Origin of the sequence: Mesorhizobium sp. M1066 (assembly GCF_040318635.1) — a bacterium.
GTDB lineage: Bacteria > Pseudomonadota > Alphaproteobacteria > Rhizobiales > Rhizobiaceae > Mesorhizobium.
The window spans coordinates 1-56514 of sequence record NZ_JAMYMR010000024.1 but is presented as its reverse complement, the minus strand read 5'-3'; the positions used below and the strand labels follow the sequence as shown (position 1 = coordinate 56514).

Below are 56514 nucleotides of genomic sequence, written 5' to 3'. Positions count from 1 at the left end.
GTCATGATCGAGGGCTCGCTTGTCTGGCGGCGGTTGATGCCTGTGAAATAGATCCAGTTCAGGCGCGAGATCGCCACGCCGTAATGGTTGCCGGGCATTCTCGAACCACCCTGGCCATCGACCGGAGCCCAGCGCGTTACCCGCCTGAAGGTGACGAGATCGGCCTCACGCCGCACGAAGGTGACCGAGCGCATCAAAAAATCGGGTCGGCCGGGGATCGAAAAATAGGTGAAATAGGTGCCTCCGGCGATGGCGGGCGACGGCGGCCGCACCATGTTCTCATACAGTGCCTCGCGCAGCGTTGCATTGCTGTCGCCCTTGGCTGCCGCGGCGGCCGGCTCACGATACAGCTCATCCTCGTCGATCTTGAAATAGTCGCAGATCAGCCTTGCGGTGGCTTTGTTGGGAACCGCCTTGCCTTGCAGATAGCGCTCGAACTGGGTGCGGTTGATGCCAAGCTCACGGCACACCGCGCTGACGGAAGCGTGGCGTTGGACCAGCCGCCTGAGATTGGCGGCGAGATTCTCGCGGATTGGCACGACATCTCCCCGACAGACGTACGGACCAGTATTCAAGCGATGGCTTATATACACTTGCATGACGTAGCGAGGGTGCGAAGATGGACCTTTGGCCAATAGGGCGAGGATCCCGTGGCGCGTAGACTGTACGATTTTGACAGTCCAGCTATGCAAGCCCCGCAAATGGGCGTATTTCGGTGGCAAGAGCGACCTCAGATCGGCCTCTCGACATCCTGCAATGGAGGGCGGTTTGGATCATACCGGCCTGGTCGAGCTTCTGGACTACACACAAGCGCAATTGACGAAGATCCGCCAGGCGGTCGCGGCCAGCGAGCACGCCGGTGCCATGTTCACCATCGACTGCCTTGTCGGAGCGGCGGCCGAGCAGACGAAGTGCAAGCTTGCAAGTCTGGAGCATGCCGGCTTGCCGGTCGGCAGGGATGGGCCGATTGGCCGAGGCGCATTTGAAGGCGGTGCGGCGCCGCCCGGCAAAGCGACATCGGGCAAGCCGGATGCCGGCGGCGACCGCTCCTGATCAGGGCGCGCCGATCTCGCCGATCAGCCTTGCATATTCGGCCTCGGCTTCGCCGTAACTGCCATTGGCGAGTTCCAGCAGCCCGGCGCGGTCACGAATGACGATCTCGCCCCGACGTGAGCGGATCAACGCGCGGCCTTCGAGCAACTGGAGAGCGACGGTGACGCCTGGCCGCCTGACACCAAGCATGATGGCCAGGAATTCGTGCGTGATGGCGAGATGTTCGCCCGGCACGCGGTCGTCGCACATGAGCAGCCATCGCGCCAGCCGCTCCTCAAGCTTCAGCCGCGCGTTGACGAGCGCGGTGCAGCCGGCCTGGGTTTGTAGAGCGTTGATGAAGCGCAGCAGGAACATGCGCATGGTCGCACTTGCCGCCAATGCTGCCTTGAATGCGCCGGCTTCGATGCGGATCGCCTCGCCTTCGAGTTGGACATAACAGGCATGCGGCGCACGGTCGTCGCCCATCACCAGGGAGTATCCCGTCATGCCTTCGAAGCCGATGAAGCCCACTTCGGCCTCTTGGCCGCTCGCCGTGCTGGCGACCACCGAACCGATGCCCTGTTCGATGAAGTAGACGGCCCCGATCGGGATCTGTGGCGTCACCAGCATCATGCGCAGCGGCAAGTCGCAGCGCTGCATGTGCGGCTCGAGCAACGCCAGATCATCCGCAGGCATGCGTCGCAGCAGTTGGTTTCGGTATTGATGGTTTTTGTTGGGATCAGACATGGCGTGGCCCAATGCAGGGCAAGAGCCATCCAATCTCCCAGCCGTCCGTGCCCGTAAAAACGTGCGGACGATGGCCTGTGTATAGGGGCTCTGAACGAAGAAAGATATCAATGCGATATGAAATTCGAAGCACGGCGCCCCCCAACGCCCGTTCGCATATGAAAAGATCGGCCTGAATGTTAGTGTCGGAAACGTACCAAGCGCCACTTGGTACAAAACCGACATATTTCTTGAGAGCGCCGGATCATGGTGAGGGCCGATAAAATCCGCCGGCTAATGACAAAGCGCCATGTCGCGCTGGGCCTGAGAACCGTTCGAAAAAAGAAGGGCAGACCGGCGGGAGAATTGTACGATACTTACTGTGATGAGGCCGATGTTGACTCTTGCTCAGCCCGATTTCATTTTTTGACCGACAGCGTCAAGGAAGTGGTCGCTGCTCCGAAAGGGGCTTTTTATGCCGAGCCTTCATAAGCGCAATCCCGGTTTCCATCCTTCCGATCTGCAGCTGTGCCAGCGCGTCTTCGATCGGGTCTGCCTGGAGCGCAAACTTGACCGCATGTCAGGGGAGTCGGACGTGCAGCGGCTGGCAGCCACGGTGTTTTCGCTGTTTCAGAATGGCTGCCGCAATGAAGGCGAGTTGCTCGAAAGTTTCAGGCGGACCCGCCAATGACCAAGGCCAGGATCACGTCCGCGACACCGGCAGCCGAAAACGGACCTTACGACGCTGCGGTCTTCGCCCGGAAATACGGCATGTCGCGGAAGGCCGCGGAGGTCGTGCTGTCCGCGAACGGACCGTCCAGAACGGCTTGTGACGCTGCCGCGCGCTCTTTTATGGAAGCGGTTGCCCGCAGAGCGAAGAGCAGCCATGAACACTGAAGTTGCGAGCGACTGCCGTTTCGCCGCCGACCCGCAGCGCGTCCAATGCTGCCTTTATTGGACGCCGCGAGGCGTCAGCCTGTCGGCCCTGTCGGACCTGTCACTCCTGAAGCGGCTTGCTGCGCCGTCACGGCAGAGAGTTTCTGCCGTTTGAGCAGCATCGGTTTTTCATAGATCTTCTTCATGTTCATGGCTTCCCTCCGCAAAGTTCGATTGCGGCAGCGTCATCGCCGGCCGCGTTCTTGTCAAGCCGACCTTGTCGAGGGTCGGTCGACCGGACGAAAATCCATGCCTCAATTCCTGTCGGCCGGCTTGGAACGCATGCGCGAAACCGTCTCGCGCTCGGCGCGCTTGGAGCGCAACGGCGGCAGGCCGCGGTCGATCAGGTCCATGTCCTCCAGCACCATATCGCCCATGCGCTTGAAGGCGATGTCGAGCGCGCCGGCGCGGTGCGCCGAGCGCAGGAAGCCGGGCAGGGCGCGCACCGGATGGTCCCGTGCCAGCGGTTCTTCGGGGAAAACGTCGCTGGCGGCGACGATGTGGCCGCTCTTCACCGCCGCCATCAGCGCCGGGAAGTCCACCACGCCGGCGCGGCTGAGCAGGATGAAGGCGGCGCCCTTGCGCATGCCGGCAAAGGCCTCGGCACCGAGAAAACCCTGGTTCTCGCTGGTCACCGACGCAACGACGAAGATGAAGTCGCTGGTCGACAGCACCTCGTCGAGAGAGGCCGGCTCGACGCCATTGTCGATGAGGATCGATGGCGGCAGCCAGGGATCGAAGACTTTGGTGCGGGTGCGGAAGCCCGACAGCAGCCGGTTGAGCGCCCGGCCGAGATCGCCGAAACCGATGATGCCGACATCGGCGCCGGACAGGAGCCGCACCGTCTGGTTGCCGTCGCCGCCCCACAGTTCCTGTCCCTGGCGGAAAGCGAGATCGGCATCGACGATGTCGCGGGCGAGGTTGAGCGCCATGGCAAGGCCAAGCTCCGCGACCGGCTCGGCGAACACCAGGCCGGTGGTGACGACATGGATGCCGCGCGCGAACAAGGTCTCGTAGGGCATGTTGTTGATGAGGTTGGTCTCGACATTGAAGACGCAGCGCAGCGCCTTCATCCGGTCGAGCGTTTCGGGCGATATGGGCGGCTGGCCGATGATATAGCGCGCCTCGGCCAGCACGTCGGCCGGCAGTTTCGCGACGCCGTCAGCGGTCGTCTCGACAATGCGATAATGCGCCTTGAGCCGCCCCAGCTGCCGGGCTGTGAAGATCAGGTCGAGCGTGCGTGGTTCCGGCGCACTGATAACCAGCGGCAAGGCGCTGTTGGACATGACTATTCCCTCTGTTCCCGATGGCCAAAATACCTTGGATGAAACGATTTACAACATCGCGCCGGGAGGCGAGACGGGGCGCTGTTGCAAGCGCGTTCAGCACAGCCCTTGGGCAGGACCAAGCGGGGCCAGACGGAACACTAGCCGTCTCTAAAAGTTGATGCGTGCGGCAAGTGGTGCCCTCCATCGCCTGCCGAAGATCGGGGCCTCAGATCGGCCCGCGCCTTTCTGCCGAGAGAGCGCGGGCTTACGCCATGCCGTGCGCTCGCCGTTGTCCCAGATGCCGGACCTTGCGGCCGATGATCATCAGCCGGCGCGCGGTGTTGTTGCGCAGGCGCCTTACGCGCCATTCCAGTCCGCTGTCGGCGGTAATCGACTTGGCATAGTAACTCACCCGCATGCCATCCTCATCGGCAGCCACCTTGACCGGATCGTCATAGAAAGCGTTGATCTTGTCGGCCGCCATGCCTGGTGTTTCGAGCCAGCGTGGAATGTGAACCGAATGGAGCTGATCGACATCGGTCATCACGCGCCCGATGCCGACGCCCGGCGTCGGACACGTCGTGCAGAAAGCATCGCCGATGAAGATGACCCCGTCGCGGCGATGGCCTTGCGTGGTGCTCAGACTGATCTGCCTGACCTCGACAGGACTAGCGACTTCGAAGTTGCCGCATCGCGCTGCTATTTCGGGCATCAGTTCGCAGAGCATCTTTTGCGGCTCCTGGCGAAACGCCCGCGTCCACGGCTCGGCCACTTGCCGGTAGCCGAACATGTTCGCCCGCATCTTGTCGCCGAGGGGAAAGATGCTGATGTAGGCGATACGGTCGGCAGCCCGCCTGCTGTAGCAGGTGACGGACTGATGACCGAAATCGCGCGGCGAGATGGCGAGGTCGAATCCCATCGACAGTGAGTGCGCCTTCGATTGCTCGATACGCTGCACCCCGACGGCGCGCCGCACCGCCTCGCCGTGGCCGGTTGCCACCACCAGCAGGCGGGCATCGATGACGGCGCCGTCGGCCAGCACAAGCCGCTGCCGGTCCGGTCCAGTCGAGACTTCGGTTACCTTGCCGACCGTCAGCGGCACTTGCGCAGGCAAGGCATCGCGCAGGCCATTGATCAGCGCGCCGTAGGAGAATGTGAATTCAGCCTTCTTCTCATGCGCGAAAAACTGGCCGAGGCGAAAGACATGCGTGTCGGTCGTCGAGGTGACGAGACGCTTGAGTGTTGCATCGAGGCCGAGCTTTTCGAACAGCAGCATCTGATCCATGCCGATCTTCTCGGCCCGGAACTCCTCGTGGTGGACGCGGTGCGGGTCGATCAGCGCCACCTTGCGCCCGGCTTTTCCCAACAGCATGGCTAAGGTGGTCCCAGCCATTCCGGCACCGACGATCGCCACATCGACTTCGGCCGGGCAGGCCTCTGAGATACTCATTCTGCTGCCCTTTCTGGTGGCAACTGCACGTTCACAATCTCCGGTAGAAAATATCTTCCGGACCTGAATCAACCGCAAGCAACCGGAGCGCGTGCCTGGTAGTAACCAATGTTTAGGTTAATCGCGGGCCCGCTGCTTCCAGCGCGGTGCGATCGCCGAGCCATCGATGAACTCAAAGCCGCCAGCCTCGTTGAGCGTGTGAAGTTTACGCCCACTCCATAGCGCACCTGGATGCAAGATGGTTTCAACGACCTGCTCCATGCCGATCAAATCAAGGTGAGAAATGCGTGCGATGCCAAGCGCCGCGCCATAGCTCCTGCGGCAGTCCTGAACCGGGCGCAGCAGGTCGTTGCCGCGCCTGACCATGCGGCCGGCCGGCCGCGCCGAGGCGATGTCGATCAGCACGGGATTTTTGGGGTGCGGCGTCCAGGGGCCGCGAAAATCCGGCGCCGACCACAGATGCAGCGTGTCGGAGAAGGCGCCGCCGCCGTCGCGGACGGTGGCGAACAGCCACCAGGCGCCGCCATGCTCGACAAGCGTGGCGTCGCTGGCGACGACACCGGACAGAAGCGTCGCCTCCTTGACCCATCCGCCGGGAAAGGTGGTGGCCCGGTAGAGATCGACCGTGCCGTTGGCGCAGCTTTCCGGCACCATCCAGACCTCGCCGTCGCGCTCGAAGACGAAGGGGTAGGAGAGATGGTAGGGCAGATCCAGCACCGGTTCAGGTCGTCCGAGCGGGCCTGCCGGGCCGAAGGGCACGGCGGAGATGATGGCCTTGCCGAGCCGGTGAATATAGTCCTCGACGAACAGGGTCAGCTGGCCCTGGTAGAGGATGGGAAACGGATCGGCGTAGAAGCGGCTGCCATCGTCCGGCAGCTCTTGCCATCCCGACGCCGGATGCGCACGCAGGTCGAACAGATCGGAGCCCCCGGTTTGCCGCCAGCCGACCTTCCAATGCGGCGCGTTGTAGCAAAGGTGATAGATCTTCTGGACGATCCGCCGCGCCAGCGTCTTGCCGGCTCTGACCCCAAGCTTGCCGGCCGAGGGCATTGGCGGCGGGCTGCCTGCCTGCGCCGGCTCTGGCAGATCGGGCACCGACTTTGCCGCGCCTGACATGGCAGCGACGATCAGGCTTGCTGTGCGCGCCAACATATCCTGGAAGGACGCCAGCGCGATGCCGCCATATTCTGTGCCCAGACGCCCGGCGGCGATCGCAACGCCGTTCTCCTCGATGCGGGCAAGCGGCGTGCGGCCGGCGAGGATCAGGGCCAGCAAGGCCGCTTCCCCGCTGGCGCCGTCATAGGTGACGCGCCAGACCCGTGTGCTTTCCAGCCTGACATCGCCGCAGAGATCGACGACCAGGTCGGGCGAAGCGGGGGACCGCCGATAGGGCGCGAGCGCCGAAAGCGGCACACGCTTGGCTAGTCCATCATGGGCCAGTCCGTGTATCGCCGTTTCGAGTTGAAACAGGGCCGCGGCGCTGCGCGGAATGCCGCCGCCCGCCGGCCTGACATCGACGGACAGTTCGACGTCGCCGAGCGCGGCAAGGCGCTCCAGCAGCGTGAGATGAAAGGCGCGGACGCAGTCGCCGTCCAGGCGTAGACTTATCTGCATGGTGGAGGTCCGAAAAGGCGGTGCCCGGCCTTGCCGGCCAGGCCGGTCCGGTCAAATTGTAACCCCATCTGCATCCGTCTCCGCTCGCTGCGTAGCCAACACCTCGATATGTATATTTTTAAGCAAACCGCGTGCCAAAATTCACGTCACCTCTCAACATAATTAACAATGTTTTAACAGTTGGAGGAATAGCTAGGTTATCGCCGCAAACTGATCTTGCCGGCATATGGAGTATTGTCGGAGGCAGCCATGCAATCATCCCTGCCCATGGTTCCTCAGCAACACTCTCCGGATGCGGCACGCGCGGGACCGTACGCAGCTTCGACTGTCGAACTGGGCGACCTGAAGCGCATCCTGGTGCGCCGCCGGTTCTGGATCTTCGGCACTGTCGCGCTGCTGACGCTGGTCGCCCTTCTCTACGGTCTTTTTACGCCGGCGCTCTACAGCTCGGCGGCGGAAATCCTCATCGATCCGCAGGACCTGCAGGTGGTCACCAACGACGTCAATCCCAGCCGTATCTCACCCGATGGCGGCATCACGCAGGTCGAGAGCCAGGTCAGCGTGGTCCAGTCGACAGGCGTGCTGATGCGGGCGATCGCGGCGACAAACCTGACGCAGGATCCGGAATTCAACGGGCAGGGCTTGCTGTCGCGCCTGCTCGGTTCGGCATCGGCCGAAGGCGACAGGTCGGTGCAGACACTCGACGCGCTGCGCCGGCGCCTGGCGGTGAAGCGGGCCGACAAGGTCCTGGTCCTCGACGTCATCGTCACCGCCAAGAGCGCCGACAAGGCCGCCCTCCTGGCCAACGCCATCGCGCAGGCCTACCTGGTCGACCAGGCGAGCGCGCGCGCGAAAATGGCCAGGGACGCCTCCGAGTCGATCACCGCCCGGCTGGACGAGCAGCGCAAGCGTGTCCAGCAGGCCGAGAATGCCGTCGAGGCCTACAAGTCCGCCAACAACATGGTGATGGCGGCAGGCAATCTGGTCAGCGACCAGGAACTGACCGAGATCAACACGCAGCTTGCGGCGGCGCAGAGCCGCACCGCGGCGCTGAAGGCGCAGGTCGACCAGATGCGCCGCCAGAGCGGCACGGCGGACGCGACCTCGGAAGCGATGCGCTCGGCGGTGATCTCGAGCCTGCGGGCGCAAGAGGCGACGCTGGTCGACCAGGTCTCGCAGCTCGGCACGGAGCTGGGGCCGCGTCATCCTTCGCTGATCGCAGCCCAGCAGCAGTTGCGCGACACGCGCCAGCTGATCGCGCGCGAGCTCGGCCGCATCGCCACCGCCACCGAGACGGACTACGAACGGGCGCTGGCCAACCAGCAGGCGCTGGAAGCCAAGGTGGCGGGCATGAAGAGCAAGTCGCTCGACACCGACCAGGCCTCGGTGCGGCTGCGCGAATTGCAGCGCGATCTCGAGGCGCTGCGTTCCGTCTACTCGAACTATCTCCAGCGTGCCCAGGAGACGCGCGAGCAGATCAATGTCGACAGCACCAATGCGCGCATCATCTCCAATGCCATGCCCGCCTTGAAGAAGAGCTGGCCGCCTTTGCCGCTGCTGTTGCTGGGCGCGATATTCGGCGGCCTCGGGCTCGGCACCGGTCTGGCGCTGATCGCCGAATATTCTTCGCCGACGGTGCTTTCCAGCACCCAGATGCAATCGGCCATCGACGCCCCGGTGCTGGGCGTGGTGCCGGCAAGGTCAGACACTGGCCGGCACTGGTGGCCTTTCGGCGGGGCGCGTGCCGCCGCCTCCAGCCAGAAGACCGATGCCGTCGTCGGCCTTGCGCTGAGGCGCATGTTCAGTTCGGGCCAGCGTCCGGCGGACTGGCCGCTGGTGCCTTCCATCCTGGTGACATCTTCGCCGGGCGAGGGCGCGCAGCGCAGCCGGGTGGCGCGGCTGCTGGCCAATGCCGCGGCATCCAGAGGCAGCCGTGTGCTGTTCATCGATGCCAATGCCGGCGGCGGCGACCAGAAGGATCCGCAGCCGGGAATCCTCGATGTGCTGCGCGGCGAGTACGCCTTCGAGGCCGTCAGCCATTACGCCGCCGGCAGCAACGTTGCCGTGCTGGGCAGGGGCCGCTCAAAGGCGGTCTTCCAGGAAGCGCATGGCATCTATTTTGCGCAGCAGATGCTGGCGCGGGCTAGCCGAAGCTTCGAGCTCGTCGTCATCGACGGCGGCGCGCTGGCCGACAATCTCAATGCCTCGCCGCTGGTCGCCATGGCCGACGAGATCGTGCTCGTCGCCACGCTGAACGCCACCCCGATGCGCGACGTCACGACGACTTCGCAGGCGGTCTCCGTCATGGGCCGCCTGCCGACAGCCGCCTTGCTGGTCGGCGAGGCCGCCTGACATGGCGGCCAGTTGGAGCGCAAGCGCTTCGAACCATGGTGTTGCCGCACCCCGCGCCGGCACGTCGCTCGATGCGCTGACGCGCTTCGGACTGATCGCGGCGGTAGCGGTGCTGTTCAGCATCTCGGGCGGCATGCTGTGGCTGGTCGGCTACAATTATGATGGCCTGTTCGGCAACCCGGCGACCAAGATCCACCCGTCCACCTATCTCATCGTGCTGCTGCTTGCCTGGCGCTCCTGCACCTTCGGCAATCCGGTCGGCTATCTAGTGCATGTCGCCGACAGGCGTCCGGCCAGCGCGCTGATGGCCGCCATATCGATCGTGCTTTTGTTCGTCGTCATCGCCAGGCAGCGGCCCGGCATGGCTGGCATGATCGATACGTTCGTGGCCGCGGCACTTCTGGTGCTGATGCTCAGCGAAGACGACGAACGGACATTCGCCGGGCTGCAGACCGTCGTTCACGTTGTCATGACGGCGAATGCGCTGCTTGCCCTTTTCGAGTTCGCCACCAAGACGCTTATCTTTCCCTATCGCCTCGACGGCGTGGCGTTTACCACCGATCTGCGCTCGAGCGCGCTGCAGGGGCATCCGCTCGCCAATGCCATGGTGACGTCGATCTACGTGCTTGCGCTGCTCTCCGGTGCCAGATCCCTGTCGACGCCTGTGCGGATAGGGTTGATCGGCCTGCAATGCGCGGCACTCGTCGCGTTCGGCGGCCGTTCGGCGATGGTGATGACGATTGTGCTGGGCGGTTGCTATCTGCTTTCCAAGGGCATCAGCAAATTGCGCCGGGGACGCGTCAATCTCTTGGGTGCGGCACTCGGCTTCATGCTTGCCGCGCTGCTGCCGGTCGTCATCATCGTGGCGGCATATCTGGGCTTTTTCGACGCGCTGCTGGAGCGCTTCGTGTCGGACAGCGGCAGCGCCAATGCCCGTGTCGAGATGTTCGAGCTCTTCAAGCACCTGGAATTACGCGATCTGATCGTGGGGCCGGATGTCGAGCTGATCGACAGTCTGCGCCGTATCAACGGTCTCGAACAGGGCATCGAGAATCCGATCATCCGCACGGTCCTCTATCAGGGCGCCTTCTTCACCCTTTTGCTGACGTTCGGCTTCGTGCTGTTCCTGTTCGAGGTGGCGCGCCGCTGCCATGCCGGTATCTGGCTGCCGATGCTGGGCTGGATCATCCTGATCAACACTTCGGAAAGCGTCGCGTCGAAGACGACGCTGCTGACCAAGTTCGTGGTGCTGGCGCTGGTGCTTTATAGGCCGGCGCGGGTGGTGGTGAGACAAAGGGCGCAGCCGGCGCAAACCTGGACATGACGAACGAAAACCTCCGCGATTAGCTTTGGGCTCGCCGCGCTTCGTCATCCTAGGGCGAAGCAGGAGCGAAGCTCCGTCGCGGAGACCCTAGGATCCATGCCGCGACGGAGATCGAAGGACGCGGCGGTGCAGACCCAGCGTCTCGCGCTTCCCGTCTTGGCCGAGATTGGTCATCGGTAGAAGCGCTCCGGCCGGTCGAGCTATTCACCGCTGCGACGCTTCAATGTCCCGGCATGGATCCTAGGGTCTGCGCCGCGTCGCTTCGCTCCTTGCTCCGCCCTAGGATGACGAAGAGAGGGTGGCTTTCGGCTAATCCCTGAGGTCAGTGATTGCCACTGGTGGTAGCCTTCAACCGACCTACTCCGGCATAACCAAGCCAAGCGCCTCGATCACCGCCGGGTCCAGCGCCCGGGTGGTGTCGTCCATCATGCCCATGCCATCGAAGAGATCCCACAGTGCCCAGGCGAAGCCGAGTTCCTCGGCGCTCCGCCTGACATCGGCGATGTAGCGCACGCGATCCGGGTTGGGCGCGGCGACATAGCGGGCGTCGGTGCGCAGCGCGCCGAACTCGCCCATGATGATGCGTTCCGGCGCAAGGCCATGCGCATCTCCCCAGTCGCGAACCTGGCGAAGATACTTGTCGACAAACCAGCGGTCGGGCTGGGCGTCGAAATAGACCTTCAGCACACGCTCGGTTTCGGCATAGGCGGCCTGCTTGGCGTCTTCAGGGGTTTCGGTGTCCTGCGCCATGCGGGCCCTGACCGATGCCAGCGTCTGTTCCAGCGAGCCGGCGGATGCCGGCCACGGCACATTGTTGAGCGACCGGTAGACAGGCTCGCGCATCCAGGGCGCGCCCTGATGGCTGAACAGATAGGGCTCATAGAAGTGGAAGGTGAACAGGATCGGCTCGAAGGGCGACAGCGGTGCCGGATCGAGCGCGGTCAGTCCGCTCACCATCGAGCCGCAGCCTCCGGTGACGACCAGCGGCAGGGTCGCTGCCGATGCCCTTGCCGCGGTCAGAAGCGCGAGCTGAATTTGCAACCAGACGTTCGACGCGCAGGCCTGCGCCGGTTCGTTGACCGGCTCGAGCGCCACCCTGCCGGGCTGGAACCGCGCCAACCTGCCGGCAAGCTCGCCGACTAGCCCGCGGTAGAGATCGAAGGCGGGCGCCGCGGTGCTGGAGACCATGCGGTCGGGGTTCCAATAATGGGTGGCGGCATTGGCCTGGATGTTGACGGTGATGCCGAGACCGGCGTGGAGAGTGGCCGTGACAGCCGCGTCCAGCATGTCCAGCAACCGGCCGCGCGTGGTGGCGTCGGCGGCCAGGAAAGGGCCGGGATCAACAGGCAGACGGATGAAATCGAGCCCGGTCCTGCGCAGCCGACGCAGGTCGTCCGGGGTCGGCACCGGCCGTTGCGATTGGAAGGGCGGCCAGCCATAGTCGGTGCGCGGAGCGGGAAATTCGCGCGTCAGCGAGAACCAGGGCCAGGCGTTGACACCGCGCCGAAACCGTGGCGCGGCGGCGCGAGCGATTGGCGCGACCGGGAGCGAGCCGAGAGCCGCCGCGGTGGAAAGCGCCGTCCGCAGCACCCGCCGGCGCGACCAGCCTGTCATACGGTCCCTGGCGATACGTGGTCCATCGCGGCGGTCTTGGCGGTGGTCACGCCGAGCAAATGATAGGCCTCATTTTCATAGGCGAGCAGGACATCGTCCCAGCGAAAGGCTTCGCGGGCGCGCGCCCTGGCGGCAACGCCGCAGGCCTTGACCAGGGCATTATCGTCCAGCGCCTGCTGCATCCGCTCGGCGCAACTGTCCTTGCCGGTGAAGTAGATCGCCGCCGCCCCCGCGGTCCACCTGTTGTAGGGATTGTCGTGGGCGATCACCATGTTGCCGGCCGCCAGCGCCTCGACCAGCGAGGGGTTGGTGCCGCCGACCGTGTGGCCATGCAGATAGGCGCGGGCATGGTATCTGAGCGCCTTGACCGTCGCCTGGTCGTAGATGGCGCCCGGCAGGACCACCGAGCCATTCGCCGCCTTGCGAACGGCGACATGATAGGGGATGTCGTCGGACAGCGTTCCCAGCACCACCAGCTTCATGTCGCGCTTGGCGGAGCAAAAAGCTTCGACGATCGGCAGGATGTTGTTGTCGGGTTCGATGCGGGCGATCGAGACCAGATAGCGCCCGGGCTCGAGGCCGAGCGCCCGGACCGGCGCCTCGGGCGCTGATGTCACCGGATCGGCGCCATAGGCGATGGTGGCGATGGCGTTGCGCGGCCGGCGTGTCGCCAGGTGATCTGCGATGGCGGGATGATCGGCGACCAGCCGATGCGAGGCCCATGCGCCGATCCATTCGTTGAGCCAGAACCAGGTTCGCGCCGCCATTCCCCATTTTGGGCGGCGCCACTCGATGCCGTCCATGTTGGTGAAGATCTTGCGTCGCTTCAGCCTGAGCCAGGTCAGGAAGACCGCGCCATTGTAGCCGAGCACCAGGCAAACACCCGGTCGCCGGGCGGCGTCGCGGGCGCATTGCCAGTCGAATTCCAGCGTCGCGCGCGGTCCCTTGGAGGCGACCTGGATGTGAATGAGCTCGATGCCGCGCCAGGTTTCGCTGCGCACCCTCTGGTCGATCCGTTCGACCTCATCCTGGCAATAGACGCCGACTTTCCAACCGCGCCCGACAAGAAACAGCGCCAGTTTTTCGGCAAAGGTTTCAAAGCCGCCATGGGCCGCAGGTATGCCGCGGGTCCCCAGGATCAGAATGGCGGGCGTTGCTGGTTTCATGGCCGGCGGCACTTTCACATGTCTCATATATTAGATATTGCTTAATTTATAATGAGCAGGTGGCAACTTCCGTGCCACCTCCCGATTTCGGTATCCTGCGAGGGATCATCGCGCGGGGTTGTAAAAAAACGGTGTTGAACCCTGTGGTTGTTTCATTCTCGGTCAACCCTTCTGTGCGTAGCTGTATCGAAACGAAGCAATGCCTGGGGCGTACGGCCGGCAGTCGGGCGTATCGAACCGATAGTTGGACATATCAACTGATAGTCTGATGTATCGGACCAGGCATGATTCTTGCGGACGGGCTTCTGCCACAATCGCCCAGCGCGATGGTTGTAGCACCCGGCGGGATATAAAGATGCGGATTGCCTGCGTTCATCAGGGTTATGAACTCTATGGTTCTGACCGAAGCTTCGCGGAGAGCGTTGCCGCGCTGCGCGCCGCGTTTCCGTCGGCCGACATCGAAGTGGTTTTGCCGCGTAGCGGGCCGATCGTGCGGATTCTGGAAGCGCATGCCAGCCGGATCGTCTTCGAACCGCTCTGGGTGCTGAGGCGCCAGGCCATTGCGCGCCTTGCGACCGTCGAGATGGCGCGATTGCCGGTTGCCGTGTTCAGGGCGTGGCGGCGCCTCAAGGATTGCGACCTCGTCTATGTCAACACCTCGATCGTGGCCGACTACGCGCTGGCCGCACGCCTTCTTCCCCACAAGGCCGTCCTGCACATCCACGAAATCCCCGAAGGCGCCATGCGCAGGGTACTTGTCGGCCTGATGCGCTGGAGCCACGCGGATCTGATCTTCAATTCACACGCGACACACGCCGCGTTTGGTGATCCCAAGGCGGCGCGTGCATATGTCGTCTACAACGGTGTTGCCGGGCCGGCGGCAGTCGAACCGATGACATATGACGGCAAGCGCCCATTGCGGGTGCTGCTGCTTGGCCGTATCAACCGGATCAAGGGGCAGGAAATCCTGCTGGAGGCGATCGCCTCGATGCCGGCGGAACTCCAGGCGAGGATCGAGGTGCGGCTGGTCGGCGGCGCCTTCGAAAGCACTGAGCGCGAGCATGCGCTTGCCGAACTGGTCGAAACCATGGGGCTTACCGGGCGCGTCAGAGTCCTGCCTTTCATTCCCGACCCTTCGGAGCATTATCGATGGGCCGATATCGTCACCGTGCCGTCGCGGCGTCCGGAATCGCTGGGCCGCGTCGCCATAGAGGCGATGGCTTACGGCCGGCCGCCGCTTGTGTCGGCGATCGGCGGGCTGGTGGAAGTGGTCAGCGACGGGGAGACCGGCTGGCATGTTCCGCCCGGCGACGCAGCAGCTCTTGGCGCGAAATTGCAGGAGATCATCCTCGCCCCTGAGGCCTGGCGCGGGTTTGTCGCTGCCGGGCGCGCGCGCTACGAGGCAATCTTCAGCGAGCCGGTCGCGGCCGCGGCGATCACCGCGATCGCCGCCGACAAGCTGAAGACGACCATCGCGCGGCCGGGCAGGGTGCCTGCTGCCCGCGAAGCGGAGACGCGGCCGTGAGGTTAGCGTTTCCGAGCCATCTGGTTCGACGCCTCGTGCTGATGATCGGCGGCGAGGCGATGCAGAGCGGCTTTCATTTTGCCCTCAACATCATGCTGTTGCACATGCTGTCGGCGCAGGGCTACGGCCTCTTCGCCATCGGCATGGTGATGGGCGGTGTCGGCCTGTCCTATATCAGGTCGCTCACCGCCGTTCCCGCCAGCATCTGGATGAGCAAGAGCACCAACAGCGCCGGCGTCGATACCTATGACGTGGCGTTCGGAACGGCGGCGCTGATCGTGGCTTTGCTGATGGCCGTCGGCACGGCAGTCCTGATGCATGTTCTTGGCGACCCAAGCGGAATTGCCGCCGGCTGCTTCGTCGGTGCCTGGTCGTTGCGCAGCCATATGCGCACGGCTTTCTTCGCACGGCGCCAGCAGGTTGTCGTCTCCATCAGCGATGGCGCTTTTACAGTCGCCGGCTGTGTCCTGACCGGGCTGTCGATCTGGTTGGTCCAAGACCCGCTGCAGACCGTGTTCTATGCACTAGCCGCGGCAAATGTGTTCGGCATTTTCGTCCTGGTCCGGCTGGCTCGGCGCTCGCTTCGCATCAGCTTCCGCATGCCGACGCGGCGACGCTATGTCCGGCTCTGGCCCCAGCTGCGCTGGTCGGCATTCAGCGCGACCACCACCAACATCCAGGGTCAATGTCTGGCGCTGCTGGTCGCCGGCATTGCCGGTCCTGCCGCCTACGCACCTCTGGCGGCGGTTCTGGTGCTGTTTGCCCCGCTGCGCATCATCAGCCTTGCTTTCGTCAACATGACGCAGCCGGATCTCGCCAGGCTGATGCGGAACAATGAAACAGGCCGTGTCTGGACGCAGGCCAAGATCTGGGCGCTCGTCATGGGGTTTGGCGGCCTTGCATATGGATGTGCCATCATGTTCGTCCTGCCGATGATAAAATCCCAGGCTCTCCAGGACGCTTCGACCTGGTTCATCGGACTTTTCGTGATCGCGAATTTTGTCCCTATCATGCTCTATATCATGCCCCGCATCGTGCTTGAGATACTCGGCGATTTTCGGATCGTCGCGTTCATCACCACGGGCGGCGCGGTCGTCGGGCTGGCGCTGATCGCGGCCCTGCTGGCAATCGCGTCTCCGCCGTGGGCGTTGTTGGGTTCCGCAGTCTCCGAGATGTTCGTGCTCGTGGCATCATGGTATTTCGCGCATCACCGCATGTGGAATATCGAGCATCCCGACGAGGCGCGCGACAGCCGGTTGGGCGCGTGGCGGCGGACGCTGCCGTTCGCTACGGCAAAGCGATAGGAAAAAACATGGCAGTCCAGGCGGTGCAAATTGCTGCGGTGGCCGGCTCGCCCGATGGCCAGTCCTCCCATCCGGCTACCGTCGTCGCCATCGATGCCTACACGGCGCGGCTCCACACCAGCCTGGAAGCGGCCAGGCCGCTCTGGCTGCGCCTCCAGGCGGACGGTGTGTGCACCGCCCACCAGAATTATGCCTGGGCCGAGGGGATCGTCGCGCGGCTGATGCCGGAAGGTGCGGAACTGCTCATCGTGGAGGTAAACGATGCCGTCACGGGTGCGCCGCGAATGCTGGTGCCGCTGATACGGCGACCGGCCTTCCGCCATCGGGTGATCGAATGGCTGAGCTGTGGCGTTTGCGACTATTCGGCACCGCTGCTGGCCGATGCCAGCCCGTGGACGACGCAGTCGGCGCAGGCCGCGTGGGCCGCGGTGCGTTCCGTGCTGCCGCCGGCGGACCGCATCCAGATCAGGGGAATTCCGCAATCGATCAGCGGCGTCGCCAATCCGCTGGCCTTGCTCGCGGCCACGCGCGATTCCCTGCATACCAGCTTCGGCCTCGCCATCGACGGCGACCCGGAAACCGTCCTCAAGCGCCTATGCCGGCCATCCTTCGTCAAGGCTTTCAACAAGGACTGGCGTCGCCTCGAACGGCTTGGCGACGTGGAACTGGTCGAAGCCGACACACCGGCCCTGGTGGAGGTCATCTTCGGCGGCCTCGTCCGGATGCGGCTCAGCCGCTTTCGCGAACTGGGCCGCTTCGACCTGCTGACGCAGGCGACGGTTGTTGACTTCTATCGAAACGCCGCTCTCGAGGGCCTGTCTGATGGGTCGGTGCGGCTCTTCGGGTTGCGTGTTGGTGAAGCTCTGATCGCGGTCCAATACCTGCTGATCCATCAAGTCACCGTTCATGCTCTGCTGATCTCAATCGATCAGGGCGCGGTGCCCAATGTCTCGCCGGGACTTCTGATCATGGGCAAGTTGATGAGCTGGGCGCGCGGGCGCGATTTCAATTATTTCGACCTGTCGGTAGGCAACCAGAGTTATAAGGAACATATGGGTGCCTTGGGCTCGGGCCTGCGCGAGCTTTGCCACGGGATTACGGTGCGAGGCAGCGCCGTGAGCGCAGCCATCGAGATCCGCAACCGGGCCGAGGTGTTCGTGCGCTCCAAACCTCGGCTGCTGAAGAGGCTCCAGGGACTGATGCGGGGTTTGCGGCGCCTGCGTGGGGGATCAGAATGACGGGAGAAGCATGTGGCAAGCTACGCGGCGGGAACGACTTCGATAAGGGATTTGCCCGGTGGGCCATTTTCCCCGACTGTCGCCAACGTTGATGCAACCGCGCACTTCACGGCTCGGCTGCACACCAGCTTCGACACCGTAAGGCTGCTATGGCTGCTCCTTGAAGCTCACGGCGTCTGCACTGCCCACCAGCATTATGCCTGGGTCGAAGGAATAGCCGCACGGCTGATGCCCAAAGACGCGGATCTGGTCCTCGTCGAGGTGAGTGACGCCGTGACCGGCGCGCCGGCCATGCTGCTGCCGCTGATGCGGCGCCGGGCTCTCGGCCACCACGTGATCGAATGGCTGAGCTGCCGCGTGTGCGACTACGCGGTGCCGCTGCTGGCGGATGGGAGAGCGTGGACCAGGCAGAGTGCCGACGCCATGTGGGCAGCGGTCCGTGCCGTGCTGCCAGCGGCGGATCGCATCCATATCGCGGGAATTCCGCAGCAGGTCCACGGCGTGGCCAATCCGCTGGCATTGCTTTCGGTGGCGCGCGACTCCATCCAGGTCACCTCCGGCCTCGTCCTGCATGGCGATCCGGAGACGCTCATCAAGCGGATCTGCAAGCCGTCCTTTGCCAAGGCCTTCCGCAAGCATTGCCGCGGCTTCGAACAGCTTGGTGGCCTCGCTTTGGTCGAGGCCGATACGCCTGACCTGGCCGAGGAGCTCCTGGATGCACTGCTGGAACTGCGGCTCAAGCGTTTTCGTGAGCTCGGGCGTTTCGACCTCCTGACGCAGGCCCCGGTCGTCGATTTCTACCGCGCCGCGGCGCTGCAAGGCCTGTCCAACGGATCGGTGCGGCTCTTCGGACTACGCGTCGGTGAAGCCTGGCTTGCCTCCATCTATGTTTTGGTGAGAAAAGGCACACTTCACGCCCTCCTGCTCGGCATCGACCAGAATGCGGTCGCCAATGTCTCACCTGGCCTGACGACGATGGGCAAGCTGATGGTGTGGGGATGCGAGCGGGGCTTCGACTATTTCGACCTGTCGGTCGGCGGCCAGGGCTACAAGCAACATATCGGGGCCTCGAGCTCGGTACTGGCCGAGATCTGCGAACCGGTGACGGTGCGGGGCAGGGCTGCGAACGCAGCCATTTTGCTGCGCAGCCGGGTCGAAGGCATGACGCGGTCGCGTCCCCGGCTGCTCAAGGCCGTCCAGGGCCTGACGCGCCGCTTGCGGCGATTGAAGGACTGAGTACGAGCGTTTGCCGACGACCGATGTAAAGAGGCACCAAGGCCGGCAAGCTTGTTGACTGGGTTGGTTGGCTCTATATCTGAAAGCGCCGCTTGCCGTTCAGAAATGAGTGTCCTCGGCAGATTTTTTAAGTTGGCGTTTTCGGCAGATCATATCGATGGATGCAAGTTTAGGAGATGGGATTCGTTCCATCCTCATTATTCAAACGAAGTACATTGGAGATGTCGTTCTGACATCTGCTTTGGTTCGCAATCTGCGTCTTTCTTATCCGCAAGCATCGGTAACCATGCTTTGTGCGCCTGGTCTCAAGCAGTTCATTGTCGCGCAAGGGATCGCCGATGTTGCCGTGGGCTTTGAATCCCGTGGCAGAGGAAGGACTCTGCTCAAGCGTTTGAGCGACTATCGTGGCGTCATCTCTGATCTGCGGCGTCGGAAATTCGATCTTAGCATCGACCTTACCGATTCAAAAACCTCGCGGATCATGCATCGCTTGATCGGGGCCCCACTTCGCGTCGGTTTCGATCCTTCCGAGCATCCGATGAAGTTCTGGGAAATCCAGCTTGCAAACGTGCTCGCCGCGACCTTCGGACATGGCGGACCGCATTATCTCTACAGGAACCTGTCTCCACTCAGCGCCCTCGGGTTGGATTATCAGGACCCAACGCCTCGGCTGCAACCGACCAGGACTGCCCAGGAAGAGTGTGCCAGGCTTCTTGCGGAAAACGCTTTGGCGAAGAAGTCCTATGTGGCCGTGCATGCCGGCGCGAGGTTTGAAGGCCGTTGCTGGCCGCCGCAACATTTTGCTGCGGTCATCGATGAGGTATACGCCAAAACCGGGCTGCGATCCCTCCTCGTTGGTGGGCCGGATGAAGGGCTTGCCGCGCAAAGGATCCTTGGAGTGGCAGCATCGCCGGTCGCAAGTGTCGTCGGAAAGGCCTCGCTGGAGGTGCTGACGGCATTGTTGGCCGAAGCGTCGATCTTTCTTGGCAATGAGAGCGGCCCGATGCACATCGCGGCCTCTGTCGGAACTCCAGCGGTGGGGCTGTACGGTCTGACGTCGCCTGAGCAATGGGGCCCATTCGGTGTCCCCAACCGGACGCTCCAGCCGCCCATGCCTTGCCCATGCATCGCTCCAGGTTTGTGTAAAGAAAACAACGCCGGTGGGGTCTATTGCGTCCAGCGGCTCCAGGTTGCCGATGTTGCGGCGGCGACACTCGATCTCATCGGCACGGAAGTTCAAAAATCTGCTCATTCGGGCACGCCGGCCGCGTAGCAGAGCGGCAGCGACGGACGATAGTTTTGGCGGCGTGGTGGTGCACAGTTCATCTTCGTGTGCTTCACGTCTTGATTCAAGCCAAGGCCCAAGCATCTTCCAAAGATTGGTAAATTTGACCGGGCCGCATCCTGCGCTGTCCGCGAAATTGACAGGACGGCGCGTCTCCGCCATCCTTGGCCCCAGTCGTCAGGCTGCCGGCAGCGGCCGCGTTGCGTGTCAGGGGCGACCGAGGGCAGTGTCATGTTCAGTCCCGTCACAGGTCAGAATTCCAAGCGCGCCGCGGTGCGCAAGGCGCTCGATCGTCACAAGGTCTACATCACCGCGCAGCGTTTTTCGGCAGGCACCTACCAGGCCCGGGTTCTGGTCGACGGCGAGGCCTATTGGGTCGACGAATTCCGGCTGAGCCAGCTGCAGCAAGGACTGTCGCCGGCGGAGCTCGAGTTGACGCCGGCCGCTGACGATTGAGAGCGTGACTGGCTTGTTCCTGGCCGCCGTGCTTCGATCCTTGCGATGACGACTCCACCAAAGCTCAAAGCCTATCGCGCCAAACGCGAATTCGCCAAGACGCCGGAACCGGTTGGCGGGCTCGTCAGCAGCGACGGCAACCGCTTCGTCGTCCACAAGCACCACGCCACCGCTGACCATTATGATCTGCGCCTGCAGGTCGGCGATGTCTTGAAGAGCTGGGCGGTGCCGCGCGGGCCTTCGCTCAATCCGGCCGACAAGAGGCTGGCGGTCGAGACCGAGGATCATCCGCTCGAATATATCGACTTCGAGGGTGTCATTCCCGAGGGCGAGTATGGCGGCGGGCCGATGATCGTCTGGGATACCGGCACATGGGCGCCGATGGACGACGTCGAAAAGAGCTTGCGAACCGGCGCCTTCAAGTTCCGGCTGGCCGGCGACAAGCTCAATGGCGGCTGGATGCTGACCCGGCTGAAGCCGAAACCCGGCGAAGACGAAAACAAGAAGAACTGGCTGCTCTTCAAGGAACGCGACCTCGCCGCCGACACCGCGCTTGACATCCTCACGGCCCGCCCGGAAAGCGTCAAATCCGGATTGCGCATCGAGGAACTGGCGGCGCCGGCGAAGCCCGCTGCCAAACCCGCGCCCAGACAGGGATCACTGAAGCCCGGCACGCTGCCGGGCGCGTTCAAGGCCCCCATGCTTGCCCGTATCGAGCCGCAGCTGGCGACGCAGGTGCCAAAACCGCCCGATGGCGAAGACACCAAACAAGTCTGGCTGCACGAGATCAAATTCGACGGCTACCGCACCATGGCGCATCTCACTGGCGGCGTGGTCAAGCTGATCACCCGTGGCGGCATCGACTGGACGAAGCGCTATGGCGACCTACCGCTTGCCTTCGCGAAGCTGCCCTGCCGCGATGCCATCATCGACGGCGAGATCGTGGTGCTCGACGCCCGGGGCATCAGCCGCTTCGCGCTGCTGCAGGATGCGCTGGCCGAGGGCGCCGGCAGCAAGCTCCATTTTTACGCCTTCGATCTTCTCCATCTCGACGGCTGGGACCTGACCAAGGCGCCGCTGGTCCGGCGCAAGGCGCTGCTGGCGCAGACGCTGTCGTGCCTCGGCGCCAATTCCGCCATCCAGTTCTCCGACCATATCGAGGGCACGGGGCAGGGGCTATACGACCAGGCGTCGGAACTTGGGCTGGAGGGTGTCGTCTCCAAGCGCGCCACGGCCATCTATCAGAGCGGCCGAAGCAAAAGCTGGACCAAGACCAAGGCGTTGCTGTCAGACGTCTTCGTCATCGCCGGCTTCACCATCTCCGATGCGGCCGAAGGGCTGGCGGCGCTCGGCATGGCAGAGTTCGAGGGTGGTGAATTGCATTATCGCGGCAAGGTCGGCGCCGGTTTCGATGCCGCCACCGCCGGTGAGTTGCTCGCCAGGCTGGAGCCGCTGCGGGAAGGCGCCACCCCGCCCGAGGGCGTCCCGCGCGAAATCATGCGCGAGATGAACTGGGTGCGGCCGCTGCTGTCGGCGCGCATCCATTACGCCAACCGCACATCGGACAACGCACTGCGCCACGGCGTCTTCCGCGGTTTGAGGGATGTCGGCCTGTCGACGCCGGTCTCGTCCAAACGCAAGCGGCTGATCGCCGAGGCCGACCTTGCCACCATCTGGGTGACCAACCCGACGCGCCGGCTGTTCGGCAAGACCGGCCCGACCAAGCTCGACATTGCGGTCTATTACGCGCTGGTCGGCGACTTCATGCTGCCGCACATCCTCGGCCGGCCGGTGTCGCTGGTGCGCTGCCCGACCGGCCTGCCGAAGGATTGCTTCTTCCAGCGCCACGCCTTCACCGGCATGCCGCCCTCGGTGGTGACATTCGAGGCGACGAATTCCGAGGGCGAGACCAAATCCTATCTCTCGGTCGAAGGCGCGAAAGGGTATCTGGCGCTGGCGCAGTTCGGCGTCGTCGAGTTCCACACCTGGGGCACCCACCGCACCAGCCTCGACAGACCCGACCAGATCGTCCTCGACCTCGATCCGGGAGAAGGGATCACCTGGCGCGAGGTGGTCGAGGCTGCGGTGCATATCAGAAGCGAGCTGGAGCGCCTGGGGCTGGTGCCGTTCGCCAAGACCTCCGGCGGCAGCGGCATCCACATCACCGTGCCGGTGACGGGCAAGCAGAACTGGAAGAAACTGCACCAGGTGACCAGCGCGATCGCCACGCATCTGGCGACAACGGCGCCTGATACTTTCACCACCACCATGGGCAAGGACAACCGCAAGAAGCGCATCTTCATCGATTATCACCGCAATGCGCGCGGCCACACCTCGGCAGCACCTTACTCGCTGCGCGCCCGCACCAATCTGCCGGCCTCGACGCCGGTCAGTTGGAGCGACCTCGAATCCATCGATGCGCCGCAGGATCTGAACTATTCCTCCCTGCCGGGGCTGCTGGCGACGTCGGGCGATCCGTGGGCCGAGATCGACGAGTTCGCGCGGGATTTGCCGACCTTGAAGAACTAGGTTCCTCGCCCCCATGAAATGGGGGAGAGCGTTGCGGGGCGAGGAACCCAACGCCATCGACGCTTCCGACAATTTGAATTATTCTCTCCGCCACGACCTCAAAGACGTGGCGGAAGATTTCGTCAGGGATTTGCCTGTATTGTGCGGGGTCGGTGTAGGATTTGCGCAGCCTCGTTCGTCCTTCGGACGAAAAGCGCTGCAGTCAATGTCAGTGCATGGCCGCGTAGGAGTGTTTCATGGCGCCCAGGGCAAGTTGGAAAGGTTACCTTAAACTCAGTCTGGTCAGCTGTCCGGTGCGGTTATATCCCGCCACCAGCGCCAGCGAGCGCATCAGCTTCAACCAGCTGCACAAGAAGACCCACAACCGCATCAACATGAAACCGGTCGACCCCGAATTGGGGCTCGTCGAGCGTGCTGATCTGGTCAAGGGCTACGAATACGAGGACAAGCAGTACATCATCATAGATGATGCCGACCTCGATGCGGTGCGCATCGAATCCAATCACACGATGAACATCGAGGCCTTCGTGGATGAGGACGAAGTCGACGTCATCTATCAGGACGCGCCCTACTACATGGCGCCTGACGGCGCGATGGCGGAGGAGACCTTCGCCGTGCTGCGCGAAGCCATGCGCAAATCCGGCAAGCTGGCGATCGCACGCCTGGTGCTGTCGAGCCGCGAGCGGGTGGTGACGATCGGCGCGCGCGAGAACGGCATGTTCGTGTGCACCTTGAGGAATCCGAACGAAGTGCGTGGCACGGCTGAATATTTCGGCAACATCCCAGCCGGCAAGCCCGATCCCGAAATGCTGCAACTCGCCGAAGCACTGATCAAGCAGAAGGAAACCACCTTCGATCCTAAGAACTATGAGGACCGCTACGAGGCGGCACTCATGACGATGATCCGCGAGAAGCTGAAAGGCCACAAGCCGATCATCGCGGCGGCACCCGAGCGCGGCAATGTCATCAACCTGATGGATGCGCTCAAGGCGAGCCTGTCGCAATCGAAGCCCCCGGCCAAATCGAAAAGCAAGGCCGACGAGGTTGCCAAGCCCGCCGCGAAGAAGGCGGCAGCGGGTGGTGCTGCTGAAAATCCGTTGAAGGCCAATCTGCTGAAGGCGGTCGGCAAGAGCAAGAAATGACGGCACCGACCGGCGCTGTTTTCGGCACGATAGGCGCGCTGGCGGCTTTTCCGCTCAGGCTGGCTGCGAGGGAAGTGGAACGCCGACACGGCCAGCTGCGGCGCGGTATCACCAGGCGCACCACGCATGTCGTCTTCGGCCGGACACTGTTGGCCAAAGCCGGGCTCTCCAGGAACGGCGATGCCGGGATCGAGCGCCGTGTCGCCGCCGAGCGCGCGGCCGGTCGAACGCTGGTCAGCGAAAACGGATTCCTGCGCCTTCTCGGACTGATGAAGACACCGGAAGCGTCTTCGCTGTCGCGGCAATCGCTGATCGATCAGTCGCGGCTATCAGGCTCCGACCTCGACCTGCTCAGCCTGTTCGATGCGTTCGAGCATGACGTTGAACCCTATTCCTTCCGCGACCTGATCCTGGCGCGCAAATATACCGGGCTCATCGCCGGCGGCGCGACATGGGGGGCGATCGCGCGCTCCGTCCACCGCTCCGGCCCGGTGGCGTCGCTGACCGCCAAGTCGCTCAATGTCGGCTCGCAGCATGGGCGCGCCGATGCCATCTATCTCGAAGGCGGCCAGAGCGAACTCGATGGGCAGTTGCTGTTCGATCTCGGAACAGCCGGGGCAGAGGGTGACGACACGCTGGAGGAGCTGTTCACCGAGGCGGAAGCGACGGAGGAGCAGGGCGACCATGATAGGGCCGCCGCGCTCTACCAGCGCTGCCTGGCCATCGATCCGAGCGATGCGATTGCCGCCTTCAACCGCGCCAACTGCCTGCGCGCCGGCGGCCACGCGGCGGACGCCGCGCACGACTATATCAATGCGATAAAACTCGACCCGGCCTTCGTCGAGGCGTGGTTCAACCTGGCCGGACTGATGAGCGAGCAAGGTCGCGAAGCCTCGGCGCGAAGGCACCTGCAGAAAGCGATCGCGCTCGACAAGGCCTATGCCGATCCGGTGTTCAACCTCGCCCGACTGGAATTCGACGCCGGCAATCTGCCGGAGGCACGGCGCCTGTGGGTGCGTTATCTCGAACTCGACGCGGAGTCCGAATGGGCACGGGTTGCAGCCAAGGGCGTGCAGTTCGTGGATCTGCAGTTGGCGCGGACGGCGGGGTGAGTGATGCTGGCGCTTGAACACCCCCCTCTGGCCTGCCGGCCATCTCCCCCGCAAGGGGGGAGATCGGAAGCTTGGGCGTCCCGCTCCTTCTTGCAAAGTGGGAGATTGGCGAAAGCGGTTGAGCGCGCAATCTCCCCCCTTGCGGGGGAGATGTCCGGCAGGACAGAGGGGGTGTGACGGAACTCGACCTCTCCAGCGAGACCGCCCCATGACCGCCTTCCTCTTCGACGGCGACGATAATGCTCCCGTCACCATCCTGCTCGCGCATGGCGCGGGCGCGTCGATGGACTCGCCCTCGGTGACCGCCACCGCCAAGGCGCTGGCCGCCGCAGGCTTTCAGGTTGCGCGCTTTGAATTCCACTACATGGCCGCGCGCCGCTACGGCCACCGCAAGCCACCGCCGCGGGCCGAGACGGTCAACCCGGAATACATCAAGGCGATAGCCGACCTCAGGGCAAAGGGCGTGACGGGACCGCTGATCATCGGCGGCAAGTCGATGGGCGGGCGCGTCGCCTCGATGGTCGCCGACGAGATGTTTGCCAAGGGCGAGATTTCAGGCCTGCTGTGCCTCGGCTATCCCTTCCATCCGCCGGCCAAGCCCAATCAATTGCGGACAAAACACCTCGCCGGGCTGAGGACGCCAACGCTCATTTTCCAGGGCACGCGCGACGAGTTCGGGACGCCAGACGAGGTGGCCGGCTATGGGCTGTCGGACAGTATCGAGATTATCTGGCTGGAGGATGGCGACCATGATCTCAAGCCACGCAAGAGCATCTCGGGATTTTCGGCGGCCGACCATCTGAAGACGCTGGCCGAGACGGTGAAGGCGTGGTCGGGCCGGATCGCTTCCTGAAGCGATGAAGATCGCCTCCTTCAACATCAACAACATCAACAGCCGGCTTGAAAACCTGCTGGCATGGCTGGCTGCGGCAAAGCCCGATGTCGTGTGCCTGCAGGAACTGAAGGCACGCGACATGCAGTTTCCGCGCTCGGCATTGGCGGCGGCCGGCTATGGCGCGGTGTGGAAGGGCGAGCCGACGTGGAACGGTGTTGCCATCCTGGCGCGGGGTGCCGAGCCAGTGCTGACCCGCGATGCCTTGCCCGGCGACGATGCCGACAGGCAGAGCCGCTATATCGAGGCGGCGGTGAACGGCATCATCGTCGCTTGTCTCTATGCGCCGAACGGCAATCCTCAGCCCGGCCCGAAATTCGCCTACAAGCTCGCCTGGCACGCGCGGCTGGAGGTGCATGCCGAACAGTTGCTCGACACTGGCCTGCCGGTGGTGCTGGCCGGCGACTACAACATCGTGCCCGAGCCGCGCGATATCTACCCCACCCGCTCCTATGACGACAACGCGCTGGTGCAGCCGGAAAGCCGGGCGTCGTTCCAGCGCCTGCTCGACCAGGGTTGGCTTGATGCCCTGCGCAAGAAGCATCCGAAGGAAACGCTTTACACATTCTGGGACTATCGCCGCAACCGATGGCCGCGCGATGCCGGCCTCCGGCTCGATCACATCCTGCTGTCGAATAAACTGGCACGCCGCCTGACCGCCGCCGGCATCGACCGCGACGTGCGCGGCGAGGACGGCGCCAGCGACCATGCGCCGGTGTGGGTGGAATTGAAGTAAGGCGACTGCTTTCATGCGTCGCGCTTGAAGGGGTCGCTGCAACGCGCTTTAAGTCTTTTGTCTCGATGCATGTCGCTGTCCCAATCCGGGTTCGCTTTTGGCCGACATGCAATAACCTGTCGGCAAAGTACTCCAACGCAGCCGGATCGCCCGTGAACGCAACCCCCCACGAGATTTGTGAAGCGAGGCTCCATGCCTGACTTGGGCGCTGTCCAGATACTGGCCGCCGCCATTGTGGTGCTTGCGGCTGCTGTCGCGTCCTGGCTGCTGTGGCGGAAGCGCAGCCGTCGCAAGGGACGGCGGCTAACCAATCCGGCTGCCGACTATGCCGTCCGTACCGATTGGAACGCCCGCGGGGGTATGCTCAATTACTCGTCCTTCGTCTATTTCGACGTCGATCGCGACGGCAAATACGGCGCCGGAGACCGGCCGATGGCCGGGATCATGGTGCGGCTGTATGACGAAGCCGGCAAGCTCGCCGCGTCCGCGCGCACCAACAATGCCGGCTTTGCCAATTTTCCCATGTCGGTGAAAAGCAGAAAGGCCGTGATCCGCAAGCCGGGCAACTGGCGCTTTGTGGTTTCGGTGCCGCCCGGCTGGCAGGCGAAAAGCGAAAATGACATTCAGTCCCGACACTTCCTGCCGCTGCCGGGTTCGCCGGCCGGGATGGTATCGCAGGAGATGCTGCTGCCGGTCGGTCTGGCACCGCCGCGCCGCGTCAGCGGGCGCGTCGCCGGCGATGGACCAGCGACCCTCTCCGTGTCGGGGAATGGGCACGTCCTGGAGACGCGGGCACTGGCGCCGGCTGCCGTCTTCAGCTTCGACCTAGCTGAAGACGCCGACACGGTCAGCGTCAGCGGCGGCGGCTTGGAGCGGCGGCTGACGCTATCGCCCTACTCGGCGGATCTCGGCCTGCTGTCGCCGCAACGCGCCGGCATCGATACTGATGCCGCCCTCGAAACGATCGATTTCGACGCTGTGACGTCGCGCAGCCTCAGGAAAATTCCGGCTGGCCATGCCGGATTGGCGTGGCGCAACCTGAATGCGATGGCCCGCGACTTCACCAAGGACAGCCAGGGCTATGTCAATGGCAATGTTTCCGGCGATCATGTGGTCTACACCAGCAGCGGGCTGCCGGCCGAATTCAGCTGCGAACGGCCGTTCGGCTTTCACTCGGTCATGCTGAGCGCCGCCTGGCTGGCGTCGGAAGGGGAGGTGGCGCTGATCGAAAGCTGGCTTGGCGAGCAGCTGATTGCAAGCGACGAGGTCACGCTGTCGGCGCTGACGCCGCTGCACTACGCCCCGATGCTCAAAGCAGTAACGCGTGTTCGCCTGTCGACGAAGCACTATTGGCAAATGGTCGTGGACGATCTGGTCCTGACGCGCTGAGATTTAGGCATACCAAAGCGGAGCGAAATTTCGCCCCGCTTCAATCAAGTTTCGTTTACGGTCAGCCCGGCACAATAACAATCGAGGCGCCGTTGGCCGCAGTGACCGCCGACAACCGGCCTTTTTTCAAGAACGATGGCTTCACATAGATTTTTTTCATATCAGACTCTCCTAAAAATCCCGATCCGATGATGCCAGACTGCGGCCATCTGTCAACTGTGCGGGCTGAAATCGGCAAACTGCAATAAATCCAAGGAGGCGCGGCAAGGCGCCCGCCCTCCAATTCTTTGTTTTACGCCATTCCGGATCGAAGCCTTCGGTGCTTTTCCTGGGATTGCTCCGCGCCAGGCGTGATCCGGCCAAGAGTGTGCCTGATTACATCGTGGCGCTGGTTGAGCCGTTTGCCGTAACGGCTGAAAGCTTGCCCTTCTTGACGAAAGCCGGCTTCGAGTAAGTCTTCTTCATAGCGATCTCTCCTGATCCCTCGGCGATGATGGCAGATGCGCGACATGTGTCGACCAAGCCGGGGCCGACGGCGGGCCTCCTGGCGATACTGGCGCCGTGTTCACTGTCCACGGCAACGCATTGGCGCTGCCGGCCGACGGCCAGCGCGCCTGGTCTTCGACTTGCTCGACGTCACGGCGCGGCTGTGGGAGATGGACAGCGGCAACCGGATCGCAATGTTGGACAGCCAGACCGGCCCGATCTATGCGGTGGCCTTCGCGCCGACGGCGCGGTGCTGACCGGCGGCAACGACCGTACTATCCGCGACTGCCGGCCACCGGCGGCGACGGCGTGGTGCTGTTTGCCGGCGCGCCGGAATGAGCGAAACCTTGATCACCCTGTCCGCCGTGCTATGTAAAAACCCATGCCAGCACCCAGCCTCCCGAACAATGCGCCGCTCATCGTCATCGATCTCCAGACCGGCATGTTCGACGGTGTGCACGAGCCGCCGATCCATGATGCGCCAGGCATTGTCGAGCGCACCAAGGCGGTGATCGATTGGGCGCGGCGCGGCGGGCGCAAGATCGCTTTTATCAGGCATGACGGACCCGAAGGCGATCCGTTGGCACCGGATGAACCGGGCTGGCCGGTTTGGCCCGCGCTTGGCCAAGCGGCGGACGAGCCGACCTTTGCCAAATCCGTGCGCGATGCTTTCAGCAATCCTGCCTTCGGCGACTGGCTCGCCGGTCAGGGTGCGGGTGCGGTCGTGCTCTTGGGCGCACAGACCGATTTTTGCGTGGCCGCGACGGTCAAGGGCGCCATCGCCAGAGGGCTCGGCGTGATCGTGGTCTCCGATGCGCACAGCACGCTGGACAATGCCAGCGAGAGTGCCGAGCAGGTCATCACCAGGCACAATGGCGAATTCGCCGAGGCCGGCGCCAATCTGGTGACCACAAAGGCGCTTGTCGGCGGCTGAAGCCCGACCGTCGCCGCAGGCCGCATTATCAGGCAGCCGGCTTGAAGCCTTCGCGAGGGAAGACAGGCGGCTGCCGTGGTCGACGCGGACGGGGGGGCGCATTGTTGGGATGGCTCGGGCGCCCGCGTCAACCAGGGCGGCTCGTACCGCCGCATTAGCAACATTGCACATTGCGGGCCGCTCGAAACTTCCGCGAAAGCGGAATAGGCTGGAGCAAAAGTGCGGATTCGGCTGAGACTTTCGGCGCGCTTTCCCGGTCAGGGAGTCAAAAAGTCTGCTGGCTTGTCGGGATGTCGCTCAGGGCGTTTGCCGGGTCCTGCACCGGATCGGCGAGGAACGATGCCGCAATCAGGTCGTCGGCATCGATCTGACCATGACGATCTTCCATGATGGCCGCGACCTTTTGAAAGGTTTTCATTTCGGCATCCGTCACCCGCGCATCACGCATCCTGGCTTGGAGATCGGCCAGGCGAACGCCCAAAGCAGGGGATGTCACAGCTTTGCTTATCATCTTCACTCGTCCTGATTGGAAGCTGGGCAACCCGCCGCCATGGCTGGCGGCGGGTTGGACAGTTCGAAATTCAATCGTAGACCTTGATGATCTTGCGGGTGCCCGGATCGACCAGGACGGTGCGGTTGTCGACCACCACGTAGCGGTATTTGACATCGGGGATCTCATGAAGTTCGACCGTGTCCGGCAACGCGCTACCAATATTCAGTTCCACACCGGGAACCTTGACCGAAGCGAGGGGCTGCTTCTTCACATACTCGCGGATGACCGTGTCCTGTTCAGGCTGAATGACAACGTCCTGAGCGGCAACGGCGCCGACACCGGCCAACAGCAATAGCGCCGCTGCGGCGCCCGTTAGGTGCATTTTCATACCGTTTCTCCTTGCGAGTCAGCATGACAGGATCGTTCATCGCTGACGGCAACTGAACTTGAGCCAAATGAAAATGTTCCTCCGCTGGGGCTTCGGTCGGATGAGACGTGCGACTTAAGTCTGGTCTGCGAGCGCATTGGTCTTACCGACGGGAACGGCTCTCTGTTCACGGCTGTTTGTCTCCCGGAATTCGGAGAGACAGATGGACAAAAGTGTTGGCCAAGCGCGCTGGTTGCTCGCACCGATTTTCGCGACAGCTGTCACCTTTCTGGTGATGGGGATAGTCCTTGGCTGACATGTCGTCGATCGGCGCAGCAACGTCCCTTCCTGCGCTGATAGGATTCGCAAGCCGCTTCGGCGGCTGGCGAATCCTCTATTTTCACCATGCGCCGGCCTGCTCATTCGGCAGCCGAGCGCTGTGTTCAGCTTATGCAACGTTTGGAGGTTACTATGGATCGGCGATCCTTCTTGACGGCGATGTTTGGCATTGCCGGGGCAGCGGCCCTTGCAGGGGCAATTCGCCCGATCGAGGCAGCGGCCGGTGTTCCAGGCGCCGGAAACGGCATTCTCGATGAAATTGAGGCAGAGGCCCTCGACGACGAAGGTGCACATGCGGAGGTGCAGCCGGTCGACCATCGACGCTGGGATAGGGGCTGGGATCGGGACTGGGGTCGGGATCGGGGCTGGCGCCGGCGCCGGCACGGGCGGCGTTGGAGACGGGTCTGCCGCAGTTACTGGCGGCATGGTCGCCGTCGCGTCCGGTGCTATCGCAGACGTGGCCCTTCGGTCGTCCTTCGATTTTAGCAGCTAGCCTGCACGTCCTAGCGATTTGATCAGTGCGATGGGCTCGGCGTCCGCATCTTTCCTGCGGCTGCCGAGCCGATCGCAAGCAATCAAACTTCTCCGGTGGCAAAACACCGTCCGAAGCCGTCCGCTCCGCTGCCACATCACCAGCACGCCGCCGCGCTGCAAGCAGCGGCAATCGCGGTTCTTCCTGGACGAAGCCTGGAGGATCCGCGCGGCCGCAATCTCGCTATTGCTCAGCAGTTGCTGGTTCAGTTTGCCGCTTTGCTATCGGCCGCGTGTATCGATCGAGCGGGCGGCGAAGACAGGGCACGTTGATCCGCAGGCTGCTCATTGAAATAGAGCGAACTGCCGAGTAGGAGGAACACGATGCCCACCGCCGTCAATCCAACCATGAGCACGGCGATCGCCGTGCCTGGGCCATAGCCTGTCTTGATGATGGTGGATCGGTGGGGCATCGCGCTGTTCTCCAGGCATGGCACCCGGCGATGCCGAGTCTTCGCGACAACGACAAGCGAGGCCCGATGTTCCCTCGTGGGAAGCTTCAATCGGTCACGTCGGGCTTTTGCTTTTTCCTGTAGGACCAAGGTCTTATCCGTCGTGCGCAAAAGTCCAAGGGGCCTTGTTCAGTTCCGATAATGTCCCTTGGATGTTCCGCTATTTTAGGTAAATCTGATATAATGCCCAGGCGGAAAGCTTAGCCGGGCAAGCACATTTGCCCGCGAACCGGGCATGGAAAATGTGGCTTTGGCAAGGTCAACAACAGGCAGTCATGTCTCAGGCGACGAATGGCTCACGTTTCGTCGAATCGGCCCTCGCGGGTCTGATCGCGGGTGATTGCGGCTTCTTCCTCATCATCGGGGAGGGCGTCGTCGCTGTCCTGGTACGCGTTATCGTCGTCCTCGTCAGGCAGATCGCCGTCTTTTTCGATGCCGTAACGCATGTCGCCGTTTTCCGGTACGGACCCTGGCAGGATCTCGCCGCCCTTGATCGCATCCCAATCCTGCTGCTCGATGGTAGGGCCATCCGCCTGCGGTGCGTCATCTTCGATGTCGGCGCTTGGTTTGTTGCGCGGTGCCATGCCGGCCTCCTTTCCTTGAAAAAACTGGAGGCGAAACTCGGCGTGCCGGCATTTGTTCCCCTGCTCGAGGTGCAAAGAGCGGGCGTGCTTCTGGATTTTCGACGGCTGGCGCGTCAGCCCAGCCCGCCCGCACCGCCGCCGCACCCCGGATCGCCTCCGTTGCCAAGTCGCCGCGGAATGGAGAACGCGTAGCGGTGACCGGCCGCTTACTTGCGAAGTTGCTAAAATAATGGGATGTTGTCCGCGGGAAATGGGAATGAGGCAGGGACTGGTTGGAACCGGCGCGGTTTCGAGGGTTTTGGGAAACCATGTATTTTGGACAGTTTCTCGTAGGAATGTCAGCCACGGCCATCATCGTCGCGGCCTGGACCTATATGGCCACCGGATCCTTCTGGGAGGCATTTGCCTGGACGATAGCGACACTGCTTGTCCTGCAAGTCGGCTATTTCGTGCTCATCGTGAGGCTGATCTTCAGGCGCGCACACGATATCGCGCCGAGCCAGGATCCGGTAGACGCCTTCCCGCCCTTGCATCGCGACGGTGTCCAGCTTTGAGACCGGGGCAACCGGGGCCGATCAGGAATGGTGTTTCCATACGGGCCGTCCACTCGCGCGCGTGCGCCGAGGCATGGGAACATGATGGATGCGCGACCGACTTCGCATCGTACTCAGGCCGTCAGGTTGGGAACAAGTGCTGATACTTCGCGTTCTCTGGCAGTGAGGTTGTCACCTCCATCGGTACTGTCATGGCTTGCTCTGCTCCCGGCGGCGCGAGCCTTTTCGTGCCGGAGCCTTTCACATCGTACAGATGGAGGGATCGAGGCCGGTTGGCTCGCCAATCCGGCGGCAGATAGAATTCTTCATCCCTAAATATCCGTACATATTTGTGCAAGTTTTCAAGCTTTTCCGTGTTGCCTGCCGAACGTTTGATCAGCAAAAAATCAATATCGGACCGAAATTGTATCGTCAATTCTGACGTTACGATGGAACCGCCTGCCAGCGGTGGAGTTTTTATGGAGGGCGGAATTCAGTTATCACCAGGAGAATGGTCATGAAACTTTATCTTACGAGCGCGGCGGCCGCCGTCGTCCTGATGGGCGGCATTGGTGCGGCGCTGGCGGAAAACGTCGTCGTCGTCCAGCCGGAGCAGGAGACGGTCGTTCGCGAATACATCAAGAGGGAACCGCTTGCCTCGGTGAACCTTCTGGGAGTCGAACTCAAGCTCGGCTCCTCGGTGCCGGACACTGTCGAACTGCGTGAGGTGCCCGACGTCAAATACCGCGTCGCCGTGATCAATGACCAGACGGTCCTGGTCGATCCCGAGACCCGCCAGATCGTCGAAGTACTGCACTAGGGGATTCCCGCAGCACTGGGCCTTGGGAAAAACCCGCCCCGACGTCGCGTCGGTGGCGGGTTTCCTTTTGTCGCGATCCGCGATGGCCTATTCGGCGGCCAGTCTATCCTGCGTCTTGGTCTCGAAATCGCCGGCGTCGTGGCGCTCATGCAGTTGCATGGCAGGCTCGCCGAAAGCGCGGTTGACCATGCGGCCGCGCTTGACCGCCGGTCGGGCGTCGATCGCCTTGGCCCAGCGTTGCACATGTGCGTATTCCTGCACGGATAGGAACTCGGCGGAATCATTGTACATGCGGCCGAGCGCCAGCCCGCCATACCAGGGCCACACCGCCATATCGGCGATGGAATAGTCCTTGCCGCCGAGATATTCAGTCTCGGCCAGCCGGCGGTCGAGCACATCCATCTGGCGTTTCACCTCCATCGAGAAGCGGTCGATGGCATATTCGAACTTTTCCGGCGCATAGGCGTAGAAATGGCCGAAGCCGCCGCCCAGATACGGCGCCGAGCCCATCTGCCAGAACAGCCAGGACAGCACTTCGGCGCGCGCCGGCTGTTCGGTAGGCAGGAATTCGCCGAACTTTTCGGCGAGATAGACCAGGATCGAACCGGATTCGAAGATGCGCACCGGCGTCTTGCCGCTGCGGTCCATCAGGGCCGGGATCTTGGAGTTTGGATTAACCTCGACGAAGCCGCTGCCGAACTGGTCGCCATCGTTGATCCGGATCAGCCAGGCGTCGTATTCGGCACCCTTGTGGCCGCGCGCCAGAAGCTCTTCCAGCATGACCGTGACCTTGACGCCGTTCGGCGTCGCCAGCGAATAGAGCTGCAATGGATGCTTGCCGACGGGCAGTTCCTTGTCATGCGTCGGCCCGGCGATCGGCCGGTTGATGCTGGCAAAGGCTCCGCCGCTCGGCTTGTTCCAGGTCCATACTTTCGGCGGTGTGTAGTCGGTCATTTCGTGGCCTCGTGTCGGGGAAGGATGGCAGGTCGCCATAAACTAGGGCTGCGGATGTGTAAGTTCAACTTGCGTTGAACTATTATCGATGCCCGCGGAGCCAACATCGGCAATTGGGCACTTCCTCACCCTTGCGCCTTCTCCTGCGTGGCATACCTATAGAAGATGTCACCAAAGCCCATCCAGGACAAAAGCATGACCATCAATCCCAATCCGCGCTCGGTCGTTGCCGTGCGGGCCACTGTTCCCGAAGATGCCTTTACGGCCGGGGCGCTCGGCACGCTCAGGGAAGGCAGCGGCGTCGTCATTCGCAATGACGGGCTGGTGCTGACCATCGGCTATCTCATCACGGAGGCGGAAGAGGTCTGGCTGACCAGCCATGACGGCCGCGTCATCCCCGCTCATGCGCTGGCCTACGATCAGGAATCAGGCTTCGGCCTGGTGCAGGCGCTGGCGCCGCTCGGCCTGCCGGCGGTGGCGCTGGGCGATGCCGGCAGGGCGAGGATCGGTGACGCGGTCGTGCTGGCCGACGGCATCGGCCAGTCTGTGCAGGCCAGGATCGTCACCAAGCAGGAATTCGCCGGCTATTGGGAATATCTGCTCGACGAGGCGATCTTCATTGCGCCGGCGCACCCCTCCTGGGGCGGTGCCGGGCTGTTCGGCGCTGACGGCTCGCTGCTCGGCATCGGTTCCCTGCGCCTGCAGATGAGCCGCAACGGCGAGGTCGCCGACATCAACATGGTGGTGCCGATCGATCTGTTGCCGCCCATTCTCGATGACCTCCTGACGCGCGGCCAGGTCGCCAAGCCGCCGCGCCCGTGGCTCGGCGCCCTGTCGGCCGAAAGCGACGGCAGAGTGGTGGTGATGAGCGTGACCGAGGGCGGCCCGGCGGCCAAGGCCGGCCTGCGCCAGGGCGACATCATCTCCGACATTCGCGACGGCGCGGTCGACGGGCTGGCCGATTTCTATCGCAAGCTGTGGGAGAGCGGCTCGGCCGGGGCCGAGATTCCGATGCGGGTGCTGCGCGACGGCCGCGAGACCTGGCTGCGCGTCAAATCGGCCGACCGCGGCAGTTTTCTGAAAAAGCCGCAACTGCAGTAGACGCGTCAGCCACGCGATGCATCCAAGACTGCTCAAGACCTTCCTGGCGGTGGCGCGGAGCCGCAGCGTCACGCGCGCCGCAGAAGTGGTCCACCTCGCGCAATCGAGCGTCAGCGATCAGATCCAGGCACTCGAAACGGAGCTTGGCGCGGCCCTGTTCACGCGCGCGAAGTCAGGCCTTGAGCTGACGCCGGCCGGGCTGGCGCTGAAGCCGATCGCCGAGGATCTGTTGCGGCTCGATGGCGAGGCGCGCGCGGCCGTGCAGGCGGCGGCAAGTCAGACAAGCGGGCAGGTGACGATCGGCGCACTGGAGACGATTGCCTCGGCACGGCTGGCGTCCTGGCTACCTGGATTCCAGGCCGGTCATCCCGACATCATTGTGCGGATGAAGGTGGCGGGCAGCGGCGCGCTGCTGCGCCAGCTGGAGGAAGGCGACATCGATGTCGCCTTCTGTTTCGACCGCCGTGACTTCGCGAAGGACGCGTCCGATGAACGCTTCGCCAGGCGCACCATAGCAGCCGAACCGCTGGTGCTGGTCGCGGCTCCGGGGCAAGGCAGTGCAGAGCGTGATCTGGCCACCCTTGCCACACACTCCTTCGTGGCAACGGAGCCCGGATGCGTCTACCGACACATGTTCGACACAGCCTTTGCCGAGGCGGGCGTTGCCGCGCCAAAACTTGCCGCTGAGGTCGGCAGCATTGGCGCCATTGCGCGGCTGGTGGCGGCCGGCGCGGGGCCCGCCCTCGTTCCACGCCTTGCCGTCACCGATGCGCTGGCGCGTGGTGAAATCGTCGAACTGCCGTGGCCCGGTCCGATGCGAACCGCGCCGCTGACGATGATCTGGCGGCGCCGGCGCGTCCAGCCGCCGGCACTCAAGCAATTGCTCACTGCCGCGCGCGCCACGCTCGTGCCGGTCCCGCAGTCCGCCAAGGCTGGTTCAGGACTCGAATCGGCGAACCGCTCCAAGGCCTTGTTTACAAACAACTCCTGACGGAAGCACGACGGTCTAGACCAAGCGGTGGCCGCCCTCAACATGCAGCGTCGTTCCCGTGGTAAAGCCATTGCCGATCAGGAAGGCGATGGCGTCGGCGATGTCATCGGGTTGGCCGATCCGCCCGACCGGCAGCCGCTCGGCCATCGCGGCCAGGGTCTCGTTCTTGCGATCGCCGGCCACCTGCGCCCAGATCGTGGTGTCGACCCAGCCGGGTGACACGGCATTGACGCGGATCGGCGCCAACTCCACCGCCAGCGCCCGCACGAGGCCTCCGAGCGCCGCATTGACTGACGCGACGACGGAGCCTCGCGCGGTGGGCCGGTAGGCGGCAATGCCGGAAACGAAGGTCATCGAACCGGTCGCTGCCAGCCGTGGCGCACCGTGCTTGGCGAGCAGCAGCGGTCCATAAAGCTTGCTCTCGACCATTTTTTGCGCCGCCTTCAGGTCAAGTTCCGGCAGCAGCTGGTAGGTGCCTTCGATGTCGGCTGCGGTGCTGACGATGTGATTGACGTCGCCGATCCCTGCGAACAGAGCCGCGACCTGGTCTTCGCGCGTGATGTCGACGACGGCGGTCTCCAGCCCGGCGGGATTGCCCAGCGCCTGGCGCGCCTGCCGCAGCCGGTTCTCGCCGCGCCCGGCTATGATCACCCTGGCCCCAGACTCAACGCAGCGCCGGGCCAGCGCCAGACCCATGCCGGAGCCGCCGCCGACGATCAGGATTTTCTCATTTGAAATGCTCATTCGCTCTGCCTTTGCTTGGATGGAGAAGGGCAGGGAATTGGCAGTCCGGTACGGCAAGTGAAAACGGAAGAAACCGATAGCGCTATCGGAAGCGCCGATGATGCAGGGCGATCAGTTGCCGCAAGCGGTGAAGGCAGCGCCCGGGTTCCAGTCCTTGAAGGCGATGGCCTGGCCTTCGACCGAGACGGTCTTGTGCTTGGTGCTGCCGTCCGGCTGCTTTTCGCTGCCGGTGCCTTTGCCGGTCAGCACATTGTACTCGCAGGCGCTTTCGGCATTCTCCTTCAAATAGTCATCATGGTCATAGGCGAAGCCGGCGACGATAAAGGCACCGTCGCGCCAGGCGATGGTCAGCGTCATGTCGGTCCGTTCGCTGCCGACCGGCATCGCCGGCAGGTAGAATTTGATCGAACCGTTGGGCAGCATCGTCAGTTCCGGCTCGGTGTCGGAGTTCTCGTAGCCCGGCCGGTCGTAGCCGTTCCATTCCCCGTGGATCTGCTCGTGCACGATCTCGACGGGCTTGAGGTAATTGTGCTCCTTGTCCCTGAGGAAGAAGTGGACATCCATCGGGTGGCCGGGCTCGGTCTCCACCACCATGGCGAGATCGACGGCGCCGTCGCCATTGAAGTCGCCAGTCACAGCCGTGACGATTTTCCGGGTTTCGATCGGCTCCGCAAGGGCGAGGCTCGGCAACAGCAAAGATAGAAAAGCGAGCAGCAGAGATTTCATGGTGGCACATTCCCCCAGACTGACACCTTGCGGTCCTATAGCATGGCGGTGGAATATCGCGCGCCCTCTCTTCTCCCCGACGAAGTCGCGCGGCGATGCTTTCCTTTGCTTTGTGGTGGCGCAACTGACGACAACCGACAGCGATCTGTGCCACATGCCGGGCAATGACGATGGGTGCAATGCGGGGGGCAAGATGACTGTGGGAGCAGGAACTGTGGTGGCGCGAGCGGCACTGAACAAACAGGCCGGCTAATGGCGCCGGTCAAGGTTGATCCCGACAAGGTCCATGAATTCCCGGATCCGGGCAGCTTCTACGCATGGCTCGGCAAGCACCACGCCACGGAAACCGAAGTGTGGATCAAGGTTCACAAGGTGGGGTCGGGACTGAAGTCGATCACCCCCAAGCAAGCCATCGACGTGGTGCTGTGCTTCGGCTGGATCGATGGGGTGCGCAAGGGGTTGGACGACAAGAGTTTCCTGCAGCGCTACACGCCGCGCGGTCGGAAGAGCATCTGGAGCCTGATCAACATCGACAATGTGGCGCGGCTGGTCGAGGAGGGCCGCATGACCGAGCATGGGCTCAAACAGGTCGAGGCGGCGAAGGCCGACGGGCGCTGGGCGCGCGCCTATGGCAGCGGCAAGGAGATGAAGATCCCGGATGATCTGCAGGCTGCCATAGACGCCGAACCCGCTGCGAAGGTGATGCTGGCAAAGCTCAGTGCCCAGAACCGTTTCGCGCTCGCCTTCCGCACCCACAACATGAAGACCGAGGCCGGGCGCAAGAAGAAGATCGAGACGTTTGTGGCAATGCTGAAGCGCGGCGAGACGATCTACCCGCAAGGCAGGAAGTAAGGTTTGGGGTGGGCTGGTTTGGGCGCCAGTTCGTCTTCCGCACGGCAAGCCTGTCGTCACGGGATCCGGCGTTGCGCGAAGCGCTTCAGGATCTGAATCGTGAAATTGTTCCAACTGCTTGTTTTTGCGCAATTCGATGGTCGGCGCGTCGCGCGGCTGCTTCAGCAACGACATCGCCGGTGGACGAAGGACGGCACGGCGGCTACCCTTCGAAAGCCGCGACGATCGAGCGGCGGACGCTGGGAGTCGTTGCCGTTGAGAAGAGTTGCTTCGTGGACGATGGCGCTGGGTCTCATTGTCATCGTCGCGTGTGTGGGAGCCGGCGCCACGCTTGCCCAGACCTCGCCCGACCAGACGTCTCCCGACCTGGCTTCCCCCTCGGCCTCGCCGGCAAAAGAGATCTCGGTCGGGATCAAGGAGGCGCCGCCTTTTGCGTTCAAGCTGCAGGACGGCAGCTGGTCGGGATTGAGCATCGACCTCTGGCAGAAAATAGCCGGGCGGCTCAACCTTCGCTTCCGCTATGTCGAAGTGCCTGCCGTGCAGGACCAGATCGATGGCGTCGTCAACGGCAGGTTCGATGCGGCGATGGCCGCGATCACGGTCACGGCCGACCGCGAAAAGGACGTCGACTTCACGCAACCCTTCTTCACGACCGGGCTCGGCATTGCGACACCGCTCAACAACCAGCCGTCATGGCGGCCGGTGCTGCATGCCCTGACGTCGTTCGGCTTCCTGCAGGCGGTGCTGGGGCTGGTCATCATATCGGTGGTGGTCGGCGTCCTGATCTGGATGTTCGAACGTCGGCACAATGACGATTTCGGCGGCGGCGTCGCCAAGGGACTGTTTTCCAGCATGTGGTGGTCGACCATCGCCGCGACGCAAGCCAGCACCGGCGACTTCGGTCCGCGAACCGTGCCGGGGCGCGTGCTGGCCGCGCTCTGGATGATGGGATCGATCATTGCCATCGCGGTGTTCACCGCGGGCGTCACATCGGTGCTGACGGTGACGCAGATGGAAGGAATGGTGCAGGGCGAAAGCGATCTCGCCCAGGTCAGGGTCGGCGCGGTGCAGAGCTCGTCGACGGCGTCCTATCTGGATTCCACCCAGATCCGTCATCAGGACTTTGCCTCGATCCAGCAAGGCCTCAACGCGCTTCGCGCCGGCAAGATCGATGCGCTGGTGCACGACAAGCCGCTGCTTGGCTGGCTGGTCGGGCAGAATTACGCGACGAGCCTGCAGGTTCTCGATGCGACCTTCGACCAGCAGCAATATGCCATTGCGCTGCCGCTCGGCAGCCCGTTGCGCAAGTCTCTCGATGTCGCCCTCCTGCAGACCATCGAAAGCGATTGGTGGAAACAGGCCGTCTTCCAGTATCTGGGCGAGAAGTAGTCGACAGGAACTTCCGCGGTGCGATGCGCTGGAAAAACCGCCCTCACTCTGCGAGAGAGGCGGCCCTTTCTTCAAGGATTGATGGTTGCTGTCACTGGTTCAGGTCGACCGGCGTCACGCCAAGAAGCTTCAGGGCGTTGGCGTAGGTCCTGATGCCTTGGGCCTGTTTGCGCTCGGCACAAAACCGGTTCGCCTTGTCCTGGAGCGCGGTTGCTTCGGCGATCTGGCTTGCGCTGGTGCCTGGGGTGGCCTTCGTTTGGATAGCCCCGTCGAGTTGAAGGCCGAGTTGGCTGCAATATTCGCTCCGGGTGACCGCTGCTTCCGCACCCGATTGTGCGACCGCCAGCATGGCGAGCGAAATGCCTGTCAGGGCACCGATCCATCCGGTCGAACGTCGTTGCATGTTTCGGGACCATTTCTTGGCGTTGTGCCGCGGCCGCTTGGCCGCCGCGAGGGTGGTTATGACAGGCGATGTTTTCGCGAGTTTTTCCCGGATGTTGAATCTTGTTTCTGGGGTGTGTCTGGTGGGCGTTGAAGCTGCCAATCTCCCCCCTCGTGGCAGGGCTATCGCATATGGAATTCCTGAGATGTCTGCCCGGCACGGACCCCCACGCCTAACCCCTCCCCACAAGGGAGAGGGAGACTTCCGTTGGCACTGACCAGGGAGAATCGCCTGTCTTTTCGGCGCCAAGAAGAATTAAAGGCACGCGGCAGCGTTCCCTCCCCCTTGTGGGGAGGGTTAGGGTGGGGGTTCTTCTTCGCAAGAATCCATATGCGATAGCCCTGCCACGAGGGGGGAGATCGGCTGTATGCGGCGCTTGCGCCTCTTTCTTTGCGGCCATCCTTCGCGTAAGGCGCCGGGCAAATCCTTTCACGCAAGCATATAGCCCGGACACCGCATGATCAGACTTGAAAGCATCAGCAAGCAGAACGGCCGTCAGCTTGTCTTCATCGAAGCGTCGGCGTCCCTGCAGAAGGGCGAGAAGGTCGGCCTCGTTGGGCCGAACGGCGCCGGCAAGACGACGCTGTTTCGCATGATAACCGGCCAGGAGCAGCCCGACGAAGGCCAGGTGCAGGTCGATCGCGGCGTCACCATCGGCTATTTCAGCCAGGATGTCGGCGACATGGAAGGCCACAGCGCCGTGGCCGAAGTGATGAACGGTGCCGGGCCGGTAAGCGAAGTCGCGGCCGAGATGGCAGCGCTCGAGGCAGCCATGGCCGATCCCGACCAGGCCGACCAGATGGACGAGATCATCGAAAAATATGGCGAGGCGCAGCACCGCTTCGAGGAACTCGACGGTTATGCGCTGGATGGCCGCGCCCGCGAAGTGCTGGACGGTCTCGGCTTTTCGCAGGAGATGATGGACGGCGATGTCGGAAAGCTGTCGGGCGGCTGGAAGATGCGCGTGGCGCTGGCCCGCATCCTGTTGATGCGGCCCGACGCCATGTTGCTCGATGAGCCAAGCAACCATCTCGATCTGGAGAGCCTGATCTGGCTGGAGTCCTTCCTGAAGAACTATGATGGCGCGCTGCTGATGACCTCGCACGATCGCGAGTTCATGAACCGCATCGTCAACAAGGTGGTCGAGATCGACGCCGGTTCGCTGACCGCCTATTCCGGAAACTACGAATTCTACCAGCAGCAACGCGCGATCGCCGACAAGCAGCAGCAGGCACAGTTCGAGCGCCAGCAGGCGATGCTGGCCAAGGAGATCGCCTTCATCGAGCGCTTCAAGGCGCGCGCCTCGCATGCCGCACAGGTGCAAAGCCGGGTGAAGAAGCTGGACAAGATCGACCGCGTCGAGCCGCCGAAGCGCCGCCAGACGGTTTCGTTCGATTTCCTGCCGGCGCCGCGCTGCGGCGAGGATGTCGTGACGCTGAAGAACGTCCACAAGGGCTATGGCAGCCGCACCATCTATGAGGGGCTCGATTTCCAGGTCCGCCGCCGCGAGCGCTGGTGCATCATGGGCGTCAACGGCGCCGGCAAGTCGACGCTCTTGAAGCTGGTCGCCGGCGCTTCCGAGCCCGACACCGGCACGGTCGCGCGCGGGCCAAGTGTCAAAATGGGTTATTTCGCCCAGCACGCGATGGAAGTGCTGAAAGGCGAGCGCACCGTGTTTCAGACACTGGAGGACGCGTTTCCGCAGGCCGGTCAGGCGCCGCTCAGGGCACTCGCCGGCTGCTTCGGCTTTTCCGGCGACGAGATCGAGAAGAAATGCCGTGTGCTGTCGGGCGGTGAGAAGGCGCGGCTGGTGATGGCGCTGATGCTGTTCGACCCGCCCAACCTTTTGGTGCTGGACGAGCCGACCAACCATCTCGACATCGCCACCAAGGAGATGCTGATCACGGCGCTTTCGCAGTACGAGGGCACCATGCTGTTCGTCTCGCACGACCGGCATTTTCTGGCGGCGCTTTCCAACCGCGTGCTGGAATTGACGCCCGAAGGCATCCACACCTATGGGGGCGGCTATACGGAATATGTCGAGCGCACCGGGCAGGAAGCGCCGGGGTTGAGGAGCTAGCCCTTACCGCAGCGAGATGCTCATGCCGCTGAGGTCGGCGTTGACCTGCAGGCCGACCTGCCTGCCCGTCAATTCGAGCCGGGCGCCCTTGTCATTGCTCATGACGATCACCTGAGCCCCTTTGCCAAGCGCGCCGCCGCCGCCCGCCGCACCATAGACCCCGGTCACATCCCGTGCGCGTTTGATGTGGCGCACGGTGCCTTGGAAATAGGTCTTGGAGACGCCGAAGGCGAGACCGCCCGATACGCCGCCGACCGAGATGGGATAGCGGCGGCCATGGAAGGTCAGCGTTCCTTCGCCTCCGGAGCCGCCGACGAAGAAGGCCGCCTTGTAGACGGCGAAGCGGATCGTGCCGCTGTCGGCATGCGCGGCGCTGGCAAAGCCGATGCTCGCGGTGGCGATGGCGGCCACCGCGATGGAACGAAATCCGGATGAAATCTTCATGGTGAGAACTCCTCAATGTCGCCGCTTTGCCGGCCGCGCAGCGTGGGATCAAAGTTACAACTGAACAGTCTCGCCCGTGATTTGGTTCCAGTATGGGTTCGAATCCGGCGGCTGGAGGGCCGGGGAGAGGGCGGCCGGGTTGCGGAGGGTGGGGAAGGCGCCTGACCGCAGCTATCGCCTTGTGGGATGAAGAGGTCTATGCAGGCCCTTACAAGGCTTAGGAGAGGCTTCGGATGAGAATCGCAATCTGCCTCGCATTGACTGCGGCAGTGGCCGGATGCGCGACCTCCCCGGTCGACTATGAGGCGTCGCTTTCGCAGCAGGACCAGAAATGGGCTTCGCAGGCATGCCAGCAGGCCCGCATGGCGGCTTCGGATTACGAGGCTCGAGAGAAGGAGCATCCGGGGTGGGGTTTCGGCGTCCTGCTTGGTCCATACTCGATGGGCCTCGTCGCAGCCATCAAGGAGCATGAGCAGAAGCAACGAAAGCTGTTCGCCCGCCAGGTGCACCTGCAATGCTCAAGCCTGCCGCTGCCGAAGGAACTGCAGGGCGATTTGAACCCTGGGGTGCCGCCGACGAAGTATCCATAGCCCTGCCGCGCCTTCCGGGCGCAAGGCGGCGGGTTCCGAAGCGGCGATGGAAAGCATCGGCCTGATCAAGGCCCCTTCGCTGTCGCTCGCCGAACCGCTGGTGCTGCCCTCGGCGGCGGCCGCCGTGATCGGCGGCACCTCCATCTTCGGCGGCCGCGGCGGCTACACCCATCATCGGCGCGCTGATCCTGACTGTGCTGACGACGCTCTTGACGATTTTGAGATGCCGGAGGGGCAAGGCGGATCTTCGGGCTGATCGTGCTGTTGGTGACGGCGGCTTATTTGCGGATTGTGGAGGAGCGGTAGGGGTGATGGTTGGGTCGAAAATGGACCTGCCTTCCAAGCCAAGGTAAACGTTTGTCATTACACTATCGGGGATAGCGTCGTGAGGCCTTGACTTCGATGCAACTACCGCATCACGGTCACGATCGGGAAATGGTTTCCAGCGGATTGGATGATGACGTTAGACATTCGCGGAAGCCTGAAGAATACAAAGCTCAGCTCCAACCGGTATGTGGTTGTAGAAGAGTTGATCTCGAACTCGATCGATGCCTTCCTGATTAGGCGAAGCATTGATTCCACCGACGTAAGTCTTGGAATTAATCTATCCGTCAATCTCTTCGCGACCGACCTGCTGAAGCAAGAAATCGACCTTTCCATTTCCTGCATAGACAATGGTTGCGGCATGGGGGACGAGCAAACGAACGCGTTCCTCACAAAGGACACGTCCTACAAGGACGACCTCGCCATCGTGGGGATCGGGAAGTGCAAGGGATCAGGTCGAATCCAGTTCTTCCATCACTTCGCGAGCGTCGGCATTAAAAGCACTTACCGCGAAGGCGAGCGCATGCTTCAGCGGACGCTCCTTCCCACAGATGGGCGCAAGAAGCTCGAACTGGACAACTTCGCGATTACGGACGGCGTTACCTCCGACATTGGCACCACTATCACCCTGTCCGGGTTGAGGGCTTCAACGCGCGAGCTTATCTACGCGATAGACAAGATTACCAGTACCTTCTCCGCCGCAAACATCAGGCGACACATACTCATGGCCTTCCTGCAGAGGCTAGTGAGCCTAAAGGCTGAACTGGGCGACTTCGAGATGGTCTTCAAGACAACCTACCCCGACGGCGTCGAGGAGACGGAAATCCTGCGTGCACGCGACCTGCCCCCCGTTTCTAACGAGCGGGCGGTGGAGGTAGAGGAGTGCGATCCGCGGACCGGCCAAGCGCTGGGGCGCTCCCAGAGCTTCCAGCTTTCCCACTACAAACTCGACGCGGCGCAGTACGACCTTCCACGAAACGCTATCTCACTCTGCGCGAAGTCTTCACCCGCCAAGGACATCACGTATCGCTATCTCCGGACCAAAACTGAGCAGAACAGACCGGTGAACGGTTTCCACCACATCGTCCTCATCGAGGGTGCGCTGTTGGACAAACGCGTGAATGAGCAACGTGACGACTTCGAAGGCATTCCCGAAGCACTTCCTACGGAGGACATGTTCACGAACGAAACAGTGTCCTACGCCGCATTATATGAACAGATAGACCCGATCATCGACGAATTCGTCACGCCTACAGGCTGGAGCCGCGACGGCGTGATCGCCGATGCGGCAGAGAAGTTCGGTGTCTCGCCACCGATGCTGACCGACACCGACACGCGGGTGGTCTACGGCGACACCGCGAAGTCCGTCGCGGAGCGCGTCCTGAAGAAGTATCAGGACCGCATCATCGCCGACACGGCGGAGATTTTTGACCTGAAGGAGGAGATCACCCGGACCGAACCTCACTCAGCCGACTTCCGCCAAAAGATCAACGAATTGTCGTGGCGTTACACGTCGTCGCTCAAGACCTTCGACATGGCCAATCTGTCGCAGCTCGTGGTTCGTCGCGCGGCAATCGTCGAGATACTCTCGCTTGCATGCGGCAAGAAGTTGGACGTCCAGGCCGTAGACGGCGAAAAGCGGATGGACGAGCGCATCATCCACAGCATCTTCTTCCCTATGAGAAAGGACAGCAGCGAAGTCTCTGATCACGACATCTGGCTGCTCAGCGAGGAGTATCAGTACTACGACTACATCGCGTCGGATAAGCCGCTGTCTAAGATCAAATGGTCCGATGACGAGATCCTGTTCGAGGGCGATATCGATGAAGAGTTCGAGCGGGTCCTACGCGGGCGGGCCGATGCGAACGGTTCGCTTAGGCCCGACATTGCTGTCTTCAACAAGGAAGGGTCTGCGATTATCGTTGAGTTCAAGGCTCCGGGGGTCAGCATGGATGAGCACATAGGCGACCTTTCCGAGTATGCCCACCTACTCGCTGCCAAGTCGAAGGGTAGACTGAAGAAGTTCTATGGCTACCTCATAGGCGACACCGTTAATCGTCTGCGGATGCCAGGCTACACGCGATTCCCGATGGGCAAGGGGTATTTCCGCACAACCTCCCTCTATGATCCCGAGAATGGCCGAAGTCTTGGTGAGCTCTATGAAGAGGTGCTCTTTTTTGAGGACGTGGTGGACCGGGCACGCAAGCGCGTCAGCGTATACAAGGATCGCCTGAACATCGACGTGACTAAGAGGTAAGAACTCGATCAGGCGGCTGGCTTACCAAATGCCGCCTTTGCGCCCCGTTCGCGTCGACGGCTGAAGGAGGCAGTCAGCTACTAGGAGACCGTGTCATTGTTGACTTGCGACCTGAACTGCAGCGGTTGCTCGATCGTCAAGCTCCTCCGCTTCGAGCGCACCAGAACCTTGAGATGTGCGATCATTTCTAGCACGACCTCAGCCGGGCGATGGGCAACCTCCTGACGATCAACCTTATAGTTACTTATCAAATCCGCGATCACGCTAACCACGACAACTGGCAGTTCGCTTGAGATCGCGTTCGCAGCTTGAACCGCCCCGGCGGCTCCTACGTCCAGAGCCGCGAGGCTCCGGGAGACTGTTTCGAGCGCCCCCAGATCGCCGGTTTTCATGACCATACTTACCGAAGCGAGAGGCCCAACATGAACCTGTCCCAGTCGACCTTCCATCGCGAGTTGATATCCGAGGTGTTGCAGAATCATAGGCGTCACGGATACGTGTGGACGAATATGGTGGATCTCGTTCGAAGAGAAATTGGGTTCGAACGTTAGCACCTCTGAAGAGATGACGACGTCCCCGACGTTTTGACTCGGGTGAAGTCCTGCGCAGCGGCTGACGATGAAGACAGCATCTGGTCTGTTGTCGATCAGCATGGAAGTCATCGCGATCGCAGACGCTATACTGCCTAGTTCCCGTAGAATGGTACAGGTTACTCGCGCACCCGAATGGGTCGTTCCGCGAAAATAGAGGCGGCCTGAGCGCGTGAAGCGATTGAGCCGCATCAGCCTGTCAAAAAATGCGCTCGCCGCCTCATCGCTTTCGAGAAGCACGCCAATATGCGGCTGCGCCGCCATGTTGTCGATGGTCACGGGTTTGAGATTGTGGCGTTCTAGGACAGCGCCAGCATCACGAGCGAGAACGCTCATGGATCCACCCTCTTTCACCATGGCACCGATGACGACGCCAAGTATGTCTCCCTGCTCATCTGAAACGACGGCACCTGATCCGCCTCGGCCTATACCTGCCTCCAGGGCCACCTCGAAAATGTCTTCGTACCGCCGCTTGCCGTGATCGCCCACAGCTAAATCCATCGTCATGTCGATGGCGTCGATGCTGCCCTGAACGATTTTGCCAGGCATCTCAACGAATGCCTTCGCCCCTGGACGGCGATATCCCAATGACCGGTTAGCAAACGGGAGCTCGCCGCCGCCAACCAGCAACGTCGCCCAATCTGTGCGTTCTTCGAGCAGCTCAAGCATCAGAGGGATGCGCTGCTCGTCAACGACTATCTCTATCCTGTCGTGGAAGCTGCCGGGAAACGCGTGCGCTACTGTGATCGCAAACAGCTGGCCTGAAAGGTTGACACCGAACAGGCCAACGGTGGCACGCCGCTCTCCGTTGATCAATAGCTCGTGCCCACTACTGAGCTCTGTCGAAGTCAGCTTCACCTCCTCAACCTCACGCATGATCACCTCAAAGCCCTCGATCTTATCGGGAAGGTTGGGTTTGGCGCCCTTCTCCACCGTCACGACAATCGCTTGCTTGAGACCAACTGCAATCACGCCCTGCTTCGTCATAAGTGCTTCTCGCTCAGCCGCCAGGACATTTTCGATCGTCGACGGCACTACGGCTACAGCGGGCGCTGCCCCTTCCCCTACGGCGCCCATATCCGCGGACGTGACCTCTTCAAGACTTGATGCCGACCGATCCTGATGGGCAGCCTCAACGATCTCAATAAATGTGGTGGCCGCCTTATCCCACGAGCAAACCGATGATAGATAGCCCCGCAAGCGTGGATAAAGGAGTTCATCCGCCGCGCCATCGACTAGCAACGGCACTGTGGCGTTGGCGAACCGCGCCGCGATGTCCTTCGGGTCGCCCGACATATCGATAACACAGCTTGAAAAGTTTTGACCGGTCTCTTGGGCCGTCTCGAGTATGAGCTCCGCCATGCCGCTGTTTTGAGAAACAATGATCGGCGCACCGAACGACATCGCTTCGCAAGCAACCAGGCCGAAGCCCTCCTCGCGTGACGGCATGAGGAAGGCGGTCGCGCCGCGCAGATCCGCGTTGAGGCTCTCCTTGTCCGTCGTATAGGGGCGAACGAATATCTCCGGCGTGCCCCCCACCTCCGCCGCCCATGATAAGAGTTTTTCCTGAAGCATCTCCGGATGATCTTCTGCCCCGCGAACGATGTAGCGGGGCTTGATATGCCGGGCCTTAGTGAGCGGATTGGCGCTCCACTGCTTGTCGATGAGTCCAGCCGTGAAGGCGAAGATATCCAGACCTTTCACGTTGGTGCTTTCGGTTCGCCCCAAACAGACGACGGTCGGCTGGGCAGGCGCTGCTTCACGCACCTGCTGGTCGGCCGATAGTCCACAGTCGATGCGGTGGACGCGGCCGTGCTCGAGCTTATGTGCCAGAAACATGTCGCGGGTTGCACGATAAAGGCGGGGACCAACGCAAAAGACGACGTCCGCTCTTTTTGCTATATCGAGTTCAACTTTCTGCTTCTCCTCACGAGCAGCGACGAAACTATCCTTTTTGTTCTCTTTGACCGCTTCGGTCCGCATCGGATCCATGTGGATGAATTGAACCGCGCAGGCTTTTGGAAACCAGAAACGGCGAAGCTCGCTAGCCGCCGGGCCGGAGAACGAGCTGTGCCCGACGACCGCTATTACGGAAGCGGGATCGATCGCGCGGAACGCGTCCGACATCAGCACTGGCGTCCAGTCGTCAGCCCTTTGCCCATGAATGAGAGTAAGCCCACTCCGGAACGCTTGGTCCACCTCAGACTTGTTCGCATAGGTAACTACCGCGATGCATTCGAGGTCTGGGCGGCTGCGGGCCAATGCGAGCAACAACTCACGGTTGACAGTCTGAATACCGCCCTTGCTACTGTCCCAGCGATCCATGACGAAGATAATACGTCGCCTCATGCCCCCGCTGCTTCCCCCATTAGCACTGCTTCGGCACCTTAATCAGCTTGTTAGATTTAGTCTGCCGAATTCTTCTGTTTGTGACCGACGTGCTCCACGACCGAAAGGGTGGTCTTCAGCTTCTCTGGGGTGGTGAGGCCGATGTCTGCGCTTATGGTGGATGGATCGAATGGTTGATCGCGAAATCTCTTAACATCGGAGGGCGGAGAAGACGCAATACAAACGTCGACCGACCATGGGCACAATGCGTCAGTCTGCAGTTGACCCAACTGAACCCGGGAGCAGAGGAGGTTCGCTAGCCCCTTGCCCTTTAGCAAGCGGCTCGGCTGACAGAATTACGGTGACAGTGCACTTCTTACCTGTCAGCCGTCCGCCTACCCCCCCGCCAGCCGCGGCAACAAAAAAATCTCCGCCCCCTGCGGCAGCTTCTTCGACCAGGTATCGCGATAAATCGTCCCGTCGATGGCGACGGCGATGCCCTTGTCGATCCAGGGCTCGAGGCCGGGATACTGTTCAGCCAGCTTTCTGAACAGCTCCCTGATATCCTTGGCCTCGATCTCGACCTTGCTGTTGCCTCCGGCGGTCGCGGCGAGCGAGCCCCAGAGCGTTACTTCGACCATTCGCGAGACCCCTATTCGGGATGGAGCATGATGTTATCCGAAAACCGCTTCGCACTTTTCGGCATCATGCTCTAGCCGCCTCGATCGCCGCCAGGATGCGTGGCGGCGACATCGGGATATGCGTCATGCGCACGCCCGCGGCGTTCGACACCGCATTGGCGATCGCCGCCAGCGGCGGCACGATCGACGTCTCGCCGACACCGCGCACCCCGTAGGGATGGTTGGGGTTGGGGATTTCGAGGATCTGCGTGTCGATCATCGGTAGGTCCGAGCAGACCGGGATGCGGTAGTCGAGGAAGCCGGCGTTCTGCAGCCGCCCGTCCTTGCCGTAGATATACTCCTCGTTGAGCGCCCAGCCGATGCCTTGCGCGGCACCGCCCTGGTACTGTCCCTCGACATAGGTCGGGTGCACCGCCTTGCCGGCATCCTGCACGACCGTGTAGCGAATGACCCTGGTGGCGCCGGTATCGGGATCGACCTCGATATCGCAGATATGGGTGGCGAAGGAGACGCCGGCGCCATCGGCGACGAGCTCGCTGTGGCCGGCGATCGGTCCGCCGGTCTTGCCCGACTCGACCGCGATCTCCTTCAGCGACAGCTTGCCGAGATTGCCGTGCTTCTCGCCCTTGGCAATCGCGTGGCCCTTTTCCCAGACCACGTCGTCGACGGCAATGTCCCACATCTGCGCGGCGCGTTCGCGCAGGATCAGAATCGCGTTGCGGGCGGCCGAGATCGTCGCCATGGAAGAGGAGAAGGTGCCACGGCTGCCGTCCGTCATGTCGTTGTAGCCGAGGCTGGAGGTGTCGGCGACGATTGCCTTGACCTGGGAATAGTCGATGCCGAGTTCCTCCGCCGCCACCAGCGACAGCGACGCGCGCGAACCACCGACATCGACCGTGCCGACGGCAAGCGAGACCGAGCCGTCCATGCCGATGTTGAGGTCGGTGCAGGTCTGGCCGCCAAAATTGAACCAGAAGCCGCAAGCCATGCCGCGGCCCTGGTTCGGGCCAAGCGGCGCCTTCATGTGCGGATGGCTCTTCACCGCCTCCAGCGTCGGGCCGATGCCGATCGGGCCGTAGACCGGGCCGTAGGAGGATCTTGTGCCTTCCTGCGCGGCGTTTTTGATGCGGAAGTCGACCGGATCCATGCCGATCTTCTTGGCCAGCTCGTCCACCGTGCTTTCCACCGCGAAGGCCGCCATCGGCGCCGATGGCGCGCGATAGGCCGCGGTCTTCGGCCGGTTGACCAGCACTTCGTAGCCGACCGTCTTGACGTTATCGAGCTTGTAGCAGGCGAATGCCGTCATTGCGCCGATCTCGGCCCAGGAGCCGGCATACGGGCCGCAGCTGTAGCGCAGCGTCGCTTCGGCGGCGGTGATCGTGCCGTCCTTGCGGGCGCCGATCTTGACGTCGATCGAGGTGGCGCTGGTCGGGCCCGAGGCGCGGAACACCTCGTCGCGGGTCATCACCAGCTTCACCGGCCGTCCAGCCTTGCGCGACAGCGCCAGCGCCACCGGCTCGGCCCAGACATGGGTCTTGCCGCCAAAACCGCCGCCGATCTCCGAGGAGGTGACGCGCAGTTTCGAGGCTTCCATGCCAAGCAGTTGCGCACAGTGCTGGCGGTAGACGAAATGGCCCTGCGTGCACACCCAGAGATCAGCGGTGCCGTCCGAGCTGAAATTGGCCACGCAAGCATGCGGCTCGATATAGCCCTGGTGCGTCTGCTCGGTCTTGAAGGAGCGCTCGACGATGAAGTCGGCGTGCCCGAAACCCTGATGGACATCGCCATGGCCAAACTGGCTGCGCTTGGTGATGTTGGAGGGTTTTACCGGCTTTTCCTCAAGGCCCTCGGTGAAGATGGCATCATTGATCAAGGGCGCCGTGTGCTTCGCCGCCTCGTCGACATCGGTGACATGCGGCAAAAGCTCGTATTCAATCTCGATGAGCTTCAGCGCCTGCCTGGCGGTGCGGGCGTCGATCGCGGCGACCGCGGCCACCGCGTGGCCGTCATAGAGCGCCTTCGTGCGCGCCATGCAATTGTCGAGGACGTCGTACATGGCGGCATCGCCAACGGTGAGGTCCGGCAGGTCGGCCGCGGTGATCACCGCCTTGACGCCAGCGAGCTTTTCCGCCTTCGAAATGTCGATCTTGACGATCCTGGCGTGGGCGTGCGGGCTTCTGAGAACACGCCCGATCAGCTGGCCGGCCATGTTGAAGTCGGCGCCATAGCGCGCGCGGCCCGTCACCTTGTCGATGCCGTCGGGACGGATCGGACGCGTGCCGACGGATGTGAATTTACGTCCGGAAAAACGTGGATCGAAATTCATCTCAGGCTCCCTTCATCACGATGGCCGCGTCCTGGACGGCGCGCACGATCTTGTCGTAGCCGGTGCAGCGGCACAGGTTCCCGGCAAGACCGAAGCGGATTTCCTCCTCGGTCGGGTCGGGGTTCTTGGCCAAAAGGTCCTTGGCCGCGATCAGGAAGCCCGGCGTGCAGATGCCGCATTGCAGCGCCGCATGCTCGAGGAACTTCTGCTGCAGCGGGTGCAGCGTATCGCCATGGGCCATGCCCTCGATGGTCTCGACGCGGCGGCCTTCAGCCTCGGCGCCGAGCACCAGGCATGAGCACACAAGCCGGTCGTCGAGGATGATCGAGCAGGCACCGCAGTCGCCGGTGCCGCAGCCTTCCTTGGCGCCCGTCAGCCCCAGCCGATCACGCAGGACGTCGAGCAGCGTCTCGTCGGGCTGGCAAAGATACTCGACAGCGTCGCCGTTGATTGTGGTTGAAACTGCTATACCAGCCATCATTTGCCTCCTGCACGTGCATAGGCTGATGTGGCGGCCCGCTGGGCCAGCACACCCGCAACTTTTCGTCTGAATTCGATGGTGCCGCGCTTGTCGTCGATGGGACGGCATGCCCCCGCGCAAACCTTGGCGAGCCGCTCCATCGTCGCCTCGTCCAGCCTGGAGCCGATGAGCACCTCCGCCGCCTCTTCGACCAGAAGCACTGTCGCCGCCACGGCGCCCAGCGCAACGCGGGCCGATTTGACGACACCGTGCTCGTCGAGCGTCAGGTTCACCCCGGCGCTGACCACCGCGATGTCCATCTCGGTGCGCGGAATGAAACGCAGATAGGCATCGCCAGACCGCGGCTCGCGCTTGTCGAGCAGGATCGCCTCGATGATCTCGCCTTTGGCCAGCGACGTCTTGCCCGGCGCGGTCGGCACGCTCTGCACGGGGATCGTGCGCCGGCCCGCCGGCCCGACGACCACTGCCCTGGCGCCGGCGGCAACCAGCGCCGGCACGCTGTCGGCGGCCGGCGAGGCGTTGCAGAGATTGCCCACGATGGTGCAGCGTCCCTGCACCTGCTTCGAGCCGATCAGCTTGGCCGCCTCGACGACACCAGGCCATGCCTTCTTGAGGGCGGTGTTCTCCCCCAGGACGGCGCAGGGAACCGCGGCGCCGATGCTGAAGCCTTCAGCCGTTTCCCGGATCTCGCTCAAGCCATCGATCGCCTTGATGTCGACGATCAGCTCTGGTTCGGCAAAGCCGCCCTTCATTCTGACCAGGAGGTCGCTGCCTCCCGCAAGGATGGCGGCCGTACCAGCCGACCCGGCCAACTGGCCAACGGCATCTTCTATTGAAAGCGGACGTATGTAGCGCATCGTCTCCCCTTGGTCATCGCGATTTCAGCGACCGTTATAAACAGTCTCCTCATAATGGCTATCCGGTTCCTCATCTGCGGCGATTAGGCCAGGCGCCGCAACATCCAGTCCAACAGACGGAAGGTGGCGCGCTGAATGGCAGCAACCGGCTTTGAGACGATTTTCGTGAAACTTCGGTTGTGGATCAAGTGCGCTCATTCGCTTTTGTCCGCCTTTGGACCGGAACGGCCTCAGCCCGTCGACGCGCTTTCCCCGGAAGACCGTTTCACATTTTTCTTGGAATTGCCCTAGAGATCGGCCTCGGCGAAGATGCGCGACGCCCAGTCGAGGAAGACGCGCAGGCGTGGCGAGAGCTGTCTGTTCTGCGGGTAAAGCGCCGACAGCGGCGTTGGCGAGGGCGTGTAGTCGGCCAGCACCTCGACGAGCGTCCCATCAGCAAGGTCCTTCTCGAAGCGATAGCGCGGCGCCTGGATGAGGCCGAGGCCAAGCCGCGCCAGATCGGCGGCGGTGTCGGAATTGTTGGCGGCGACGCGGCCGGGCAGCCTGACCTCACGGATATTGCCGGCGACGGTGAATTCGAACGGAAGGGTCTCGCCGGTGCGCGACGAAACAAAGCCCACGGCCTGGTGACCGTCGAGCGCATCGGGGGAGGCGGGCGTGCCGTGGCGTTCGAGATAGCCAGGGCTGGCGCAGGTGATCTCGCGGATGACAGCGAGCCGCCGCATGATCATGCCGCTGTCGGGTAGCTCGCCGACGCGGATCACACAGTCGACGCCTTCACGCACGAGATCGACCAGCCGGTCGCTTTGGCCGATCTGCAGGTCGATCCTGACATAGCGGTCGAGGAACTCCGGCAGGCGCGGCAACAGGAATGTGCGGGTGAGCAGCGTGCTGGCGTCGATGCGCAGCAGGCCGAAAGGCTCCGCATTGCGGAAGGCGGCCTCGGCATCCTCGATTTCGGCCAGGATCGACAGGCAGCGCCGATAGTAGGCTTCGCCGTCCTGGGTGGCGTTCACCTGCCGCGTCGTTCGTTCCAGAAGCCGCGCGCCGAGATGCTCTTCCAGCCGCCTGATCGATTCCGTCGCGGTTGAGCGCGGCAGGCCGAGATCGGCCGCGGCAGCGGTGAAGCTGCGTCGCTCCAGAACGCGAACGAAGAGCCGCATCGTGTCCAGTCGATCCATGGCTTTTGTTCGCAGTTTCCGAATAGTGATGTCAATAGGCGGCTGATTATCCGGAAAGCGGGCCGGCCTATATCCGTGTCACCAACACGGAGAGACTTCCATGACATCCAAGCAAACAGATACGGGTGGCCAAACCAGAACCGCGATCGTGACCGGCGCCTCCAAAGGCATCGGCGCCGCCATCGCACAGCGGCTCGCCCGCGACGGCGTAGCCGTCGTCGTCAACTATGCACGGGGCCGCGCCGAGGCCGAAGAGCTTGTGCGCAGCATCCAAGCCGGCGGCGGCAAGGCGATCGCCGTTCAGGCCGATATCGCCGATCCAAACGGCATTGCATCACTGTTCGACGCCGGCGAGAAGGCGTTCGGCGGCATCGACATCCTCGTCAACAATGCCGGCGTCATGAAGACGTCGCCGATGGCGCAGACCGACGATGCTTCGTTCGACACGCAGATCGCGATCAATCTCGGCGGCGTGTTCCGCGGCATGCGGGAAGGCGCGCGCCGGCTTCGCGACGGCGGCCGCATCGTCAATTTTTCCAGCAGCGTCGTCGGTCTCTACCAGCTGGGCTACGGCGTCTACGCCGCCACCAAGGCGGGTGTTGAGGCGATGACCCATATCCTGGCCAAGGAGCTTGGCGCGCGCCGCATTACCGTCAACGCGGTGGCGCCCGGACCGATCGAGACCGGGCTGTTCACGGACGGCAAGAGCGAGGCGCAGATCGAGGCCATCGGCAAGATGATCCCGCTCGGCCGGCTCGGCCAGCCCGATGACATTGCCGGGCTGGTCTCGTTCCTGGCCGGTCCGGACAGCTTCTGGGTCAACGGACAAATCATACGAGCCAATGGCGGCGTGGTCTGAGCCGTCGCCGACCGCTCCACCCCGAACCTGAAACTCCACAGAAAGGAAAAGATCATGCCATTCGCCAACATCAAGCTACCGCAAGCGGCGCTCTCCAGGGCGCAGAAGGAAGACCTCATCCATCGAACGACAGCCATGTTCGTCGACTTTTTCGGCGAGGGTGTGCGCCCCTTCACGATGGTGCTGGTCGAGGAGGTCGCCGACGGCGGCTATGGCCGGGCCGACGAAGTGTTCGTCGTGCCGCAAGTTTTTCGCGCAAAGGAGTAGTGCCGGGCCGACCTCCTCTCCCGACTTCGTGAGGCGAGGAACTCCAGTCTAGTAAAGTTTGCGCCAGAACCCCCACCCGGACCTCCGGTCCGACCTCCCCACAAGGGGGAGGTAGGGAGCCAGCTTTTCCGCATTTCCAAGGTAGTGTGCTGAGAGTTCTGCAAATTCGCTGAGAGAGGGCGGTCATGGCAGGCTGGTGATGTTCAACGTCACCGATTCCCGCGA

General features: G+C 62.8%; 53 protein-coding genes and 1 pseudogene (1 of these 54 only partly in view). 29 read left to right on the top strand and 25 right to left on the bottom strand.

The window, feature by feature from the left end:
- Positions 1–539, bottom strand: the 5' portion of a protein-coding gene (locus tag NKH52_RS24555; protein WP_352611054.1) for a helix-turn-helix domain-containing protein. It extends 208 nt beyond the left edge of the window; 539 of the gene's 747 nt are visible here — the first part of the coding sequence; its start codon is at positions 537–539; its stop codon lies off the left edge, out of view.
- A 229-nt stretch (positions 540–768) separates the two neighbouring features.
- Between NKH52_RS24555 and NKH52_RS24550 the strand changes: the two genes are divergently transcribed.
- Positions 769–1053: a hypothetical protein gene (locus NKH52_RS24550; RefSeq protein ID WP_081734951.1), complete on the top strand. Its 285-nt coding sequence runs from the start codon at positions 769–771 to the stop codon at positions 1051–1053.
- Here NKH52_RS24550 and NKH52_RS24545 read toward each other — a convergent pair whose 3' ends face one another.
- A complete protein-coding gene (locus NKH52_RS24545) occupies positions 1054–1779 on the bottom strand; it encodes a Crp/Fnr family transcriptional regulator (RefSeq protein ID WP_352734454.1) in 726 nt (241 codons plus the stop codon).
- Between the two features lie 454 nt (positions 1780–2233).
- On the opposite strand from NKH52_RS24545, the gene NKH52_RS24540 reads away from it, so the two are divergent.
- On the top strand, positions 2234–2449 hold the full coding sequence (locus NKH52_RS24540; RefSeq protein ID WP_352734452.1) for a hypothetical protein: 216 nt from the start codon (positions 2234–2236) through the stop codon (positions 2447–2449).
- Positions 2450–2729: 280 nt separating this feature from the next.
- Here NKH52_RS24540 and NKH52_RS24535 read toward each other — a convergent pair whose 3' ends face one another.
- The 4 genes from NKH52_RS24535 to NKH52_RS24520 all read right to left on the bottom strand — a co-directional run bounded on the left by NKH52_RS24535 (position 2730) and on the right by NKH52_RS24520 (position 7026).
- Entirely contained in the window at positions 2730–2846 is a 117-nt protein-coding gene (locus NKH52_RS24535; RefSeq protein ID WP_023813303.1) for a hypothetical protein, read from the bottom strand.
- A 102-nt stretch (positions 2847–2948) separates the two neighbouring features.
- The gene (locus NKH52_RS24530) at positions 2949–3980 is read right to left on the bottom strand and encodes a hydroxyacid dehydrogenase (RefSeq protein WP_352734450.1); all 1032 of its coding nucleotides are present in this window, start codon (positions 3978–3980) and stop codon (positions 2949–2951) included.
- 247 nt (positions 3981–4227) lie between these two features.
- Positions 4228–5412 carry an FAD-dependent oxidoreductase gene (locus NKH52_RS24525; protein WP_352734448.1) on the bottom strand — a complete coding sequence of 395 codons (1185 nt, stop codon included), beginning with the start codon at positions 5410–5412 and terminating at the stop codon, positions 4228–4230.
- A gap of 117 nt (positions 5413–5529) precedes the next feature.
- Positions 5530–7026, bottom strand: coding sequence for a glucosamine inositolphosphorylceramide transferase family protein (locus NKH52_RS24520; protein ID WP_352734446.1), 1497 nt, complete (start codon positions 7024–7026; stop codon positions 5530–5532).
- Between the two features lie 249 nt (positions 7027–7275).
- Between NKH52_RS24520 and NKH52_RS24515 the strand changes: the two genes are divergently transcribed.
- Together NKH52_RS24515 and NKH52_RS24510 are read left to right on the top strand one after the other, a co-directional pair.
- On the top strand, positions 7276–9378 hold the full coding sequence (locus NKH52_RS24515; protein ID WP_352734444.1) for a GumC family protein: 2103 nt from the start codon (positions 7276–7278) through the stop codon (positions 9376–9378).
- A gap of 1 nt (position 9379) precedes the next feature.
- Positions 9380–10702 (top strand): VpsF family polysaccharide biosynthesis protein, encoded by a 1323-nt coding sequence (locus NKH52_RS24510; protein ID WP_352734442.1) that lies wholly within the window; start codon positions 9380–9382, stop codon positions 10700–10702.
- Positions 10703–11059: 357 nt separating this feature from the next.
- Here the strand turns inward: NKH52_RS24510 and NKH52_RS24505 are convergent, their stop codons facing one another.
- On the bottom strand, positions 11060–12316 hold the full coding sequence (locus tag NKH52_RS24505; RefSeq protein WP_352734440.1) for a glycoside hydrolase family 5 protein: 1257 nt from the start codon (positions 12314–12316) through the stop codon (positions 11060–11062).
- Positions 12313–13482, bottom strand: coding sequence for a DUF1972 domain-containing protein (locus NKH52_RS24500; protein WP_352734438.1), 1170 nt, complete (start codon positions 13480–13482; stop codon positions 12313–12315). The genes NKH52_RS24505 and NKH52_RS24500 overlap by 4 nt, the downstream gene beginning before the upstream one ends.
- Before the next feature lie 355 nt (positions 13483–13837).
- Between NKH52_RS24500 and NKH52_RS24495 the strand changes: the two genes are divergently transcribed.
- The 12 genes from NKH52_RS24495 to NKH52_RS24440 all read left to right on the top strand — a co-directional run bounded on the left by NKH52_RS24495 (position 13838) and on the right by NKH52_RS24440 (position 28326).
- Positions 13838–15007, top strand: a complete 1170-nt coding sequence (locus NKH52_RS24495; protein ID WP_352734436.1) for a glycosyltransferase — start codon at positions 13838–13840, stop codon at positions 15005–15007.
- Positions 15004–16311: an MATE family efflux transporter gene (locus tag NKH52_RS24490; protein ID WP_352734434.1), complete on the top strand. Its 1308-nt coding sequence runs from the start codon at positions 15004–15006 to the stop codon at positions 16309–16311. Before NKH52_RS24495 ends, NKH52_RS24490 begins: the two co-directional genes overlap by 4 nt.
- A gap of 8 nt (positions 16312–16319) precedes the next feature.
- Positions 16320–17549 carry a GNAT family N-acetyltransferase gene (locus NKH52_RS24485; protein ID WP_352734432.1) on the top strand — a complete coding sequence of 410 codons (1230 nt, stop codon included), beginning with the start codon at positions 16320–16322 and terminating at the stop codon, positions 17547–17549.
- A gap of 12 nt (positions 17550–17561) precedes the next feature.
- Positions 17562–18785, top strand: a complete 1224-nt coding sequence (locus NKH52_RS24480) for a GNAT family N-acetyltransferase (protein ID WP_352734430.1) — start codon at positions 17562–17564, stop codon at positions 18783–18785.
- 109 nt (positions 18786–18894) lie between these two features.
- Positions 18895–20058: a glycosyltransferase family 9 protein gene (locus tag NKH52_RS24475; protein WP_352734428.1), complete on the top strand. Its 1164-nt coding sequence runs from the start codon at positions 18895–18897 to the stop codon at positions 20056–20058.
- 243 nt (positions 20059–20301) lie between these two features.
- Positions 20302–20526, top strand: coding sequence for a hypothetical protein (locus NKH52_RS24470; protein ID WP_023813316.1), 225 nt, complete (start codon positions 20302–20304; stop codon positions 20524–20526).
- Positions 20527–20571: 45 nt separating this feature from the next.
- A complete protein-coding gene (gene ligD, locus NKH52_RS24465; protein ID WP_352734426.1) occupies positions 20572–23055 on the top strand; it encodes a DNA ligase D in 2484 nt (827 codons plus the stop codon).
- A 236-nt stretch (positions 23056–23291) separates the two neighbouring features.
- Positions 23292–24197 carry a non-homologous end joining protein Ku gene (ku, locus tag NKH52_RS24460; protein WP_024501732.1) on the top strand — a complete coding sequence of 302 codons (906 nt, stop codon included), beginning with the start codon at positions 23292–23294 and terminating at the stop codon, positions 24195–24197.
- Positions 24194–25309 (top strand): tetratricopeptide repeat protein, encoded by a 1116-nt coding sequence (locus NKH52_RS24455; RefSeq protein ID WP_352734424.1) that lies wholly within the window; start codon positions 24194–24196, stop codon positions 25307–25309. Before ku ends, NKH52_RS24455 begins: the two co-directional genes overlap by 4 nt.
- A 208-nt stretch (positions 25310–25517) precedes the next feature.
- Positions 25518–26162: an alpha/beta hydrolase family protein gene (locus tag NKH52_RS24450; RefSeq protein ID WP_352734422.1), complete on the top strand. Its 645-nt coding sequence runs from the start codon at positions 25518–25520 to the stop codon at positions 26160–26162.
- A 4-nt stretch (positions 26163–26166) separates the two neighbouring features.
- Entirely contained in the window at positions 26167–26937 is a 771-nt protein-coding gene (locus NKH52_RS24445; protein WP_352734420.1) for an exodeoxyribonuclease III, read from the top strand.
- Positions 26938–27129: 192 nt separating this feature from the next.
- Complete coding sequence (locus NKH52_RS24440; protein ID WP_352734418.1) at positions 27130–28326, top strand: hypothetical protein; 1197 nt, start codon at positions 27130–27132, stop codon at positions 28324–28326.
- Positions 28327–28387: 61 nt separating this feature from the next.
- Here the strand turns inward: NKH52_RS24440 and NKH52_RS24435 are convergent, their stop codons facing one another.
- Positions 28388–28486, bottom strand: a complete 99-nt coding sequence (locus NKH52_RS24435; protein WP_352734416.1) for a putative RiPP precursor — start codon at positions 28484–28486, stop codon at positions 28388–28390.
- 215 nt (positions 28487–28701) lie between these two features.
- Positions 28702–28791, bottom strand: coding sequence for a putative RiPP precursor (locus NKH52_RS24430; RefSeq protein WP_127296259.1), 90 nt, complete (start codon positions 28789–28791; stop codon positions 28702–28704).
- 403 nt (positions 28792–29194) lie between these two features.
- Between NKH52_RS24430 and NKH52_RS24425 the strand changes: the two genes are divergently transcribed.
- Positions 29195–29746: an isochorismatase family protein gene (locus NKH52_RS24425; protein ID WP_352734414.1), complete on the top strand. Its 552-nt coding sequence runs from the start codon at positions 29195–29197 to the stop codon at positions 29744–29746.
- A gap of 265 nt (positions 29747–30011) precedes the next feature.
- Here the strand turns inward: NKH52_RS24425 and NKH52_RS24420 are convergent, their stop codons facing one another.
- From NKH52_RS24420 to NKH52_RS24405, 4 genes are all read right to left on the bottom strand, one after another.
- Positions 30012–30257, bottom strand: coding sequence for a hypothetical protein (locus tag NKH52_RS24420; RefSeq protein ID WP_352734522.1), 246 nt, complete (start codon positions 30255–30257; stop codon positions 30012–30014).
- 70 nt (positions 30258–30327) lie between these two features.
- Positions 30328–30627, bottom strand: a complete 300-nt coding sequence (locus NKH52_RS24415; RefSeq protein ID WP_031213630.1) for a DUF1236 domain-containing protein — start codon at positions 30625–30627, stop codon at positions 30328–30330.
- 1055 nt (positions 30628–31682) lie between these two features.
- Positions 31683–31889 (bottom strand): hypothetical protein, encoded by a 207-nt coding sequence (locus tag NKH52_RS24410; protein ID WP_352734412.1) that lies wholly within the window; start codon positions 31887–31889, stop codon positions 31683–31685.
- Between the two features lie 335 nt (positions 31890–32224).
- Positions 32225–32512 carry a hypothetical protein gene (locus tag NKH52_RS24405; protein ID WP_352734410.1) on the bottom strand — a complete coding sequence of 96 codons (288 nt, stop codon included), beginning with the start codon at positions 32510–32512 and terminating at the stop codon, positions 32225–32227.
- 335 nt (positions 32513–32847) lie between these two features.
- Here NKH52_RS24405 and NKH52_RS24400 point away from each other — a divergent pair, with 335 nt between their 5' ends.
- Both NKH52_RS24400 and NKH52_RS24395 read left to right on the top strand, forming a co-directional pair.
- Entirely contained in the window at positions 32848–33066 is a 219-nt protein-coding gene (locus tag NKH52_RS24400; protein WP_348630099.1) for an exopolysaccharide production repressor protein, read from the top strand.
- Between the two features lie 496 nt (positions 33067–33562).
- Positions 33563–33865, top strand: a complete 303-nt coding sequence (locus tag NKH52_RS24395) for a DUF1236 domain-containing protein (protein ID WP_352734407.1) — start codon at positions 33563–33565, stop codon at positions 33863–33865.
- An 87-nt stretch (positions 33866–33952) separates the two neighbouring features.
- Here NKH52_RS24395 and yghU read toward each other — a convergent pair whose 3' ends face one another.
- A complete protein-coding gene (gene yghU / locus NKH52_RS24390; protein WP_352734405.1) occupies positions 33953–34819 on the bottom strand; it encodes a glutathione-dependent disulfide-bond oxidoreductase in 867 nt (288 codons plus the stop codon).
- A gap of 195 nt (positions 34820–35014) precedes the next feature.
- On the opposite strand from yghU, the gene NKH52_RS24385 reads away from it, so the two are divergent.
- On the top strand, positions 35015–35920 hold the full coding sequence (locus tag NKH52_RS24385; RefSeq protein WP_352734403.1) for a S1C family serine protease: 906 nt from the start codon (positions 35015–35017) through the stop codon (positions 35918–35920).
- 16 nt (positions 35921–35936) lie between these two features.
- Complete coding sequence (locus NKH52_RS24380; protein WP_352734401.1) at positions 35937–36911, top strand: LysR family transcriptional regulator; 975 nt, start codon at positions 35937–35939, stop codon at positions 36909–36911.
- A 15-nt stretch (positions 36912–36926) separates the two neighbouring features.
- Here NKH52_RS24380 and NKH52_RS24375 read toward each other — a convergent pair whose 3' ends face one another.
- Entirely contained in the window at positions 36927–37655 is a 729-nt protein-coding gene (locus NKH52_RS24375) for an SDR family oxidoreductase (RefSeq protein ID WP_352734399.1), read from the bottom strand.
- Positions 37656–37766: 111 nt separating this feature from the next.
- On the bottom strand, positions 37767–38381 hold the full coding sequence (locus tag NKH52_RS24370) for a hypothetical protein (RefSeq protein ID WP_352734397.1): 615 nt from the start codon (positions 38379–38381) through the stop codon (positions 37767–37769).
- 252 nt (positions 38382–38633) lie between these two features.
- Here NKH52_RS24370 and NKH52_RS24365 point away from each other — a divergent pair, with 252 nt between their 5' ends.
- Together NKH52_RS24365 and NKH52_RS24360 are read left to right on the top strand one after the other, a co-directional pair.
- Positions 38634–39233, top strand: a complete 600-nt coding sequence (locus NKH52_RS24365) for a YdeI/OmpD-associated family protein (protein WP_352734395.1) — start codon at positions 38634–38636, stop codon at positions 39231–39233.
- A gap of 255 nt (positions 39234–39488) precedes the next feature.
- Entirely contained in the window at positions 39489–40622 is a 1134-nt protein-coding gene (locus tag NKH52_RS24360) for a transporter substrate-binding domain-containing protein (RefSeq protein WP_352734393.1), read from the top strand.
- A 91-nt stretch (positions 40623–40713) separates the two neighbouring features.
- On the opposite strand, the gene NKH52_RS24355 is transcribed toward NKH52_RS24360, so the two are convergent.
- Positions 40714–41025, bottom strand: a complete 312-nt coding sequence (locus NKH52_RS24355) for a hypothetical protein (protein ID WP_352734520.1) — start codon at positions 41023–41025, stop codon at positions 40714–40716.
- 496 nt (positions 41026–41521) lie between these two features.
- Between NKH52_RS24355 and NKH52_RS24350 the strand changes: the two genes are divergently transcribed.
- Entirely contained in the window at positions 41522–43144 is a 1623-nt protein-coding gene (locus tag NKH52_RS24350) for an ABC-F family ATP-binding cassette domain-containing protein (protein WP_352734391.1), read from the top strand.
- 3 nt (positions 43145–43147) lie between these two features.
- On the opposite strand, the gene NKH52_RS24345 is transcribed toward NKH52_RS24350, so the two are convergent.
- Positions 43148–43588 carry a lipid-binding SYLF domain-containing protein gene (locus NKH52_RS24345; RefSeq protein WP_023813342.1) on the bottom strand — a complete coding sequence of 147 codons (441 nt, stop codon included), beginning with the start codon at positions 43586–43588 and terminating at the stop codon, positions 43148–43150.
- Between the two features lie 233 nt (positions 43589–43821).
- Between NKH52_RS24345 and NKH52_RS24340 the strand changes: the two genes are divergently transcribed.
- From NKH52_RS24340 to NKH52_RS24330, 3 genes and pseudogenes are all read left to right on the top strand, one after another.
- Entirely contained in the window at positions 43822–44178 is a 357-nt protein-coding gene (locus NKH52_RS24340; protein ID WP_352734389.1) for a hypothetical protein, read from the top strand.
- Between the two features lie 55 nt (positions 44179–44233).
- A pseudogene (locus tag NKH52_RS24335) lies at positions 44234–44484 on the top strand (ABC transporter permease); the annotation flags it as partial.
- Positions 44485–44635: 151 nt separating this feature from the next.
- On the top strand, positions 44636–46759 hold the full coding sequence (locus tag NKH52_RS24330; protein ID WP_352734387.1) for a hypothetical protein: 2124 nt from the start codon (positions 44636–44638) through the stop codon (positions 46757–46759).
- Positions 46760–46839: 80 nt separating this feature from the next.
- On the opposite strand, the gene NKH52_RS24325 is transcribed toward NKH52_RS24330, so the two are convergent.
- The 6 genes from NKH52_RS24325 to NKH52_RS24300 form a co-directional block, all read right to left on the bottom strand.
- The gene (locus NKH52_RS24325) at positions 46840–49698 is read right to left on the bottom strand and encodes a glycosyltransferase (RefSeq protein ID WP_352734385.1); all 2859 of its coding nucleotides are present in this window, start codon (positions 49696–49698) and stop codon (positions 46840–46842) included.
- Between the two features lie 374 nt (positions 49699–50072).
- Entirely contained in the window at positions 50073–50318 is a 246-nt protein-coding gene (locus tag NKH52_RS24320) for a MoaD/ThiS family protein (protein ID WP_127318017.1), read from the bottom strand.
- A gap of 64 nt (positions 50319–50382) precedes the next feature.
- The gene (locus NKH52_RS24315; RefSeq protein ID WP_352734383.1) at positions 50383–52644 is read right to left on the bottom strand and encodes a xanthine dehydrogenase family protein molybdopterin-binding subunit; all 2262 of its coding nucleotides are present in this window, start codon (positions 52642–52644) and stop codon (positions 50383–50385) included.
- Between the two features lies 1 nt (position 52645).
- Positions 52646–53122 (bottom strand): (2Fe-2S)-binding protein, encoded by a 477-nt coding sequence (locus tag NKH52_RS24310; protein ID WP_013530647.1) that lies wholly within the window; start codon positions 53120–53122, stop codon positions 52646–52648.
- Positions 53122–53982, bottom strand: a complete 861-nt coding sequence (locus NKH52_RS24305) for an FAD binding domain-containing protein (protein WP_352734380.1) — start codon at positions 53980–53982, stop codon at positions 53122–53124. The genes NKH52_RS24310 and NKH52_RS24305 overlap by 1 nt, the downstream gene beginning before the upstream one ends.
- 287 nt (positions 53983–54269) lie before the next feature.
- The gene (locus tag NKH52_RS24300) at positions 54270–55163 is read right to left on the bottom strand and encodes a LysR family transcriptional regulator (RefSeq protein ID WP_127297794.1); all 894 of its coding nucleotides are present in this window, start codon (positions 55161–55163) and stop codon (positions 54270–54272) included.
- Between the two features lie 100 nt (positions 55164–55263).
- On the opposite strand from NKH52_RS24300, the gene NKH52_RS24295 reads away from it, so the two are divergent.
- Entirely contained in the window at positions 55264–56022 is a 759-nt protein-coding gene (locus NKH52_RS24295) for an SDR family oxidoreductase (protein ID WP_352734378.1), read from the top strand.
- A gap of 54 nt (positions 56023–56076) precedes the next feature.
- Complete coding sequence (locus NKH52_RS24290) at positions 56077–56289, top strand: tautomerase family protein (protein ID WP_352734376.1); 213 nt, start codon at positions 56077–56079, stop codon at positions 56287–56289.
- Positions 56290–56514: the final 225 nt, after the last annotated feature.

Coding starts and splice junctions, on each gene's coding strand:
- NKH52_RS24410 (WP_352734412.1), bottom strand. CDS start 31,889: ATGCCCCACCGATCCACCATCATCAAGACAGGCTATGGCCCAGGCACG.
- NKH52_RS24450 (WP_352734422.1), top strand. CDS start 25,518: ATGACCGCCTTCCTCTTCGACGGCGACGATAATGCTCCCGTCACCATC.
- NKH52_RS24495 (WP_352734436.1), top strand. CDS start 13,838: ATGCGGATTGCCTGCGTTCATCAGGGTTATGAACTCTATGGTTCTGAC.
- NKH52_RS24375 (WP_352734399.1), bottom strand. CDS start 37,655: ATGAGCATTTCAAATGAGAAAATCCTGATCGTCGGCGGCGGCTCCGGC.
- NKH52_RS24305 (WP_352734380.1), bottom strand. CDS start 53,982: ATGCGCTACATACGTCCGCTTTCAATAGAAGATGCCGTTGGCCAGTTG.
- NKH52_RS24435 (WP_352734416.1), bottom strand. CDS start 28,486: ATGAAAAAAATCTATGTGAAGCCATCGTTCTTGAAAAAAGGCCGGTTG.
- ligD (WP_352734426.1), top strand. CDS start 20,572: ATGACGACTCCACCAAAGCTCAAAGCCTATCGCGCCAAACGCGAATTC.
- NKH52_RS24295 (WP_352734378.1), top strand. CDS start 55,264: ATGACATCCAAGCAAACAGATACGGGTGGCCAAACCAGAACCGCGATC.
- NKH52_RS24430 (WP_127296259.1), bottom strand. CDS start 28,791: ATGAAGAAGACTTACTCGAAGCCGGCTTTCGTCAAGAAGGGCAAGCTT.
- NKH52_RS24325 (WP_352734385.1), bottom strand. CDS start 49,698: ATGAGGCGACGTATTATCTTCGTCATGGATCGCTGGGACAGTAGCAAG.
- ku (WP_024501732.1), top strand. CDS start 23,292: ATGGCGCCCAGGGCAAGTTGGAAAGGTTACCTTAAACTCAGTCTGGTC.
- NKH52_RS24350 (WP_352734391.1), top strand. CDS start 41,522: ATGATCAGACTTGAAAGCATCAGCAAGCAGAACGGCCGTCAGCTTGTC.
- NKH52_RS24400 (WP_348630099.1), top strand. CDS start 32,848: ATGTCAGCCACGGCCATCATCGTCGCGGCCTGGACCTATATGGCCACC.
- NKH52_RS24395 (WP_352734407.1), top strand. CDS start 33,563: ATGAAACTTTATCTTACGAGCGCGGCGGCCGCCGTCGTCCTGATGGGC.
- NKH52_RS24535 (WP_023813303.1), bottom strand. CDS start 2,846: ATGAACATGAAGAAGATCTATGAAAAACCGATGCTGCTCAAACGGCAG.
- NKH52_RS24420 (WP_352734522.1), bottom strand. CDS start 30,257: ATGATAAGCAAAGCTGTGACATCCCCTGCTTTGGGCGTTCGCCTGGCC.
- NKH52_RS24470 (WP_023813316.1), top strand. CDS start 20,302: ATGTTCAGTCCCGTCACAGGTCAGAATTCCAAGCGCGCCGCGGTGCGC.
- NKH52_RS24290 (WP_352734376.1), top strand. CDS start 56,077: ATGCCATTCGCCAACATCAAGCTACCGCAAGCGGCGCTCTCCAGGGCG.
- NKH52_RS24310 (WP_013530647.1), bottom strand. CDS start 53,122: ATGGCTGGTATAGCAGTTTCAACCACAATCAACGGCGACGCTGTCGAG.
- NKH52_RS24445 (WP_352734420.1), top strand. CDS start 26,167: ATGAAGATCGCCTCCTTCAACATCAACAACATCAACAGCCGGCTTGAA.
- NKH52_RS24355 (WP_352734520.1), bottom strand. CDS start 41,025: ATGCAACGACGTTCGACCGGATGGATCGGTGCCCTGACAGGCATTTCG.
- NKH52_RS24540 (WP_352734452.1), top strand. CDS start 2,234: ATGCCGAGCCTTCATAAGCGCAATCCCGGTTTCCATCCTTCCGATCTG.
- NKH52_RS24440 (WP_352734418.1), top strand. CDS start 27,130: ATGCCTGACTTGGGCGCTGTCCAGATACTGGCCGCCGCCATTGTGGTG.
- NKH52_RS24545 (WP_352734454.1), bottom strand. CDS start 1,779: ATGTCTGATCCCAACAAAAACCATCAATACCGAAACCAACTGCTGCGA.
- NKH52_RS24530 (WP_352734450.1), bottom strand. CDS start 3,980: ATGTCCAACAGCGCCTTGCCGCTGGTTATCAGTGCGCCGGAACCACGC.
- NKH52_RS24455 (WP_352734424.1), top strand. CDS start 24,194: ATGACGGCACCGACCGGCGCTGTTTTCGGCACGATAGGCGCGCTGGCG.
- NKH52_RS24300 (WP_127297794.1), bottom strand. CDS start 55,163: ATGGATCGACTGGACACGATGCGGCTCTTCGTTCGCGTTCTGGAGCGA.
- NKH52_RS24345 (WP_023813342.1), bottom strand. CDS start 43,588: ATGAAGATTTCATCCGGATTTCGTTCCATCGCGGTGGCCGCCATCGCC.
- NKH52_RS24340 (WP_352734389.1), top strand. CDS start 43,822: ATGAGAATCGCAATCTGCCTCGCATTGACTGCGGCAGTGGCCGGATGC.
- NKH52_RS24500 (WP_352734438.1), bottom strand. CDS start 13,482: ATGAAACCAGCAACGCCCGCCATTCTGATCCTGGGGACCCGCGGCATA.
- NKH52_RS24510 (WP_352734442.1), top strand. CDS start 9,380: ATGGCGGCCAGTTGGAGCGCAAGCGCTTCGAACCATGGTGTTGCCGCA.
- NKH52_RS24525 (WP_352734448.1), bottom strand. CDS start 5,412: ATGAGTATCTCAGAGGCCTGCCCGGCCGAAGTCGATGTGGCGATCGTC.
- NKH52_RS24515 (WP_352734444.1), top strand. CDS start 7,276: ATGCAATCATCCCTGCCCATGGTTCCTCAGCAACACTCTCCGGATGCG.
- NKH52_RS24505 (WP_352734440.1), bottom strand. CDS start 12,316: ATGACAGGCTGGTCGCGCCGGCGGGTGCTGCGGACGGCGCTTTCCACC.
- NKH52_RS24385 (WP_352734403.1), top strand. CDS start 35,015: ATGACCATCAATCCCAATCCGCGCTCGGTCGTTGCCGTGCGGGCCACT.
- NKH52_RS24380 (WP_352734401.1), top strand. CDS start 35,937: ATGCATCCAAGACTGCTCAAGACCTTCCTGGCGGTGGCGCGGAGCCGC.
- NKH52_RS24485 (WP_352734432.1), top strand. CDS start 16,320: ATGGCAGTCCAGGCGGTGCAAATTGCTGCGGTGGCCGGCTCGCCCGAT.
- NKH52_RS24315 (WP_352734383.1), bottom strand. CDS start 52,644: ATGAATTTCGATCCACGTTTTTCCGGACGTAAATTCACATCCGTCGGC.
- NKH52_RS24425 (WP_352734414.1), top strand. CDS start 29,195: ATGCCAGCACCCAGCCTCCCGAACAATGCGCCGCTCATCGTCATCGAT.
- NKH52_RS24330 (WP_352734387.1), top strand. CDS start 44,636: ATGACGTTAGACATTCGCGGAAGCCTGAAGAATACAAAGCTCAGCTCC.
- NKH52_RS24370 (WP_352734397.1), bottom strand. CDS start 38,381: ATGAAATCTCTGCTGCTCGCTTTTCTATCTTTGCTGTTGCCGAGCCTC.
- NKH52_RS24365 (WP_352734395.1), top strand. CDS start 38,634: ATGGCGCCGGTCAAGGTTGATCCCGACAAGGTCCATGAATTCCCGGAT.
- yghU (WP_352734405.1), bottom strand. CDS start 34,819: ATGACCGACTACACACCGCCGAAAGTATGGACCTGGAACAAGCCGAGC.
- NKH52_RS24415 (WP_031213630.1), bottom strand. CDS start 30,627: ATGAAAATGCACCTAACGGGCGCCGCAGCGGCGCTATTGCTGTTGGCC.
- NKH52_RS24320 (WP_127318017.1), bottom strand. CDS start 50,318: ATGGTCGAAGTAACGCTCTGGGGCTCGCTCGCCGCGACCGCCGGAGGC.
- NKH52_RS24405 (WP_352734410.1), bottom strand. CDS start 32,512: ATGGCACCGCGCAACAAACCAAGCGCCGACATCGAAGATGACGCACCG.
- NKH52_RS24520 (WP_352734446.1), bottom strand. CDS start 7,026: ATGCAGATAAGTCTACGCCTGGACGGCGACTGCGTCCGCGCCTTTCAT.